The organism is Flammeovirga sp. SJP92, from assembly GCF_001583495.1.
GTDB lineage: Bacteria > Bacteroidota > Bacteroidia > Cytophagales > Flammeovirgaceae > Flammeovirga.
Window position 1 is genome coordinate 1 of the sequence record NZ_LQAQ01000060.1, and the last position, 57,671, is coordinate 57,671.

Below are 57,671 nucleotides of genomic sequence, written 5' to 3' on the forward strand. Positions count from 1 at the left end.
TAACCGTCCAATACATCGTCTACAGGTGAAGTAGATGACTGCCATACGTAAGCCACATTGTCAACACCTCTTGCATTCATTCCATCTACAATATGACGCCATGCTGCTTTATACTCGTCTTGTTTGTGATATCCTGCTGGATAATCGCCTCCCGCTGTTTCTTGAGAATTCCAACGTCCATCAAACTCATAACCAATTCTCAAGTAAATTTTCTTGTCAGGGAATGTATTACAGAATAATGCTAATTTATCGATATGTTGCTCATACTGACCGTTTGCAATTCCTTGTAATCCGTTCAGGTTCCAGTTTTCTGTGATTGACATTGCAATAATCAACGCCGATTGATCCCAACCTAATGCAGTGCTTGATGCATTCAAAGGTCCTGAACCCCAATCTGTATCAACTCCAGTAAAGTTACCGGCATTATCCATACCTGTTGCACCATAGTTTATTCCGTAATTGTCTTGTGTCAACATAAAGAAAGAAACGTATGCTACAGCTGCTGCTGGCTCTGGCATATTACCTTCTCTGTATCCCGACATTGCCGCCAAATCCTGACCGATGGCCAACATAGTCTTTCCATTTTTAGGAGTGAATTTACCTTCTATTTTATCTCCTAATACAGGTTGTGCTTGTGTAGTAGCAGAAGTCTCTGTACCCAGATCTCCAGAGCCTTCTGCATTCATCGCGTACACATTCACATAATAATTCGTTTCGGCTTCAAGACCATTAATTGTGGTTTGTGTGGAAGTAGTTGTAACAGAGTCAGAGTAATTTCCTGAAGCTACACTGTATTTTACTACATAACTTTCCGCATCACTCGCCGCCGACCAGCTTACAGTAATTGATGATGATGAATTACTTGTTGCTGCAATATTTTGAGGAATACCTGGCAATACACCTTCTACAGGAGGGTTTTCCTCGTCTGGTGGTGTTGTACCGCAATCGCCTGTTGTTAGAATTTGATATAAATTAGCCTCTCCATTCTGATATTTTCCTGAAGTGATCAAGTTGTTCCACTGCTGTGCAATGTATGCATTCTGCTGTACTCTAGTATCTCCCCAATATCCATTTCCAGCATCTGGCCACATCCATTGCTCTTGTGATTGCCAGTCTGCATTGATGTATGAAATTGCTCGGATCACATCTTCATTTCCTTCAATAAATGGAATTAATTGATCTTCAAAATACTGTTTCCACATGGCCTCACCAGTCATTGGAGTTTTCAGACCTGGGTTGTCATAAGTCGTAAAAGTATTCTCATCAAAATCATAATACTGTGCTGAAACCTCAGCCATCATTACTGGCTTTTGCTTGTTTCTTGCCATATCCAATAAGAACTGAAGGTTTGGACCATTAAAGCCTTCATCATAAAAGAAGAAAGATAAACCAATATAATCCACATACTCATCTCCAGGATACCAAGCATCAATTGGGTTAGAATTATAAGTGAAGCCGTATGCAGCTGACTGCCAAACATAAGCCACGTTTTCTACTCCCTGAGCATTTAAACGGTCTACTAAATAACGGTAAGCATTAATGTATTTTGTTGGATCATAGAAGTTCCATGTACCATCAAACTCATAACCAATTCTTAAGAAAAACGGTGTGGTAGGATTGGCTTTCGCAAAGTTGGCAAACTTATCAATTGAAGCATCATAAACTCCATTTACTACATCTGTTAATCCATTAGGATGGTCTTCTCCTTTACCATCATTGTCCTCTACCATATACAATCCAATGGCTACAGCTGCTGAAGGGTATTTATCAATACCACATTGAATACACATGTCACCGCTACCATAGTTGTTGATGTTTTCCAAACCTGCAAAATCATAAATGTTGGTATAGTTTGTAAAACCTCCAATTGCAGGGAATTGACCTGAACCTACATATTCATCTACAGAATTGTTGTCTTGTCCTAAGAACATTAAAATTTTACCATTCTTAGGAGTAAATTTACCAGATACTTTACCTTGCTCATCTGTGGCACCATTGCAACTTGATCTAACCTTTTGTACTGGATTAGACTGCTTTGAATCCGTTGCATTTGATGCTGTTAAAGTATAGATATAAGTTCTATCTTCTACAGGGTTGTTTTCTGAATAAGAAAGACCTGTCACTGCAACATCATCATTAGACAATTCAGTATTTCCCTCTTTTGTAACGATGTTTAAGGTATAAGAAGTAGCGTTATTTACACTATTCCATTCAATTACCCATCCGTTTCCTTCATTTCTTGATGAGAGTACAACATTACCCAATTCATCTGAAGGGATATCCTCTTCTGTTGTTATTTGAAGCGGGCTTGTTTTGGCAGATTTTAAATTTCCATTGTAAGCCAATACCTCAAACGTGTAGGTTGTATTACTTGCAAGGTTCTGACTATTATAAGAAGTAACGCCAGCACCTACGGTAGCCACTAGAGTGTTATTTCTATAAATTTCAAAACCTTCTTCATCAGAACTGTTATCGTTCCATTGAATACCTACTGAAGTTTGTGTTACTGAAGTTGACACCAAGTTAGACGGTGCACTTGGAGGATCGGTTGGGTCTGTTGTCTCATCGCATCCTCCTGATTGTGCTTGGGAAGCACTTTCCCAGCATCTGCCACAAGCTTCATAAGGGTGTGACGGAGGACAATTTTGAGCATACGTACTCAAGGCTACAAGTGTAGCAAAAAAAAGTAACGTTAGTCTTTTCATTTCAATTTTTATTATTTCATTTCATTAAAAAAACACATAGAAATCCGGTGAAAAAGGACCTCTAAATTTTCATAGCTAGATGAGTTTTAAGCTCATTTTTATAAGGTGATAGTTTATCTGACCTTATGACTCAAACTTAGTGAATGCGTAATGAATGAAATAATATTCAGCTACTACTAGAATTACAGGAATCCATTCTTCAAAAAGAGCAGTTTTGACGTATCATCTTCAATAACAAGCTCTAATCAACGATTTTTAATACTGCAACCATGCTTCATCTCTCCAATATTAATGCTAATTTTTATTCATTTGAAAGCCTTGTAATGAAGTGCAGTTGAAGTAATTATTTACTGATTTTTATATAAAGATCTAACTTTCTTATCTATACACATTATGAATACGACATAAAATGTGAACTCAACGAGTTGTAATGTTGTGTGGATAATGTTAATTTCACGTTATTCTCTTTCAAAAAATAAACTAATTAATTATTCAAGCTCATGAAAGCAGATATTTTGTTTGTCGTTTTCATCTCCATCTTCTCGCTCACTGCAGTAATTACCCTATTAGGCATCACCAATGTCATCAAAGGCATCAGAGAAAAATATTTGACACCTTTATTTTCCGCACTTATCCTTGAAGTTGTTGCTGCGGTAATTTTGCTTTTCAATAATCAGGACTTTACAGGAGAAAATACTATTCCAGAACTCTTTTACAATGAAACAACTGTTGAAAAAACAGATCAGGCCTCACTTGATCAAAATACATTTCTCGATCTTATCCATAAAGGTGAAAAACTAGACAGTTTACTTAATCTGAAGAATATTGAAATTAATAAACTGAAACATGAAGTTGCGGATTACACAGAAAACACTCAAAAGGATTTCTATTACTACATCCAACAAATAGAAAAAATCAGAGTGACTTGCAATGGGAGTATCAACCTTAAAAGCGGTAAAGAAAGTACCCAAAAAGCACTGAAAATTGTTGAGCAAATCTTACTGTTGAATGGGCGACTTTCTCAAGAAAAAAACACGAAAGAGGAAATTATCAAAGCTTTCGCAAAGTTCAAAAAAGATAACAACAGAGGCAATATTTCTCATAAAATTTACTTACAGGATGTCCCCTTATTCATCAAAGAATATTTGGAAGAAAACTATGAGTTGAAGTTTTATATTTCAAACCCAAAAATACCCAATGGGGTTTTGGAAAATGAGAAAAAGAAGGAAGAGTCTTGATTTTTAAATTCACCACAAAAAAAAGAGACATCTCACTAAAGATGCCCCTTTAAATTTAGAATTTCTAATCGAAAATTCATCTAATACTATTTGAGACACTACCCTCAAATAATTTCTTTAATCTTGGTAATCAACGATCACACGTTTTGTGATTGATTTACCACTTTTGTCAGTATATAAGAGTATATAGATTCCGGTTGTAAGTCCTAATTTTTGTCCCACCTTAAAGGATTTTGCTTCTGACACATTGAATTCTTTAATCAATGATCCCACAGGCGAGAAGAGTTTGATATTACCGTTTAATGGCACTTCGCCCTCTACGGTAAAAATTCCCTTTTTACTTGGGTTGGGATAAATACTGATACTCAACGCTGATAATTCTTCAGCCAAACCATTGCCTTTGATTCTTGCTCCAGAATTACAATTTGCATCAGCCTGAGCTTGTGTTTCAAAACACTGATCACAACTGGCAATTGGTCTGCATGGTGGACATTTTACTGTAATAGCGGCAACATTTTGCTGTGCATGTACACCTATGAAACTTCCGAAGATCAATATTAATGTGGTTACTATTTTCTTCATTTTTTTATTTTTTGAAATGAAGGATCACGTTATCGCAACCCTTCATTTTTGTTTTTAAAGTGATTCTATAAACTTAATGATGTTACTTTTCTCTTCTTCGGTAAGAGCGTTATAAGCCGCTCTAACACCTGACGCATCTCCACCATGTTTTTGGATCGCTTCTTCAAGAGAACTTGCTGAACCATCATGCATAAACAAGGTCGGAAAACCATTTCTTTCTAATAAGTCGATATTTCGGCCAATACCCCATAATGCTGGTGTTCTGAAATTACCATTGTTCACATTGTGTAATTTCATATCTGTATAAGGCCTTATTACTAGATCTCTGAACTCCTTCGGTGCATCACTTCTTGTTTTTTGTGATACTTGATGACAAGAAGCACAACCAATTTGATTGAAAGCTAATTCTCCTTCTGCTACCCCTGGAATGTTATAAGAATTGGCACTCCTTGTGGGCACTGTCAAGAACTTGGTATAAGCTACAATCTGCTCCAAATCTTCTTGAGAAATATCCGTATCTGGATCAATACCATGGTCTTCAATCAGTGCATTACGCGTTTGCTCTTCCACTGTTTTAGCTCCTCCATCCCATCTTAATCCTACTTCTGCTCCTGCAATCCACTGTAAGAAACCAACTCCATATACCGCTGGTGGCAGACGTGGTCCTCTTGGTGTTTGAATTACTTCAGGTCCTCTGCCATCTCTAAAGTGACAAGTTCCACAAGTAGTAGAGCCAATTTTTGCTTCTCCTAATTCCACTTGATACTGATTGTAACCACCTGCATCACTTCTATTAATTACTCCATGGAATAAATGGTGGCCCTCTAGGAAATCATCTACATCATCTTCACTTTCAACCGTAATAGAATGTTGTGTAAAAATAGCGTCTCGCTCTAAGTTGTAGTTTCTTTCATTGAAACCAGCTGTAGCTAAACTTGGTAAAATCATTAGTGTTGAAGCCTTGCCTGCTGAAGCCAATCTTGGATCTCCAAGTGTATTGAAACCTTGACCAATAAAGTAATTCTGTAATGTATTGTAAGTTTGGGCTCCACTACCACCTGCAACAGCTGTAATTTCATAATTCACCATATTACCATAGTTGTAACCCGGTCCTAGGTCAGCATACGTTGTACCTGATACACCTCCAACTGTAGTAGCATATCTCGGTGCTGGGGAATCTCCAATATCTAGAATATCAATTCTTACCACCGTTACATCTTGACCTGTATGAGGATGGAATGTACCATTGGCTGATGTCAATTGAGGATCAATTCTCAAATTATCAGGTCCATCCGTGATTATTGTTTCATAACGGTCCAAATAACGAAGTTGGTCTGCATTGTGAACGGCATCAAAAATAGCTTCAGTAATGCCATCGTATGCATGAGGATGTCTGAATCTCATCCAATTGGCTCCAATAGAAGAAATAGTTGGACGTGTTCTTGGGTCAATTCTTTCTCCTTCTGTTGTAAACAAGGCAGAATACATATACTGATCACCAGGATCGTCTGTCATGTAACCTTTCTTTTTATATCTGAAGAAATAATAGAACTTACCTGCATCTTTGCATTTTACAGGTACTTGGCCTGTTTCATTGAGTTTAACACCTTCAAATTCAATCTGATTACATGAACAGAAGAATTCAAAATCAGGGTTACCATCCGCCTGAATACCAATCGTTTGGCCATAACTTACTGAAACAGTGGATAAATCTTCCGCTAGATCAAATGTGTAACCATGTGTACCCGGTGCAACTCCAATTACTGGCGTTGGCAATGCTGGTGATGGATACAAGACCAAAGGAATATCTCCACATGGATCATCTGAACATTCTTGACAAGGACCGCCACAGTCTACTCTTGTTTCCCCTTGATTTAGAATTCCATCAGAACAAGTTGGTGCTGGACCTCCTTCTAAAATTGTGACATTACCAAGATCAATAGGGCAGTCGCCACCATTTCCCCATCTTACCATGATATGATAAGTACCAGGTGCAAGATCAGCTACCGTAAACCATTCCGAATTATCATTTCTTACATAAGGATATGTTTGTCCTCCATCAATAGAGAATTCGAATAATTCTCTTCCTTCAACATCATCATACACAAATGTAATTGTACCATCAGATAGGTTTTCAACAGATTCATTTGTCTTTTGAACAGTTGCATTTGGGTTTGGAGTACCGTTACACACTACATCGCATGACATACAGTTTGCTCCGCCACAATCTACACCTGTTTCATCTCCGTTTTGAATACCATCCTCACAAGTAGGACAATCATTACAACTACTTCCTCCACAGTCTACTCCGGTTTCATCTCCATTTTGAATACCGTCATTACAAGTGGGTACAAAATAGCATTGCGAAACTTGAGTTACTTTTTCCTGTTCATTACTACCTTGAACTTTTATTGTGTAATCCGTATTTGCAGCAATTTGTACAAAACGTTTGTAATAGCCATCTTCCTGAACATCTGGTGCATAACACTGGCCATTCAAACATAAATACAATGCCGTTCCAAGGTCTTCACTGTAGTAAAGAATGCCTTGTCCATCAATAATTGTCAGACCAAAATCACTACAAGACCCTTCTCCTGGGCCTGATAGACAAGGTGTACAAGAACCTCCACAATCTACACCTGTTTCATCTCCATTTTGAATACCATCAGAACAAGTGTTTGTAGCCAACTCTTTCACTATATACCACTCGTTTCCTGCTCCTTCACCATTGATATCTCCCTGAGCATTATCTCCCACATAGTAATACAATGGCTGTCCGTTGAATGTTAATTGAAGTTGCCCTCCACAAGTTCCACTCAACCCAAACTCGCCGGTTACACCTGAAGGTAAAGTAGTTGGCAAAATCAAGTTGGTTTTTGCATCTGTGATAACATAAGGCCAGTTTTCAGCACAGCCTCCTGTACAATTTGTAAACTCTGAATTGTCATTGGTCCAAGTATAAATAGTCATTGGTGCTTGATCTCCATACTGAGCCACCAAATATTCTCCGTGCGTTGTAGAGGTTGCCACTGAAATCACCAAATCCTCATAAGTTGGAAGCGGATCTTCTGTACAAGTTGGGCAAATACCTCCACAATCGGTTTGGGTTTCATCACCATCACGAATTCCATTTTCACAAGAACCAACAGTTACCGTTCCCAAATCTGCACTACATTCACCATTATTCCATTGAACTGAAGCTGGATAACTTCCTGATGTAAGGTTTTGAATTAAAAGCGACTGGTCACTGATTGATGCAGTGTAAACATTGCTTCCTAACACAAAAGTGATACTGTCATAATCATTACTGACATTATTAAAATTGAAAGTCACTGTTCCGTCTAAAGCACCATCTGAGGTTTCGTTGGTAGTCACCACTCCAGTGAAAATTGAAGAAGGATTATTCAGTCCTGTACATGGCAGAGGTTCTCCTGCTTCACCCACAAAGTTGACATAATCAATATTCAGTGCTGCATCTCCCGTTTGGAAAATAACTTCAAATGTAGAGCCTTCCTGAATATCAATAGTATGTGAAACCGTTTGATAAGTACCAACCCAACTTCCCGTACTTCCAAAAGAGATATTTCCTTGGTCCACTCCATTCACAAAAATGGAAATTTCACCTTCTAACTCAGAAGCATACACTAGCTCAACAGATGATGCTGAAGAAGTATTTGCAATTGAAAAACCTGCTCCTTGTGAAGAAATATATGCCACGCCTTTTCCATTAGAAGCCGATGCATCATCGTAAATAGAAGCACCTCCCAAAATAGAAGCCATCTCTACCTCTACTTTTCTGGCAGAAACCGGAGGAGGAGTTACTTGACAAGGGGTACACGACCCACCGCAGTCAATACCTGTTTCATCTCCATTTTGAATGCCATCATCACAAGTTGGTACTGGATCTGGATTGTCTCCTTTGGCTACAGCAACAACGGAATAAACTGGAGAAAGATACTGACCACTCGTATTATCTTGGATCTTAAGCTGGATAGAGTAAGTCTGTCCAACTTCAATACCAGACACCTCACGTTCCCATCTCGTATTTGATTTTGAACCCGCATTACAATCGCTTCCTAAGCAGATGTAATTCCAGCCACCGGTCCAATTTTGGTCTTCGAAATAGATCGTTCCCACTCCATCTTCTACCTCAATACCGTATTCTTGAGCAACGGAAATTGTAGATGAGAAAATAAGAACAAACAAGAGTGGTTTTAGTTTTTGCGATAGGTGAATGCTCTGAATCAAAGCAAACAAAGAGTAAAGCCTTGATGGCTGTCTCTTCTCATTGAAAGTAATTAATTCATTCATTTTTAAAGTTGTAAGTGTAAAATAGCTTTCGCCTTAATCATACTTGATTTGTAGTCGAAAATTTAGGTATTCACACTAGCCACTCAAAAAAATGAACTACTTTAAGTCTACTTTTAGAAGTACTCAATCGTTACAGAAACTTAATGATATTGTTTTCAATGATCGTCAAAAAAAGGAGTAGTATTTCCACGTTATTCAAACTCCAATGCAGTACTTCAAATAAGAAATATTAAAAAAGAAACCTCCTACTACAACAAACTATAAATCACTAAAAAACAACGGAATACCTATTGTTTTACTGAATAAAAAAATAGATACTCCGTTACTTCATCAACGTTCTGACGTAATAATTTGAATATGAAATGAATTGATGAAATGAGTATATCAAACTGAAAAGTAAGAGGTAACTCTACTTCAAACTAAGAAGTTGGTTTAGCACAATATTTAAACAGCATAGTGGTCGAAGGGATATGTCCTAAACGTTCAGCCTCCACCCAAGCCTCACATGCTTTATCATTTTCACCAATTTTAGAATACATATTCCCTAAAATATAATGCAATGTTTTGTTTTTTGGACGAAGCCGAAGTGCCCAATTCAAGTCTCTAATGACCTCCTTGTGCCTTTCCAATTGCATTAATAAACGGGCTCTTAAATAGTATAGATTAAAATGTGTAGCTGGAATGTCTTCACCATTAAGAATTACGGCATAAGCGGCTCCATAAGTGGAAGCATATTCTTCGGTGGTTACCATTACGCCTTCTGTTAAAATATCAATTGCTTTTTCTGGGGCATTCAAACCTGAAGAATACACCTCAGAATAGGCCGCGTATGCATCATAATTCCATTTGTTTTTTGTGATCAATGTACGGAAAGTTTTCGCACTGTTATTGTACTCTTGGATATTGAATTGAGAAAGTGCTAAATGCCATAACATTTGTTCTGTTAACACATTGTTAGAGCTATCTCTTAAATCGGTAAGCAAGTAATGCAATGTAGTGTATTCTTTATCTTCAAAAAGCTGAAGCGAGGTGTTTTTAAGAACAGAGTGAAGACTATCATACAATTTACGGTGCTGTGTATACAAGTATTGCATATCATATTCCACAGATTCCAAAATAGTGAAAGCCGTTACGTAATCATTAATCTGAGCGGCTCTTTGTGCTTTCTGAAGTAACGAATATTCATATGCTATCTGCTCTTCCACTTTCTTGTCTTTGAGGTAGTTATTTACACCTATAAAAGTGATAATCAAGCAAAAGAAGCCAATCACAGAAACCATCCCCCAACGGACTACTTCTCTGTCTTCTTTCTTTTTAGAAGCATTAGAATAAGCCGGTTGATAGTTTTTGGGTAGTGAAGCTTTCTTCTTTTTAGTTTTTGATCTTTCCTGAAAAAGCCATGCATCATATAATTCACGTTGGTAGCCATTGGAAAGGTTGTTATAAGCAGTAATAATCAACTTGAAATATTCCTCCGCGTTCTCGTGATTACTCACATCCGGGTGGTATTTCTTTGCCATTCGTTTGTATGCACGTTTGATTTCACGTTCGGAGGCTTTTTCGTCAATTTCTAGTATTTGATAATAGGTAAACATCTTATAAGTTAAATTCGTTGGGGGTGTTTTGGTTTATTTCAAACGGTTGTAATATTACAAATTAACATTTTTAAACAATTTTAGAAAGATATTAGAAGTAATTGATATAAATCACCGTTAACATGTTATTGTTTTATATTAATTTGCACGCGTATATACCAATCTTATCTTATATATTATAATGGATCAAATAATAAACCAAAACGTACAAGCTTGGTTGGAAGGACCTTTTGACGAAGCAACTAAAACAGAAATTAAACGCTTACAAGCCGAAGACGAACAAGAACTCAAAGAAAGTTTTTATAAATCTCTTGAATTCGGTACAGGTGGTTTACGTGGTATTATGGGTGTAGGTACTAACAGAATGAACAAATACACTGTTGGTATGGCTACTCAAGGATTAGCAAATTATGTAAAACAACAAGTAGAAGGTACTCCTAAAGCTGCTATTGCCTATGACTGTAGAAACAACAGTTCATTCTTCGCTGAAGTTGCCGCAAACGTACTTGCCGCAAACGGGTTTACAGTTTATTTATTTGATGAACTTCGTGCTACTCCAGAATTATCTTTTGCAATTAGAGAATTAGGTTGTCACACAGGTATTGTTTTAACGGCCTCTCACAACCCTAAAGAATACAATGGTTTTAAAGCTTACTGGGCAGACGGTGGTCAAGTTGTACCTCCACATGATGGAAATATCGTTGCTGAAGTAAGAAAAATCGAATCAATCGAAGATGTGAAATGGGAAGGTGGTGCCGGAGAAGTTGTGAAAATCAACAAAGAGGTAGATGAGCCTTACTTAAACATGTTAGAAGGTTTGGCTGTTTCTCCTGAAGCGATCAAAGCACAGAAAGACTTGAAAATCGTATTCACTTCTATTCACGGTACTGGTATCACTATGGTACCTCGTATCTTGGAAAGACTTGGATTCGATAACGTTCATATCATTGAGGAGCAAGCTGTAGTGGATGGTAACTTCCCTACTGTAGTTTATCCTAACCCAGAGGAAGCTGAAGCATTGAGCATGGCTTTAGCAAAAGCAAAAGAAATTGATGCGGATATCTTATTGGGTACTGACCCTGATGCTGACCGTGTGGGTATTGCTATCAAAAACCACAAAGGTGAGTGGACTTTATTGAATGGTAACCAAACTGCCGCTTTATTATTCAACTACGTGATTTCTGCTCGTAAGAAAGAAGGTAAAGCACAAGACAATGATTTCGTTTGTAAAACTATTGTAACTACAGACTTAATTGATCGTTTTGCGAAAGCCAACGGAATGCCTTGCTACAATGTATTGACTGGTTTCAAATACATCGCTGAAGTAATCAAAGAGAAAGAAGGTAAAGAAAACTTCATTGTAGGTGGTGAGGAGTCTTACGGTTACTTGATCGGTGATTCAGTAAGAGACAAAGATGCTATCGCAGCTTCTTCAATGATCTGTGAAATGGCGGCTTACTATAAAAACGAAGGTAAATCAATGTTCGATCAACTGATCGACATCTACGTTGAGCATGGTTACTTCAAAGAGAAATTAATCTCAATCACTAAGAAAGGTATGAGCGGTGCAGAGGAAATCGCGAACATGATGAAAGAACTTCGTGCTAACCCTCCTGCAACAATCAACGGTTCTACTGTGCTTGAAATGAGAGATTACCAATCTTCAGTAGCTACAGATTTAGTTTCTAAAGAAGAGTGTACTATTGATCTTCCAAAATCAAATGTATTGCAATTCTTCTTAGAAGATGGTACTAAGATTTCTGCTCGTCCATCTGGTACAGAGCCAAAAATCAAGTTCTACTTCAGTGTAAACACTTCTATTGCTTCTGCAGATGAGTTTGATGCTGCTGATGCTGTATTAGAAGAAAGAGTTGCTAAGATTATCGAAGATATGAAGCTTAAATAAGCGAGAAATCTTAATTGATATTTATTGGCCAATAATCCTGAAGGGTTATTGGCCTTTAGAGCATGTTTGGAATATATATTTTAGACGTAAAAATTTTCCATTTAAGGTTGTGAGGAAATTAATTTCAGAGAAAATAGTGGTTCTATAGTTGATGAAATTAATAAACTCATGTTCTTAAAGGGAGAATTTTTACTAAAAGAGATATTTCAAACATGCTCTTATTTTTTAAAAAAGAATAAAAGTGACCTGATTCTTTTAAAAACCCTTATAATAAAACAACTTTTCTAAATTCAACTGTCCATTTTCCAACCTCGACTGTTTTACCACGTTTTTAAAGACAAATCAAATTACAGTCTTTTATAAAACTATGTTTACGTGAAAAAGGTAAAAAAAATCATCGTAAGAGAAGCTCAGTACTTCTTTTTCACCCTAATCCTTATTGGAGCAGGAGCTTTACCTTTTCTAACTGATCATTTCTCAAATGAGCCTCAAACAATGGTGGCTCAAAACTTATCCAACGACAATATTACTATTTTAAATGAAGAAAAGATTATGATTGAACAAGTACAACTTAGCCAGTCATCTCTTTTTGATTTGAGCAGAGAAAGCAGAACGGCCGAAGATCATCACACCAGAGGTCTTCATTTTATTTATTTTGCGTATGTTTTTCTCATTCTCTTTTTTGTCTATCCGGTAAGGTACAACCTTTACGTTCTCAATTATCTATTAAACTAAAATGAAAATTGACCATCGGATAACATCAATAGAACATTCAAAAATTCATTTAGAATATTATCTCTATTGTTACTATTTAATATATCATCATTCATAAAAACTTAAACCGTACAATACCATCAGAGGTTACTTATACACCATAACAGTGTCTACGTAACCTCTATTTTTTTCACCAAAATACATTAAACAGCATTTTTATGTTGTTTGGCATGAAAAACCTGCCTCTCAGCTAAAAGTTTTCTTTCTACACTTATTAAATAATAAATTGCTTGTATAAATATATAGAGTTATGTTTTGGCAATGCCAAAGGAACAATAGATCTTACTATAATGAGGACATTTAACTATCTTTTATTCATTTTATTTTTAGGCCTTTTCTCTTGTGCCAGCACAAAGGAAAAAAGCTCTAAGGATATTACGATACATTGGAAACAACGAACAAACGATGTAAATGAAAAAAATGAATCATTTGCTGAATTAACAATTAAAAATGTAGGGAAACAGAATTTAGAAAAAGGCGATTGGGAACTTTACTTCAACAATAAGCCTTGTACTAATTTAAATGTTGATCTTGCCGGAAATGATGTGGATATAGAAAAAATCAACGGCGACTTCTTCAAAATTACCCCTAAAAAATCTTTCAAAGGTTTAGCTACAGGAGATAGTATTATTGTTCCTTTATATACCAATAGTGCAGTTATTAAATATACAGATAGAGCACAAGGATTTTACTTTGTATTCAATAAAAACAATAAGAAGGATTTTTATACGCCAAGTTATTCTTACAGTGACTTAGAGCCTGAAATGGCAAAAATATCTGAAACTGATACTTATGTGGTAGAAACCAAAGAAATCAGATATGAAAATAATAGTAAGTTATCTGAAATTGAATTAAAAACTGCTGATAAGATTATTCCTTCTCCTTTTAAAGTAACTGAAGGAAAATCAAGCATTGATATTACTACATTAAAACAAATTGAGGCTTCTGCAAAAGCAACTCGTCAAGCTAAGTTATTGCAGAGCTATTTCAAAGATGCTACTGGAGTTGAATTAGAGATTGTCCCTAAAGCCTCTGAAAGTGCTATCCGATTAACAATCAACAAAGTGAATAGTTCTGAGGAAGCTTATGTATTAAATATCAATGAGAAAAATATTGAAATTCTAGGTCAAGAAAAAGGGCTTGTTTATGGTATTCAAACTTTAAGAGGTCTTCTTCCAATCAAAGGTGAATCCAACAAAATCAAAACCGCAAAGATTCTTGATCAGCCTCGTTTTGAGTACAGAGGTTTTATGTTTGATGTAGCTAGAAACTTCCAAACAAAAGAAACTATTAAAAACCTTTTGGATGTGATGTCATTCTATAAAATGAATACACTGCACTTCCACTTAACAGATGATGAAGGCTGGAGAATCGAGCTAAAGAAGTTTCCTGAATTAACTGAGATTGGAAGTATTCGTAAACACCCTACCTCTGAGTACAGCACATTACCTTCGTATGGTTCAGGTGCTGAAGGAATTGAAAATGTTTCAAACGGTTATTACACTGTTGAAGATTATATTGAAATCCTTCGTTATGCTGATGAGCGAAATGTAACAATCATTCCTGAAGTAGATCTTCCTGGACATGCACGTATTGCCATCAATGCTATGAAATTCAGAGCTGAGAATCTTCGTAAGGTAGAAGGAGATGAAGAAGCAGACAAGTACCTTCTTCATGATCCAAATGATAAGTCTGAGTATTCTTCTGTACAAGGTTTTAATGACAATACTATCTGTCCTTGCCAAGAGTCTTCTTACAACTTTATTGATGACTTGATTGGTGAATTCAAAAGTATTTATGCTCAAGCAGGTGTTCCTTTAGAAACAATGCACCTTGGTGGTGATGAAGTGGCACATGGTGTTTGGGAGAAATCACCGCTTTGCCAGGAATTCATGAAGGAAAACGGTATCAAAAGTATTAATGAGTTGAAAGGTTTTTATGCTGTGAAGTTGGCTGAGATCGCAAAGTCAAACCAAATCAAATTACAGTTATGGGATGATATTTTACATCATGCTGAAGGCATGTCACCAGAAAACTTAACACTTAACGCTTGGGATAACTCATGGGGTACTGGTACTGAAGACTTTGGTTACAAAAGAGCAAATGAAGGTTATGATGTTATCTTGACAAGTGTTTCAAGTCTATATTTCGATATGGCTTACACTAAAGAGGTCAATGAACCTGGCTTCTACTGGGGGGATTACAACGATACTAGAAATATCTTCAACTACTTGCCTACTAACTTCTTTGAGGTAAGCCATAAACTTCGATTAGGAGGTGAATTAACTGTTGAAGAAATGAAAGATAAAGAGCGTTTAACCGCAAAAGGGTTATCACACATCAAGGGTATTCAAGGGGCATTATGGTCTGAGACTTTAAAAACTCCTCAAGATGCCGAATATTTACTTTACCCTAAAATGATGGCATTAGCTGAAAGAGCTTGGTCACAATCATTGGTGAAAAAAGGTGACAAAGAAAAAGAGATTTTCAAGAATTTGGATCAACAATGGAATGTATTTGCAAACGCTGTTGGACAAAGAGAATTCAACAGGTTAGCTTCTTGGGGACGCCACTTCAGAATTCCTCCTGTGGGTGTAGAAATTGAAGGTAATGTAGTGAAAGTAAACGTTGCATATCCTGGACTTCAAATTCGATATGCATCTGTGAAAGATACATTAGATAGTGATTCTAAAGTCTTTACTTCACCAATGAATATTGATGGACCAATTCAGATTGCCGCTTTTGATCAATATGGAAATCATGGAAGAGTTCAAATCATTTCATTGAATAAAGAAATTATCTAGGGAGTCAGTCAAAAACAGTTTATCACTAGTATTTAAATTTCGCCTGTTAAAAAACAAAATTAACTAACAAACAACCTTTCAAAACCATTCTTTTTGGCAACATTAAGAATGGTTTTTTTGTATAAATAGAACATCAATTCCTCCTTGATAATAGATGTTAAATAAATTTTGAATACCCAAAAATTGGTCAATTCACTTTCTCACAATACATTAATTTTCTATTAGAATTTACTCAAAATTATATTTCAAAACTTCCACATATAACAATGTAAACAACCTTTTATCTCGCTCAATAAAAACTTATTACAAAAAATAACTCCAGTACATTTGTCTCACTAATTGTATAAATTTTTTATTAACCTCTCAAATATTTATCAACTAACACACATGATAAAAGATACTTTTACTTTTCTAATTTCAATCCTATTTCTGAGTCAAACATTACCTACTGGAGCACAAGGAAAGTTAGGGCTTTACAGGGTAAATAGTGACAATACAGAACAAACTTTAAATGATAAAGACACTATCAATTTTGGTAATTCAGGAGTTTCCTCTTCTATCCTCACACGTCAAATAAAAGTCAAGAATGAATCCACCACTGAATCATTGAGGATTTATGATATTGCCTTTGATGCTACTGGTATTTTTGGATATTTTCCGGCCTCTGGTGAAATGACAATTGCTCCTGGTCAGATTGGTAATTTTTATGTTTACTATATGGCTTCTGGAAATATCAATCTTCATGAAGGCTACCTTACTTTTTCCACAACAGATCCTGATGCGTCATCAATCAAAATCAATACAGTTGTGAATAAAGAAAATGGTGAACTGAAAGTGAGCTGTGCTGATTACCCCATTGTGAATGGTCAACTAGATCTTGGGGATATTTTAATTGGAGAACGTATCAACTTCACCATTGAAATGGAAAATGTTGGAGAAGGCTATATGTTTGTGGATAAAACAGAATTTGAGTCTGACACTAATACGTTTATTTCAACCTACATCAAAAAAGAAGGCTTTAGTAAAGGCACCACATTCAATAATAATCTTTCGTTCAAAGCGATGAAAAAAGGTACTTTTGAAACCATCATCAAAAATAAGCTGGAAAGAGGTCAAACTGATGTTCACAACATTAAAGTGATTGGTAATGTATTGGCGCCCGAAGCTGAAATAAGTTATGAAGGTAAAACTCTTCTAGCGGACAACATCATCAAAGAAGACAATGCTCCCTATGCTGTTCAACATTATACTTTCAATGTCAAAAACAAAGGCAATGCTGATTTGACCATCAACGGCGTTACTGTAAAGCAAAATGAAGACAGAGAATACAATATGTCGTATAGTGGTTCTTTTAAAACCATCCAACCCAATGCATCACTTGATTATACTTTAGAATTAATTCCTTCAAGTGTCGGAGAAAAACCGGTGGAGTTGACTTTTCATACTACTGATGCTGAAAACTCGGTGATTAAAATTGATTTTTCTACTGTAATTGGAGCACCCATTATTCGTTTTGAGGATAAAGAAGGAAAAGAAATTGCACAAAACTTAGGTTTTGATATGAAGGCAACTACAGATAATGCGGTTGTTATGGATGAAATGTATATCAAAAACATTGGAAATACGGTATTAAGCATCAAAGAATTGAAGGAAGTGTACGACATTTACAATCAATTTTCATTTGATTATAATGGAGGTGATATTGGTGTTGACGATCGACAAAAAGTTACATTTACTTATACTCCAAACGGTCATAATACGTCGAAAAATAGTTTTCCAATAGATATTACATCAAATGCTCATGAAAATAATGACATCCGCTTTAGCGTCCACACATCCCATCATTACCATGAAACAGAGCTTAGGTATGAAGGTAATTTAGTATCAGAATCCTACCCTATTGATTTCGGACGATTTGATATTAACACAGGAAAAGAGATAGTGCTTTTTGTAAAGAACTCAGGAAACCTACCATTAACAATTCAAAATGTGAGTTTTAAAAATGACAGTCAAGATAATTTTACAATTAAGGAATACACTCAAACAGAAGTCAAAGCCGGTGAAAATGGGAAAGTAGTTATTCAATGTCATTCCACAAAAGCACATCAATATGTGGAAGAAATACTCAAAGTAGAAACAACGGATTACAAAAATCCCATTCAAAATGTGAGACTTACAGCCAATCCTGTCAAATCTCAATTCTATATGAGCAACCCTGAAAATACGATTACAGTTTGGAATGGAGATATTGAGGAATATGGTCCTCTTCGTTATGAAAATGAGTTTGAGTACATTTATATTATACAAAACAAAGGAGAGGCTCCGTTGACTGTAAAAGAAATTTCGATTGAAAACAATGATGGATACACATTGGATTTTTCTGGTTACGAACTTCCTTTTACCCTTCAACCTTCAGGACAAAAAGAAATTACAATGAAGGCTACTCCACATCTTCCAGGAATGTATGATTCAAAAGTAAGCATCACTACCGACGAACCGGGTGCCAACAACTTTTCTTATACTGTTAGAATGAATTCCTTACTGCCGGTACTCCAAGTTACGCACAATAATGAGGTCATCATTTCTGAAAATATCGACTTTGCATCAATGGACTCTTATATGTTTACCTTGATGAATAAAGGATCAGAAATCTTGGATATCACATCAATTGAAATTGAAGACAATGATGAGTTTACACTATCTTATGATGAAGCAGTTAATTTCTTAAGACCTCAGGAGACCTTGGAGGTCACCATCTATTACACACCAACAGATCAAATCAGAAAAGATGGAAAGTTGACAATGAAAACAAATGATTTAAAAGCTGAAGTGTTCTCACTCATTTTAAAAGAAAGAACTATCACGAGCACAAATAACTTGAACAACAACTTCTCAATCTACCCCAACCCTGCTCAGGATAAATTATTTATTCAAGGCATCTCACAAAAAGTAGAAGTTAGCATTTTTGATCTCTTTGGAGTGAAACATTTAGATATCATTTCTAATGGCACTGTTGACATCAGCCCATTACATTCCGGTATTTACCTCTTACAAATTGAGGGGAAAGTCACAAAAAAAATTATTATCCAGTAATTTAAAGAAGAACATTTTCGTTTTCAGGCCATTATCCATTGTGAAATAGACTGAAAAGTTAACTTTAGTTTAAGAGATTTGCTTTGAACAATAATACTTTAGAATTTTGTATTTGAGGGATCAATGAAAAATGTGATTCCAAATCAAAGAAAAGATTATGCAGAATACGCCAGAATTAAATAGTCAAGGAAAATACCTTGGTACAATCACAAAAGACTTTATCAAAGTTTACTCTGTACTTCAAGAGGCTTCCTATCAAGTCAGAAAAAGAAACTTTTCTCAGTATCCAATCTTTCCTGTAAGCAAAACTCAGGCAAATGTGGGACAACACATTGTAGGACCTCAGCAGAAGGAATTTTTAGAGTGGAATTACAGTGTTTCTTTCGCTGAAGAATTCCTGCAAAAGGAACTGATTCTTGCTGAGAAATATGAAGAATTCAAAAAGAACTATAAAAATGCAGATGAATTCTGTTGCCTTTTCGTTATTGATGAAGACTTCGTCAATTTCGTATTCATCCCTTATCCTGTGGATGAGGAAGGGAAAGAGGTATTATAGAAGTTGATAACATTGACTACTCTAGATGATATAATACATTAAAGTCATATCACAGAGGGTCAGGCAAAAAAAGATAGGGGCATAAATTTTGAAGCACAGTATTCAGAATTTACTTCCCTATTTTTTTACATATGTCCTAGGCTGACATACTTTTTAAATCATGAATAAACTTATTACTTTTTTTTTCTCTCTTCTATTATTAAATAACTTCGCACACTCACAATCCTTATTAAATTACTCTTTGAGAGAAACGGTCTCGTCCTCTCTAACCTCTCCTGATTCTGTTCAAATAAACGGGATCAATGGCACTTTAGAATATCATAGTATTCGAAATAGCTATAAAAGAGGAAGTAAGGGGAAAATTTACAGAATCCAGTTCATGGCTCACAAATACTTCTTTAGTGAAGCTGAAATTCAAGAAATGATTCAATTCTTTGATGATAAGTACGGACTTTCTTTAAAAGAGAAAGGAGAATATGATGGGTATTGTGATTATGGCTATACCTACAAGGGCATAGAATACTGTTTTGCCTCGGAGAAAGATTATATCCTCTTTGTCATTAAAGATGAGCACTTTTATGGTAAAAGAAGAAAATCGCTTTTGCGACAGAAAATCAAAAAGCATAACAAAAGGGTAAACTTTAAGATTTGAGTACTCTTTTGATACTGAAAAACAGTACATCATTAACGTTATCTTTTGTAACGAAACTTCTCTTTTAAAAGAGAAAAGGGCATTTAGTTTTGAATAACTAAATGCCCTTTTACTATATTAAGAATCAAATGATTACTTTTCAAAGTTCATTACAACTTCTTCAATGATAGCAATACATTCCATCAATTGCTCTTCAGTGATTACCAAAGGAGGAGCAAAACGAATGATGTTACCATGTGTTGGCTTAGCTAATAAACCTTTGTCCATTAAAGCATAGCATAGTTTAGTAGCTGTAGAACTTTCTTCTGTATCATTTACAAGAAGGGCATTCAGTAAACCTTTACCTCTTACACCTAATAATAAATCCGTTTTTCCGCAAAGTTCTTCCATCTTCGCTCTGAAGATTACACCTAAGTCGTACGCATTTTCAGTAAGCTTTTCATCTTTAAGTACGTTTAAAGCTTCCATCATTACTGCACAAGCTAATGGGTTACCACCATAAGTTGAACCGTGCTCACCTGGGTTGAAAACATCCATTACCTCATTTGAAGATAAAACAGCTGACACAGGATAGAAACCACCTGAAATTGCTTTACCTAAGATGATCATATCAGGTTTGATTTCATCATAATCAGAAGCCAACAATTTACCTGTTCTACCCACACCTGTTTGAACCTCGTCTACCATAAATAATACATTATGCTTTTTACAAAGTTCTTGTGCTTTTTTCAAATAACCTTCTTCAGGAAGATATACACCCGCTTCACCTTGGATTGGCTCTAACCATAAACCTGCAACTTTTGGATTTTGCAATACTTCTTCCAAAGCTGCAATGTCGTTGTAAGGTACTATCTCAAAACCTGGCATGAATGGGCCAAAGTTCGTTGTTGCTACTGGATCAGTTGAAGCTGAGATGATAGTAGTTGTTCTACCGTGGAAGTTCTTCTCTACACCAACAATGATTGCCTCATTGGCTGGAATACCTTTCTTCTCGTAACCCCACTTTCTTGCTAATTTGATAGCTGTTTCATTACCTTCTGCACCAGTGTTCATTAGGATTGCTCTTTCGAAACCAAATGTCTCGCATAGCATTTTTTCAGCAATACCTAACTGATCTGAATAGAAAGCTCTTGATGTCAAAGTAAGCTTTGAAGCTTGCTTCACCATAACATCTAAGATTCTTGGATGAACGTGACCTTGATTCACTGCACTGTAAGCTGAAAGAAAATCATAGTATTTCTTCCCCTCTACGTCCCATACAAAAACGCCCTCACCTTTCTCTAATACAACAGGTAGGGGTGCATAGTTGTGTGCACCATATTTCTTCTCTAAAGCGATTGCTTCTTGTGAAGAGATAGATTTTACTTGTTCCATGACAGTTAATCAATTATGAATATTGTGTTTATTATTTTATAGTTCGCCAAATATGAAATTTATTCATCGACTTTCCAAAAAATTAGTCATCACTCCACTCAAAATTATCATCTGTAACAGGAACTGAAATTCTATATTCATCCAAGAAGATTTTAAACTCTACTCGTCTGTTCAAACGCTTTTCATCCTCACTTTGGGGATTATATATAATTGGATCTTCATCTCCCTTACCGTCAGAAATTACACGGTTCTCTTCCATTTCTCCATAATTGATTAAGAAACGGCGAATAGCCTCTGCTCTTTCTTTTGATAATTTCAGGTTGGCTTTTGAGTTGCCATCTGAATCTGTATGTCCTGTGACTAATAATCTGTAATTATCATGTTTCACCAAAAAATCAACTACCAAATGTAAGTTGTTTTCCATCTCTGGTTTTAGCTTAGAACTTCCAGGATCAAAATCAATCGATGCAAACGACAAGGAACTATTGACAGAAATAGCAGGAATTTGAACATGCTTGTCCCCTTCTACAAAAAATATTTCTTCAATCTGAAAAAAGTTATCGCCTTCAATAACCAATAAATATTTCTTCTCATTGACTAATTCAAAATCAAATGATCCATCCTCACGAATTTCTTTAGGTGCTACCTCTACCCTGTCGGATAAATCAATAATAGTCACCACACCTTTAAATACCTCTCCTGTAGTGGGCTCTATTACTCTTCCTGAAAAACGTACTGTATTGTTTGGTTTGGCTTCCATTGGAAGTGGAAATGACTGCAGGTCAAGGTTAGGATCGCCTTTCACTCTTGATTTAGCATAATAAAGTTGTTTGGCATCAGAGTCTATGGCAAAATAATATTCATCTCCAGGGCCATTCACCAGTGGACCGACATTTTTTGGCTCGGTGAATTCCCCATCAACAATAAATGATTTATAAATATCAAATCCACCAAAATTAACGACTCCTAAAGATGAGCTAAAATAAAGGACTGGATATTTCACATGGGGATGCGGGCTCAATTCACTTCCTCTAGAGTTAATAAATGGTCCTATGTTTTTTGGTTTTCCCCAATTGCCATCACTTTTCTTTACACTATAGTAGATATCAGCATTACCAAAACCACCTTTACGGTCAGAAGCGAAGTAAAGCGTATCTTCCGTCATGGATAAAGAGGGATGAGAATCCCAGGCGTAAGAATTAATACCTGGCCCCATATTTTTAGGTTCGCCCCATGTTCCATCTTCTTTTTTTTGTGAAACATAAATATCACAATCTCCAAAACCATCAGGAGTCATACATCTGATAAAATAAAGTGTTTTTCCATCTTTTGTCAGATATGGAGAACCTTCATTATATTTTGTATTGATCGCATCAAATGATTCAGCAGGACCCCACATGTCGAATTCTGTTTTCTCAGAAACATAAATGTCTTCATTGGCATGTGAAGGATTAAATTGCTGATTGAAAGCAGAAGTATCTCTGCCACTTCTATTACTGGTGAAAAGAAGTTGATTTTGATCTTCACCACCCAACGTCATTCCGTAATCAGAAAATTGAGAATTGACATAGCTTCCCATATCCACCAGTACATCTTCCGGCGGTTGCAATGTATCAATCAGTGCTCTTTTATCTACTAACCTGAAATAGTCATCTAAGTTGGCATAAAGTGGCTTTTCAAAAAGCACCAATTCTTCATAGTGCTTCAAAGCTTGAGAGAAGTCCCCTCTATAATGTCTTAATAATAGTCTGTATGTTTCTTTAGCTAAGGCTCTGTCACCTTCATGTTCCGATACATTGGCCAAACGCCATACAAGATCCATGTCTTCTTTGCGTAAAAAGTTTTGTATACCAAAAGAAGTTACGTAAGTGTATAATAACTCTCTGTATTCGGCCCATTGTTTATTTCTTTCTAGTCTTAAGATTTGGGCTAAAATTTTCTCATTTCTGTAATATGCAATGCGGTTAATATTTGGAAATTTCAATCCTGGCAATTTGACTACTTTATTAATAGAAGTAGGTTCAAATTCCGAAATCTTTAATCCGCTATCTTTTTGTTCCTTATTTTCTGATGCCGCCTTTTTTTTCTTTTTTCTTTGTCCATATATTGGGTTATGTATGAGCAACAGTAAGGAAAATATAAGGCAAAGTCCGCTTCTAATGAAGGTTTTTTCCATAGTTTATCTTATCTCTCTATTCCTTTAAGATAATCAAAGATGTTAATTAAATTTATTCTTTAGCAAAAATAAGATAATCTCTTAAAATGAAACATATCTATATTTAGTAACGAAAAAAAAATTAATTCCGTACAATTGTAAGGAAATACAAAAAAATACCGTCCATTGTTGCGCCACTTTTGTCAGTTGAGCATGAAAATATGTCAGCATTTGCCATTTAGGTACAATATTGAATAATAGTAACCATACTGATTGTGCAGAAAGGCATAATAAAGACAAGACAAACTCAATTTATGAGAAAAACAAAAGATACATTAGCTCAAGGGCTTTTATCAAATATAAATAACGATGCTGTGATTTCAGTGATTGCTGAAGATGATAGTAGCGAATATCAATTAGACGGAATTACAGAGCTTGAAGTACCAATACTTCCATTAAGAAATATGGTACTCTTCCCTAATGTAATTTTACCCATTACCATTGGAAGAGAAAAATCTTTGAAGCTTGTACAGGAGGCATATGACAAAAAGCAATTCATCACTGCAATTGCTCAGAAAGATGCTACTGTAGAAGATCCTTCATTTGATGATATGCATAAGTTTGGTACACTTGTTCAGATTGTAAAAATATTACAATTACCTGATGGCAACTGTACAATTATTGCTCAAGCTAGAAAGAAAGTTGAACTGATTGACGTTACAACTCAAGACCCTTACTTGAAGGGTAATGTAGCAGTCAAAGAAGAAGACTTTGAAGATATATCAGCAGATCAGGAGAAAGCATTAGAGTCTTCTTTAAAAGATTCCGCTTATCACCTTTTAAGCTTAAACCGTGATATTCCACAAGAAGCTTCTTTGGCTTTAGAGAATATTAAAGGTTTAGAATTTTTAGCCAATTTCATTGCCACAAATATCACTGCAGATGTTAAGGAAAAAGTAAAAATCCTTAGAATTTCAGAAGGTAAAACCAAAATTGAGAAGCTCCTTAAATTAATGAATAAGGAAGTGAACGTTTTGGAGATCAAAAATGAAATTGCGGGCAAGACTAATGTAGATATTGATCAACAGCAACGTGATTATTATTTACGTCAGCAAATGAAAGTACTTCAAGGTGAGTTGGGAATGGAAGGTCCTGATCAGGAAATTGAAGAGCTTAAAGCACGTGCAGCCAAGAAAGATTGGCCCGATGAAGTAAGAGAGCATTTTTACAAAGAGTTAGCAAAACTTCAACGTTCTAATCCTGCAGCCGCTGATTTTGCAGTATCTATGAACTACTGTGAGTTTATGTTGGATCTTCCATGGAATAAACTGACGGAGGATTCTTTTGACTTGAAAAATGCTCAGAAGATCTTGGATAAAGATCATCAGGGATTAGAAAAAGTGAAAGAACGTATTTTAGAATACCTTGCTGTTCTTAAACTTAAAAATGATATCAAAGGACCTATCTTATGTTTATACGGCCCTCCAGGTGTAGGTAAAACTTCATTAGGGCGTTCGATTGCAAAAGCTTTAGGTAGAGAATATAATAGAATCTCACTAGGTGGTTTACATGATGAAACGGAGATTCGTGGTCACCGTAAAACGTATGTAGGTGCTATGCCTGGAAAGATCATTCAAAGCATCAAAAAATCAGGAGTTTCCAACCCTGTATTTATTTTGGATGAGATTGATAAAATTGGTGCAGACTTCAGAGGAGATCCTTCTTCGGCTTTCTTGGAAGTTTTAGACCCTGAGCAAAACAGTTCATTCGTGGACAACTACTTAGAGGTTGAATACGACCTTTCAAAAGTGTTATTCATTGCAACTGCCAACTCTTTAGACACTATTCAGCCTGCGTTGAGAGACCGTATGGAAATCATTGAGATTACAGGCTATACGTTTGAAGAGAAAGAGGAAATTGCTAAGAAACATTTGATTCCTAAACAAAGAAAGGAGCATGGCTTGAAAGCAAAAGATTTTACACTTTCACCAAAAGGATTGAAATTCTTAATTGAAAACTACACTAGAGAATCTGGTGTCCGTGGACTAGAAAGAACAGTTGGTTCTATTGTTAGAAAAGTAGCAAAATCAATCGCACTAGAAGAAAATTATAAAAAGACAATTGGTCCTGACGAAATTGTAAAATTCTTAGGTGCTCCAATCTTTGAAAGAGAGACTTACCAAGACAATGAATATGCAGGTGTTGTAACAGGTTTAGCTTGGACTTCTGTAGGAGGTGAAATTTTATTTATTGAAAGTTCATTAAACAGAGGTAAAGGCAGATTGACACTTTCTGGACAGTTAGGAGACGTCATGAAAGAATCAGCAACTACTGCACTGTCATGGTTGAAAGCAAATGCCGAACTCTATGGAATAGATTATAGAATTTTCGAAAACTATGATTTACACATCCACGTTCCTGCAGGTGCTGTACCAAAAGACGGACCATCAGCAGGTATCACAATGCTGACCTCAATGGTTTCTATTTTCACTCAAAGAAAAGTCAAAGCTAAATTGGCAATGACAGGTGAAATCACTTTAAGAGGAAAGGTATTGCCTGTGGGTGGCATCAAAGAAAAGTTGCTAGCTGCAAAGAGAGCCGGAATTAAAGAAATCATTTTCTCTGAAAGAAACCAGAGGGATGTCAAAGATATTCCTGAAAAATACACTGAAGGATTAACACTTCATTTTGTTAAAGATGCAAAAGAAGTATTGGACATTGCGTTGTTAAAAGGAAAAGTAGGTGACCCTATTCAATTCCAACTTCCAAAAGAAAACTAAGCTTGTTCCTTCCATAAAGAACAGACTATCTTCATAACAATATGTGAATGAAGGTAGTCTTTTTTCTGCTTTCTAAATAGTGAATATTCACTCACAATGCATTCTTCTCTATAATTGATATAAATTGTAAAAAACATCTTTATATAGTGATATTTTTTCTTTAATCGGAAAAAAATGCCTTTTTTTGCATCGAAGTTGAATTGAAAACAGTACCCCATTGTACTGCTTTTTTTTTACTTCTTAACACACAATTACCATAAAAGTAACCAAACGTATGAGTCCAATAAATGCTGCGATTACCGCTGTAGCAGGCTGGGTTCCTGAAGACAAATTAACAAACCACGATTTAGAAAAAATGGTGGAGACCAGTGATGAATGGATCACTTCACGAACAGGAATTAAAGAAAGACGTATTCTGAAAGGAGAAAATAAAGGTACATCTACACTCGCAATCAACGCCGTTCAAGCCTTGCTTGAAAAAGCAAATGCTAAAGGAGACGAAATTGATTTATTGATATGTGCTACGTCTACACCAGATATGGGTTTTATTTCCACAGCTAACATTGTTTGTGAAGCTATTAATTCCAATGCTATGAGCTTTGATATTTCTGCAGCTTGTTCAGGATTTATTTATGCTCTGGAAATGGCTTCCAACTTTATAAAGTCTGGGAATTACAAAAAAGTAGTTGTTGTAGGTGCTGATAAGATGTCATCTGTAATGGACTACTCGGATAGAAATACATGTATTTTATTCGGTGACGGAGCTGGTGCTGTGTTACTTGAGCCCAACGAGGAATATGGTTTGATGGATGCGGTCCTTCATTCAGATGGATCAGGCAAAGATCTTTTGAATGTCAAAAGGGGATCTGCTTACCCATTATCATTACAGCATTTAGCAGAGAATGAGCACTACTTCTACCAAGATGGTAAATCCGTATTCAAACATGCTGTGACTAATATGGCATCTGCGGCCGCATCAATCATGGAGAGAAACCAGCTTGAAGCAAAAGATATTGCTTATCTTATCCCGCATCAAGCTAACCTTAGAATTATAGATGCCACTGCCAAGCGTATGCAACTTGACAAAGAAAGAGTATGTATTAATATTGAAAAATATGGCAATACAACGGGTGCTACAATACCTTTGGTTTTATGGGACTTTGAAAAGAAATTCAAAAAAGGAGACAATCTTGTTTTTGCCGCATTTGGCGGAGGATTTACATGGGGTTCTCTTTATATAAAATGGGCTTACGATAGCGAGTAAAAGGTATTATTTTAAGACCATGAAAAAGCACTTTTTCTAAATTTATAGAAAAAGTGCTTTTTTTTTTAAAAATAAGATTTTATATATTTGTGTATATCAAAAACTTAACCATTAAAAATAAAGAGTATAATTAAGCAACTTGGTAAGAATGTCTATTGTGTAGATGTGGTTAAAGAACTATAAATATTTTAATATAACTGGTCATATAACTTTACTGGAATTTGAAATTATCACATCCAAATTACTAACACCATTAAAAGAGCAGGAACACCACTTACTTAAATTCTTTATTTACAAACGTTTACGGTTAAGTAGTAAAAACAATTTAGAACCAATACTTAATGATAAATATTCATGCCCAACATAATACTTATAACGAATCCTAAGTCTGGTAATGGTGCCGCGGTAAAAGCCGCACAAATTACACAGCAGGCCTTGGCGAGCAAAAGTATCAATGTTCATATTGCATACACAGAATACACTGGCCACGCCTCCTTGTTAGCTAAATCTTTTGTCAATGATTTCGACATTATTGTAGCGATTGGTGGAGATACCACAGTCAACGAAGTTGCTCAAGCTTTGGTGGGTACCGATAAACTTTTCGGGATTATTCCGTGTGGTGCAGATAATAGACTGGCACAACATTTTGGAATTCCTGTACGTTTAAAAAAGGCAATCAAAATCATCTACAACCAAAAGGTTAAAAACATTAATGCTCCTCTGATCAATGATCAGTATTTCTTCTGTAATGCAGGTGTTGGTTTTGATGCTCTCATGGGAAAAAATTTAAAAAGAGTAAATGGAAAAGTTTTAATCAATTACATTAAAGCTATTTTTAAAGATTTCCAAAATCACTTCCCTGATCAGTACACCATTAATATTAATGGCCAAGAAATCACCTCTAAGGCTTTTCTTATCACCATCACTGATAGTGATCAATTTGAGAAAGAAAGTTTCGGTAGTTCTTCAGAGAAGATAAACAATGGAAATGTCAAAGCTAAAATTCTCTTCAAACCATCAATTCGAAGAACCATCAACTCAGGTTTCCGTTTTTTCAAAAAGAAAAGTCCAAATGAAATCTACTTGCAATCGGATGACTTTGTGATTAACTCTGATAATAAACATCATGAAATTCTAGGACACAAAGATGGTGAACAAAGAAAATGGTCAACACCATTGAATTTTAAAATCAGAAGAGAAGATAGACTTAATGTAATTGTGAATTAAAACCGAATCTAAAATTACCAATTTCAATTACAGTTCCGGTAATTAAAATGCCTTCAATATCGAAGTTGATATCACCTCTAGGATTCAATCTGAGAAGGTGACTATTCCTCTTTCTTACCTACTTAACAATTATCTATGATTACTACGCCTGCTATTACATCATAATTTTATAGCCAAATAATGAATTAACCTCTTGCACTGATTTTTCGCCCACCAAATCCAATGCAACGATTTTCTTGTTCTTAAAAGGATGTTTAGGTCCAATACAGCTCACAAATCGATATTTCTTTTTGAGATAACCTTCCCCACCCTTTTTGTTGCTGCTAAGACCTACCCTGCTGCTTTGTGCAATTGTCTCATAGGACATCTCTTTTTCCTTCAACCCAAATTCTACTTCCTGCACATCAACACCACCGATAAAGTGAAAAATCTCAGCAATAACATGCAAAGGGCCACTGATAAATTGCTTGTCACTTTTTCTTTGGATTCCTCTTATTAATATTCCTCCATAAAAATCTAATGTTCCAAAAGTAATATCAATCCCTGCTCCATGCACATACCACCTTCCCAATGTTTTTTGGTTTTCATGTTGATGCACGTAAGGGTCTGGATGTTTTTCATGGTGAAAATAAAATTCAATTTCTACAATCCTATAATTTTGAATCCCTGCTTTCAGTACGCAATAGTTCATAAGGTAATCTGCAATTCTTTGAAAACATTCTGAGATCTGTTGGTCATTAAGGTTGTTCTGTAATTTTTTTACTTCCTGTACTAATCTATCGAAAACGAGTCCCATTAATATTAAATTGATAATTGTGATGAAGTTATTTTTTAGGTCATAAGGAACCGCACCTGATACTGTAGTATTTCATTTTTAAACGAAAGGTTTCTTACAAGAATTACGTGAAAAAATGAAGAAAGTATTGGCTATAAATATTCCGTTAGATGTTGGATTCCTGCTAATCAATATACTTTTTTCCTTTCTCTAGTCCTAGATATTATTAAAACTTTCTATAATGTTCTTAAATCAATTCATATTCTTGAAAGTTCAATATAATATTTAAAACATTTTCGCTCTTATTTGTTTAGCTTTGCACATTCTAAAAAGAAAAATATAATTTATTAATATAAAAAATGGAAAATAAGGTAAGAGTACGTTTTGCTCCAAGTCCTACTGGACCTCTTCACATTGGTGGAGTGCGCACAGCTTTATTTAATTATTTATTTGCCAAACACAATGGCGGTGACTTTTTAGTTCGTATAGAAGATACGGATCAGAGCCGTTTTGTGGAGGGTGCTGAAGAATATATCCGACAGAGTTTAGAATGGGCAGGTATCGTTGCAGACGAGGCACCATGGAACCCTGGTGATTGTGGTCCTTACCGACAGTCTGAAAGAAAAGAGATATATAAAGAATATGCTGAGCAGTTGGTAAAAGACGGTCTTGCTTATTATGCATTCGATACTTCTGAAGAATTAGAGGAAATGCGTGAGCGTTTAAAAGCGGCACGTGTCAATACGCCTCAATACAATTCGATGACACGTACACAAATGACCAACTCTTTGACACTTTCTGAAGAGGAAGTGAAAGAAAGAATTGAGAGTGGTGCTCCTTACGTTATTCGTTTAAAGGTTCCTAAAAAGGAAGAAATTAGATTGAATGACATGGTACGTGGTTGGGTAATGGTACATTCTCATACTATCGATGATAAAATCTTAATGAAGTCGGATGGAATGCCTACTTATCACTTGGCTAACGTTGTAGACGACCACTTAATGGGAATCACACACGTGATCAGAGGTGAAGAATGGTTGCCTTCTGCTCCATTGCACGTTTTATTGTACAAATACTTAGGTTGGGAAGATACAATGCCTCGTTTTGCTCACTTACCATTATTATTGAAGCCTGACGGTAACGGTAAATTAAGCAAGAGAGACGGCGATAAAATGGGCTTCGCTGTATTCCCTTTAGAGTGGAAAGATCCTCAATCTGGTGATATCTCAAGAGGTTTCAAAGAAGATGGTTTCTTAGCGGATGCTTTCATCAACTTCTTATCATTCTTAGGATGGAACCCAGGTGACGAGCGTGAATTCTTCACATTACAAGAATTATGTGATGAATTTACAATGGAAAGAGTAACAAAAGCAGGTACTAAATTCGATATCGACAAGGCGAAATGGTACAACCAACAATACTTGAAGAATAGACCTGATGCTGAGTTAGCTCAATATTTAATTGCTGATATGACTGCTGAAGGAAAAGAAACAACTCCTGAGAAAGCGGCATTAGTGGCTAATCAGTTGAAAGAGCGTGTGACTTTCCCTCAAGAAATCTGGAGAGATGGTCGTTTCTATTTCGAGAAGCCTCAAGAATATGATGCGAAGACTGTAAAGAAAAAATGGAAACCTGAAGGGGTGGCTGTTTTACAAGAATATGCGAGTACAATTGAAAATGCTGAAAGCTTCACTGCTGATGACGCGAAGGACATTTTCATGAAAGTCTTGGAGAATCACGAAATGAAAATCGGACAAGTAATGCCTGCATTAAGAGTAGCAATCTCTGGTAAAGGTGGCGGTCCTGATTTGATGATCATGCAAGAAATCTTAGGCAACAAAGAAGTAGCTGAAAGAATTAATATCGCAATTGAAAAAATTAATAAACTAAAGGAAGGCAACTAGAGTTTAGTTTATGATAAAGTGTGATAGGAATCAAAATTTCTATCATGCTTTTATACTCACATTGAACATGGAAGAAAAAAACACTGAGAAAAGGCTGGACTTTATCCGTGAAAAAATCACGAATGAGTTAGCGTCAAATAAAAATGGAGGTAAACTATTATTCCGTTTTCCTCCTGAGCCAAATGGTTATTTACACATTGGCCACGCAAAATCAATCTGCTTAAACTTCGGTTTATCACAAGAATTTGAAGGTGCGGGTACCAACCTTCGTTTTGATGATACAAACCCTGCCAAAGAGGATCAGGAGTATGTTGATTCAATCAAAAGGGACATCGAATGGTTAGGCTTCAACTGGGAAGGCGAACCAAAATTCACTTCTGATTATTTCGACCAACTTTATGATTGGGCAGTGAAATTAATCAAAGAAGGAAAAGCATATGTAGATGATCAAGCGGCGGACGTAATTGCTTCTCAAAAGGGCACTCCTACTACTCCAGGTACTAACTCTCCATTCAGAGAGCGTTCTGTAGAAGAAAACTTGGAGCTTTTTGAAGGCATGAAAGAAGGCAAGTTTGAAGAAGGTTCTAGGGTATTAAGAGCTAAAATTGACATGGCTAACCCTAACATGCACCTTCGTGACCCATTCTTATACAGAATCATCAAAAAGGCTCACCATAGAACAGGTGATAAGTGGTGTATCTACCCTATGTACGATTGGGCACATGGTCAATCAGATTACATTGAGGGAATCACGAACTCACTTTGTACGACTGAATTTGAGGTACACAGACCTTTATACGACTGGTTCTTGGATCAATTGGCTGATGCTGACAAAACTCGTCCAGAACAAACTGAATTCTCACGTTTGAACTTAAACTACACGGTAATGTCAAAGCGTAAGCTTTTACAATTGGTGGAAGAAGGAGTTGTAAACGGATGGGATGATCCTCGTATGCCTACTATTTCTGGTTTAAGAAGAAGAGGTTATACGCCTGCTTCTATCAGAAACTTCGCGAAAACAGTAGGTATTACAAAAAGAGACAACATCATTGATGTTTCTTTATTGGAATATGCGATCAGAGAAGACTTGAACAAAACTGCTCCTCGTGTAATGGCTGTTTTAGATCCTATTAAATTGGTGATCGACAACTATGAAGAAGGTAAAACAGAGTGGTTAGAAGCGGAAAATAATCCAGAAGATGAAAACTCAGGTTCTCGTCAAGTTCCTTTCTCTAAAGAGTTATACATTGAAAGAGAAGACTTCAAAGAAAGTGCTAACCGTAAGTTCTTCCGTTTGACGATTGGAAAAGAGGTTCGTTTGAAGAACGCTTACATCATCAAAGGGGAAAGCTGCGTGAAGGATGAAGATGGAAATATTACAGAAATCCACTGTACTTATGATCCACTTTCTCGTTCGGGTAGCGGTACTGAAGAGTCAAAACGTAAAGTAAAAGGTACTTTACACTGGGTATCAGCAGAGCATGCTGTTGATGCTAAAGTAAACCTTTACGATCGTTTATTCTCTGATGAAGCTCCTGATTCTCGTAAAGATCCTGAAACTAAGGAAGTGATTGATTTCAAGACTTTCTTAAATCCAGAATCACTTCAAGTAATTGAAGGTTGTAAAGTAGAACCGTCTTTGAAAGACAACAAAGCTGGCGATAATTTCCAATTCCAAAGAATGGGTTACTTTATCTTAGATCAAGATTCTACTCCTGAGAATATGATTTTCAACAAGACAGTTGGATTGAGAGATTCTTGGGCAAAAAAGAATTAATCTATTATAGATATAAAATTAAAACGGAGATACTTTTTGAAGCATCTCCGTTTTTTTTATAATGTTAATTCTAAATTTTTACTAACTGTAAAAGTAAATTTACTTCCTCCAGTAGGGTTCTCTTCTACCCAAATTTTACCATTGTGCTTATCAATGATTTTTTTACAACTGGCTAATCCCAAACCATTTCCTTCAAATTCAGAATAGGTATTCAATCGGGTGAAGGCTTTGAATATTTCTTCCCTTTTATCTTCATCAATACCTATCCCATTATCAGTCACGGTAAATTGCCAATATTCCGGATCTTCTTTCACCGTTATATTGATGTAAGTTTCATTGAGTGTGTCTTGAAATTTAAGTGCATTCCCAATTAAATTCTGAAACACTCTATATACTCCTACCCTACTACATAAAATGGTTGGCAGTTTCTCAACACTGAAATTAACATCATGATCTTCAATCTTGTAATTTAAATCAGCCAATACATCTGTAACTAACTCATTTAAATCTTCCTCTGTTACTTCAAACTTTTTATCCAAGCTTCCATAACTCATCAAAGATTCAACTAAACTGTTGAGTCGTTTCACAGATTTACCAATCACCTTTAATACAGGCTCTTGCACTTCTCCTGCATCGATGGATAGCTGTACTAACTGTGCAACATTGTTAATCGGGCTCCTGATATCATGTGATGCTTGAAACAGCATATCTTTTATTTCCACGTTCTTTTGCTGTAACTCTGAAGTTGCATTCTGTAATTCTATGATATCAGTAATATCAACAAATGACCCTAGAATTGTCAGAAGGTTTCCTTCCTCATCATATTCAAAAGGAGAATCTTTGGACCTTAGCCATTTCCATTTACCACATTTGGCTTTGAACCTGTAGACAATAAAGAAAGATTCATTTTCTTTCGCATCACTAAGGCTTTCCCAATGAGCAAAAATTCTCTCATGGTCTTCAGGGTGAAATAACTCCAAAAGCTCTTCTCTTCCCAATTTTGCATAATCTTCCGATGTGTACCCAAGCAAATTGATCGCTTGTTCATTGGCAAAAGTGTTTTTACCTGATTTTACATCAAAAATGTAAACTCCATTTTGAGCATTAAGATTGATTTTCCTTAAAAACCTTTCTTTTTCCTCCAAAGCAATCTGTGCTTTATAGCCTTCAGTAATATCCCTCGTGATCAAATTAAGTCTTACCACATTTTCTCCATCAAAAACAGGTGTAACATTTGTCTCATAATACATCATCCCAAAAGGAGCTTTGTAATCAATTTGATAATTCTGAGGTATGCCTGTTTCAAACACTTCTCTCATCTTGGATTCCGCTTTATTTTGGGAGCCAGGAGGCAAGTAAATCGTACATCTTGTTCCCAAAACTTCATTTTTAGAAAGCCCAGGAGAAACATGATTGATGTATATGATTTTCAAATCACGGTCAACTTGAAACACGTGATCTGTGTTATGATCAATTAAACTTTTATAATCAACCATATCATCTTCATCACCTTTGTCTATTTCTTTGAACAAAAGCGTATACGTCAGTTCATCACCCATGGAATTTTTGGAGATATAAACAGTAGCAGTCATTAAGGTATTATCTTTTTTCAATACCCTAAACTTCTCAAAAAAGTACTCATCAGATGTTATTCTTCCCACATTATGGGACATAATCTCTTTAAAACTTTTATCACTTACTATTATTTCATCAATATTCCTTTGTAGTAGATCATCTTCGACGTAGTTTAAAAATTGACATAACGAATTGTTCGTAAATACAATCTCACTTTGATTATTAATTACGATAATTCCGTCATTAAGCTGTTTTAATAATTTTAAGTAGTGCTGCAATTTAAAATAGGTTTCTATGAGTCGGCGAATTGAAATTGAGTATCAACATAGAATTTTAGACCGTAGATTCCAAAATTGCTTTTTATTTCTCCCTTAAATTAAAACAGGTTATTAATATTCTTATATTTTACAATCCATAAAAGATTGATATTTCACCCCATCCAAAAAGGTTCCCCTTTCTGAAACTATCGTTGATCACCACCCTGTAATAATGAAACATAAATCGTCCCCAATTAAAGTTTACACCATATACCCAGTTGAGAATCAGAGGATCTATTTGGTCTGACTTCAATACATAAGGGCTTGATTCAAACTGGATTAAACTGCCTTGAGCTGTTCCATCATAAAGTAATGCACCTACCTGAAACTCCGTAAAAAAATAGATCTGTTTCACTTGGTTTAAACTTGGAAGAATACTATTGAAGGTACTTCCTAATCCCTTCTTTGAGTTCTTTTTCTCCCGTGCTTTACTTTTCTGATTCGAAGCTTTTAATCTTGGCGGATACTTTTGCTTCACACCATATCTGCTGTAATAAGTATCATTATATTTGCCTATTTTGAATTGAAAACCCGATAGAAAATAGTTATAAATCGTACCAATATGTGCTTTCCCAATCAGGTTAGTTTCATAGCTTTTTCCATTAAAAGGCAACATTTTCATCACTTCTACATCCAAATCTAATACTAAGCCATTTCCAATTTGATTATCCCAGCCATTGAAGTCTGTATTTTCTAGAAATAAACTATGCATAAAATTTTGAGTTGCTCCTGCACCTGCCGCTGGACCTTGGATACCTACATAAAGATTAGTTTCCAACCGAAGTGTTTTCCAATAATTTGATGTTACTTTTTTATAAGTTAAGTACAACAACCCTGCATAAGGTCTGTCTGTAGAATCTACTTCGTACAATGTTGCATTTTCCGGTGTATGCATGTCTTGTCCTATTGTCAAGCTGAATTCTTTTTGCGTTGATTTTTCCAGCCCAAAAAGTAGTTTGTCCATTACTTTATTATTAAAGTGATGGCTTGACCATGTCAAATGAATACCATTTGTGAAATTTCGGTCCGACTGTAGCCAATATTGATAAAAGTCATTTTGAGAAGAAATACTGATGTGTTCACTTTGTTGTTTTCCTAAACTATCAACCTGTCCAAAAACAGTAACTGAGTGTAAAAAAATGAGAAAAAGAAAGTAGAATAAAAATTTCATAAAATGTAGTTTTTGAAGATTACTCTAAAATAAAAAATAATAAAGACAAAACACCTCCTATACAATTTCAAAACAGCATGTACCCCATATATAATGCTTGATTTATATAAGAAGGAAAGTATTGTACCCTTACTTTTCTTAATGAATTCAGATGCTGTACCCCCATTTATTTGAACTGTACTCCTATTTGCTACCCCATACTCTATTGCGACTAACTGAATCATTTATTTGATTCGTGACATCAACCTTCAGTTCCTCTTCTTAGAGAATTTATTAACAACACTACTACATATATGAAAATTTTTAAACTACTACTCTTAGTGGGCATTATCACTATGTATAATGCTACTCACGCAACCACTCTATTGACAGCTATGAATGCTTCACCTTGTGATGGTGTTGCAGAGTGGAACTCTTCTTCAACTTACGCTCAAAGCGGTACACAAGTAGTGTACAATGGCAAGCTTTACAGTTCAAAATGGTGGACACAAGGTGACACGCCAGGTGTAGCGGAGTGGGGACCTTGGGAAGAAATCGGCGTCTGTGATGACAATCAAGCGCCAAGTGTTGCCTTCACACAGCCTGCCAATAACAGTTCTTTTATACTGGAAGAAACCACCACTATTGATTTCTCTATCACAGCTTCTGATGTAGACGGGACTGTAGAAAGTACTTCTATCACTATAGACGGTGTAACTTTCTCAGGAAGTTCTCTACAATGGACTCCAAGTACTGCAGGGAATTTCACAGCAACGGCGACTGCTATTGACGATAAAGGCAGTGAAAGTAGTACATCTTTGAATTTTAGTATTACTTCTAATCAGCCAGTACCTCCTACAATAAGTTTTACTTCTCCAGGGGATGGTGAAGTGATTAAAACCTCTGCATTAAGCCCAATCAACATACAGCTTGATGTAAATGATGCGGACGGATCAATTGTCTCTTCCAGCATCACAGTAGACGGGCAGACTTTCCCTTCTGCTTCAGCATCTTGGACCCCATCATCTTTTGGTACTTACACTATTACAGGTGCTACAACCGATAATGACGGACTGACTGCAAGCAGTTCTATTTCCATCACGATAGAAGAAACAGTGCAAGGAAATTGTAGTTATCCGGAGTATGCACCTTATCCTTCAACCTATAATACCAATGACATTGTAGTCTACCAAGGTGATTTATATGAAGCTCAAGTAGACAACCTTTATAATATCACTCCTGGAGAAGCGGATCATTGGTGGAAACCATTAGGTCCTTGTGTTGATACAAATACAGCTCCTGAAATTACTGCAACAGATGCTTCATCAGTAGGTTTAATTGCCACTACTTTAAGTGCCTCAATAATAGACACAGAAGGTGATGCAATTACAGCAACTTTCACTGTAGATGGCATTACTTTAAACGCCTCTCAGAATAATGATAATTTCACAGCCCAATGGACTCCTTCTGCTTATGGCAGTTACGCTGTAGAAATCAATGCTTCGGATGACAAAGGAAAATCAAGCACTGCTTCTTATGTACTCACTATCAGTGAACCACAAGGACCTCAATATCCTGTCATCACTTCATTCACTCCTGCGGAAAATAAAGTCATCAAACAAACTTCATTATCTGCCATCGCTATTTCATTTGAAGCATCAGATATTGATGGAAGCATTGTTTCTCACAGCATTACAGTAGACGGCACTACTTACAACAGTTCTTCTGTTTCATGGACACCTTCTTCATTCGGCAACTATACTATTGTATTTTCTGCTACAGATGACGAAGGACTAACAACAGATCAAAGTATCTCAATAATTGTAGAGGAAAACTTAGCATTTACAGATAAAGTACTGGTAGGTTATTGGCACAACTGGAACCTTTCAAGTGTTCCTTATATCAGATTGAAAGATGTTGATGATAGATACAATGTAATATGTATTGCTTTTGCTGAACCAAAGATCAGAGATATCGACAACACAATGGTTTTTGATCCTATCGATATAGACAATTTCCAAAATGAGCCTTCTGATAAATCAAGAGCAGAGTTTAAAGCAGATGTAGCTTACCTGCAAAGCAGAGGCAAAAAAGTACTCCTATCACTTGGTGGGGCCAACGGAGTGGTTCACCTTGATAATGAAGAAGAGCAGCAAAAATTTGTCACTTCAATGATCAGCTTATGTGAAACTTACGGCTTTGACGGAGTAGACATTGACCTAGAGGGCTCTTCTTTGACTCTTAATGCAGGTGATGATGATTTCACTAACCCTACCACACCAAGAGTTTTGAACTTTATAGAAGGAATGCAAGCTATCAAAGCTCATTTCGGTCCTTCATTCCTGTTGACGTCTGCTCCTGAAACTGCTTATGTTCAAGGTGGACAAACAGCCTACGGCGGATCATGGGGTGGTTACCTTCCAATTCTTCACTCATTAAGAGATCAATTGGATTATGTACACGTACAGCTTTACAACACAGGTAGTTTGGGTGCTCTCGATGGAAAAGCTTATACACAAGGAACTGCCGACTTTATAGTTGCAATGACAGAAATGTTGTTACAAGGTTTTGAGTCGAAAAGTATTGCTGGTTTCTTCCCTGCTTTCAGAGAAGATCAAGTGGCATTAGGTCTGCCTGCAAACAAACCTGCTGCACCTGCTGGTGGTTATACTCCCCCCGCAGAAGTACAAAAAGCATTGAACTATTTGGTAAACGGTGTTTCTTTCGGTGGAGAATATAAACTGGTAAAAAGTGAAGGCTACCCTGAGCTAAGAGGTATGATGACTTGGTCAATCAACTGGGATAAAACAACAAATTATGAATATGCTCAGAGTTATGATACTTTCTTCAATGGTAATAATGCTAGAAAAAGATATGAATTGGAGACAGAACTTCAAAATACACTTGGCAATGCCTATCCTAACCCTTTCGAGTTTGAATTAAAGATTGATATTGAATTACAAGATAATGAAACAGTCAGTACACAGATATTTAATGCCAATGGGCAATTAGTGAACTTTAAAGATTTCAAAAATTTAAATAGCGGTATTCATCAACTAACAATTCCAACTAAATCGCTTTCAAAAGGGATTTACATCATTAAACTAACTACTCATGACCAAGCTAAAGTCTACAGAGTCATCAAACAATAGCATAATACTCAAGTAGGAAAAACACAATTATTTAGTAAGTGGTAAAAGCTGTCCTTCATTAGGGCAGCTTTTTGATTTTAAACGTTTCTATATTCTTCAACCAAAATTGATTCGAACTCCCCAACATTGGTTACCTTTGAGAGAATTTTTAAAACGTTATAAATATGCTTCAAGCGTTAGTTATGCTTATAGCTCCGATCATTTTGACATGGGGAGCTAAGAAATTTACATGGATTGAAAACATTGGAACTGTAATCATTGCTTATGCCTTGGGAATTTTTCTAGGCAACACTTTTTATACAATTGACACAGAAGTTTCTAAAACAGTGGTGGATGTTGCTGTGCCTCTGTCTATTGGATTAATGCTTTTATCTTCCAATATGAAGCAATGGGCAACACAAGCAAAGTCTACGATTTTGTCTTTTTTCTGTAATTTATTTGGTGTCACAATTGGTGCTACAATAGCTTTTCTTGTCTTTACAGGAACATTGGAAAGTGCCCATTATTTAAGTGGAATGTCGGTTGGACTGTATACTGGTGGTACGCCAAACATGTCAGCGATCGGTCTTGCCTTAGAGGTCAACGATGAGGCTTTTGTGTTGATGAATACTGCAGATATGATATTGGGTGGAATATGGATGATATTTTTGATGACCATTGCTAAAAAATTATTTGGTTTTGTTTTGCCTGAATATGATGAAAAAAATGCAATCAATACAGATCTCAATAAGATCCCCGCACTTCAAGGTCCTTCATTCAAAAATATCTTGTCAAGTATTGGTATTGTTGTATTGATTCTTGGTTTCTGTGTAGGAACTTCTCTCCTAATTTGGGGCAAGATGGATGAAATTTATATTATTCTTGGTGTCACTTCATTGGCCATTGGTGCTTCTTTCAACTCAAAAGTGAGAAATATAAAAGGAAGCTTCTTAGTAGGAGAATATTTTGTTCTGCTGTTCTGCATCGGTTTGGGAAGTCTATCCAATTTCGAGAAGTTACTAGCAGATGGTACTTTATATATCGGTTTTGTTGCCATCGTCATGTTCACAGGTGTTGTTGTTCATCTTTTATTAGCAAAATATTTTAAAATTGATGTAGACACATTTATTATCACCTCAACAGCCTGCCTGTACGGACCTGCATTTGTTGGTCCTGTATCGAAAGCCATTAATAATAAGAAAGTTATACTCTCTGGAATGGCCGCTGGAACGCTCGGATATGCCATTGCAAATTACTGGGGTATCATTCTTGGCAAGCTCCTTTTGATTTCAACTTATTTCTTAGTTGGGTAAAATATTGTAAAAACATTTGACGTTTAAACAAATATTGGTTTACTTTGAGACGTATTTAATCACTCAATCAAAATAAATCAATTCTTATGAACATTATCGAGAGCCTAAACTGGCGTTACGCAACGAAAAAATTTGACGCATCAAAAAAAATAGATGAAGCAACAGTTCAAACAATTCTAGAAGCAGGTAATCTTTCTGCATCATCTTATGGTTTACAGCCATGGAAAATTGTTGTTGTAAAAAATCCTGAATTACGTGAAGCAATTGTACCTCACGCATGGGGACAAAAGCAGGTAGCGGATGCATCGCACCTTATTATTATTGCTCGCACTGCAGATCTTACTGTAGAAGACGTAGAAGCATTTATCCAAAATGTTTCTGCAACTAGAGGTATTCCTGCAGAGGCTCTAGGTGAATACAAAGGTATGATGGTAAACACTGTCTCTAACTTATCTGCAGAAGACAAAGATACTTGGGTCGCAAAGCAAGCTTACATTGTGTTAGGCAACTTACTTACTGCTTGTGCTCAACTTCAAATTGACAGTACACCAATGGAAGGTTTTGTTCCTGCTGAAGTAGACAAGGTATTAGGTCTTGACAAATTAGGTTTGAAAAGTACAGTGTTGCTTCCAATTGGTTACAGAGCCGAAGATGACGATTACCAACATCTTGCTAAGGTTAGAAAACCAATGGACGAAGCAATTGTCACATTATAATATTGGACTGTTTTTTTATTCCAACAGTATAAAAAAAGAGTCAAACCTCTTGTTTCCTTTGGAGATAAGAGGTTTTTTTCACAAAAAAGCCCACAGATCAACTGCAGGCTTTTTATGAAAAGTAAATCAACTACCCTTCAATCATATTTGTAATAATGATCGGATTGTTCTCCAAGGTTCTATGCACAGGACATTTATTAGCAATTTCCATCAAACGCTTTTTCTGAGCTTCAGTAAGATCACCTTTTATCTGTATATTTCTGTACAGTTTATCCAGCTTAGCGGTACGCTTGTTCGTATTTTCAGCATCTTTGAGATATTCATTTTCATGATTCAAATGCACCGTCACTTCCTCTAAAGGAATTTTTTTGTGATCTGCATACATTCTTAAAGTCATGGCTGTACATGCTCCCAAACCTGCTAATACAAATTGATAAGGATTGGGCCCTAAATCTTTTCCTCCATCTTCAATAGGCTCATCAGCTATTTGATGGTGAATACCTGCTTTTACCTCAGTCACATATTTTGTCGTACCAATTCTCACAGCCGTTTGATGTTGAGTTTCCAAAGGGTCTTCCGGTTCCATTTGCACGTATCTTTCCGACCAAGTGGCTATATTATTTCCAACATAATAACCATTTTGAGGGTTTGACAAAAAGTGATTGGCATAGTCTAATGAAATGAAACTTTTAGGGTGGAAAGCATTACTATAGATCTTTTCAGCATTAGTAATATCTACAATTTCATCATGTGGCGAATGGAAAATAAGTAATGGAATTCTTGTTTTGTGGATGACCTCTTTAATGTTTTGATGTGTTATTTCATTAAAGAAATCTGCTGTTACTTTAAAATAATTATCTCCTAAAGTCACATCATACAAGCTTGTATCTTCTTTATTAGGAGTACACAGTTTTTGGATATGACTTGATTTAATAACAGCACTGATGGTTACCACTGCTTCAATACTTGCTACTCGATTTGCAGAAACAATACATGCCGCACCGGCAAGAGAATGTCCTATCAAAATTTGTGGAGAACGAAGATGCTCAGCCATATACTCTGTGAGAGCCAGAATATCTTCGTGGTCTGCATAGTATTCATTCTGATGAGAAATCCCTGTAAAGTCAAGCGTCACCACTGATACTCCCTTTTGATTCAGCCCTCTTTTGATACTGTCAATAACAGAAGTGTCATCCATTCCGCTAAAACAATGAGCAAATAAGGCATATGCATGTGTCACCTGATCTGCTGGATCACAAATTTCAGCCTCTATTTCAATTCCTTTCTTATTCTTAAATGTGATTTTTTCTGAAGACATGATTTATTGATTTTATACTTCTCTCCAATGATATGCTTTAGGTTGTGTGAAAGCTCTGATTCCCTGGGAAGAAAGAGTGGTTCCTACTCCGGATTTATTTCTTCCTGACCAAGGTACATTTGGACTTACTCTATCACAACAATTCCAATACACAGTGCCCGTATTCATAATTTTCAATACTTGCTCAGCTCTTGCCTGATCTGTTGAAAAAACAGCGGAAGTAAGTCCATATTCAGTATCTTTCATTAATTCAATGGCCTCTTCATCATTTTTCACTTTTTGAATTCCAATGATAGGCCCAAATGATTCTTCTTTCATCACCAGCATTTCATGATTAACTTCTATCAGAATAGTTGGTGCGAAAAAGTTTCCTTTCCCTGCTAATTCATCTCCACCCAATAGCAATTTAGCTCCTTTTGAGATAGCATCATCGACCTGATTTCTTAATAAATTTAATTGCCCTTTACGAGTCAAAGGACCAATAAAAGTATTTTCTGATTCAGGGTCCCCTATTACATACCCTTCCACTTCTTCTAAAAAGAATTTAATAAAATCATTATAAATATTTTCATGAACATAAATACGCTCCACTGCACAACAACTTTGTCCATTATTATAAAATGCACCTTCAGCGGCATTGACTGCGGCAACTTTCACATCCTTCACGTCATCCATGACATAAAGTGGGTCTTTTCCTCCTAGCTCCAATTGTACAGGAACCATTTTAGGTGCTACTTCTTTCAGAATATGAAGACCCGTTGGATATGAGCCTGTGAAAAAATAGCCATCAAAAGCCACCTCCAACATGGCTTGCCCCGTAGATCCATCCCCTACAATACATTGAAATACATTTTCAGGAACACCAGCCTCGTATAACAAATCAGCAAAAGCTAAACCCGTTAAAGTTGCAAATTCTGAAGGCTTGTAAGCAACGGAATTCCCTGCCACCAATGCATATAAAAATACATTATAACCTACATTATAAGGAAAATTCCAAGCTGAAATATTGGCCACAACTCCTAAAGGTTCATGTATTATTTTCTCATAGGTGCCTTCCAAACCTTCAATCACATTATCGGCTAACCATTTTTCAGCATTTTGTTTTAAATGTTCAATCCGATTATTAGCACCCCTTATTTCATTGTAGGACTGCTGTATAGGCTTGCCTGTTTCTGAAGTTAAAACCTTGGCTAAATTGTCAATATTACTTTGTACCAATGCTCCAAATTTTACAATGCAATTCAAACGTTCTGCTACTGTTTTCTGAGACCAAAGTAATTGTCCATGACGTAGTTTATTTAATTTATCTAGAATGGTTTGAGAAGAATCTTCTTCTACGGATTTCAAAAGCTGTTCATTGGAAGGATTGTAGATATTCATCATTCAATATTTAAACATGACTTAAAAAAGTATCTATGATTGGTTTAGAATCTATTATTTCGTTTTGTAAAGTAGGTGTAAATTCAGGATGCCACTGCACCCCCATCACTTTACCAGGTTTCTCTTTTTTGTAACCGAAGGCCTCTATTAATCCATCATCAGAAGTAGCCCAAATTTCTAGGTCTTTTCCTAAGTCTTTGATTGCTTGATGATGCACAGTGTTTACATAGGGATGCTTGTGATCTGCATATAATTCACTGAAAAAAGTATTCTCATTAATGAGTAAAGGATGCTTGATACTGTCGTACTTCTGTGCATCTCTATGATGGTTAACATCTTCTCTCTGTGATTTTGTATCCTGATAAAGTGTTCCTCCAAAATAAACATTCATCAACTGAAAACCTCTACACACTCCCAAAAGTGGTTTCCCATTTTTGATGGTATAATCAATAATTTTCAGTTCGTACTCATCTCTGTACCGATCACCTTTCCAAGGACCAATAGGTGTTTCTCCATATGTTTCAGGTGCTATATCTACTCCTCCTTGTAGAATTACTCCATGAAGCTCTTCTAAAATAGGATAAAGTCTATCGTCTGAGATATCTGGAAGTAAAATGGGTAAAACACCATGCTGTGCTACATAATCCATCATATCATTTTCTATATAAGTCAACGATTTTGGACCATAAACGGCACGTTCAACATCGGGATACATAAAACTGGGTGTAATTCCTATATTTATCATTCTATAATGCACTAGTGTAAATGGAGATAAAGTCTTCTTCGGTGGCCACCTTCGGATTGAATGGCAATGTAAAATCTTTCACCGCCAATGATGCCAAAGGTTTTATATGTTCTTCCTTCACTCCTATCTCCGATAGTTGATTGGGCATTCCAATCTGTTCATTCATCACCTCAATATGATCCACCAAGTTTTTACCTTGGTTGCTACCCAAATTCATATTGTATGCCATGATATTGTACTTTTCTTCAAAGCCCTGATAATTGAATTTCAGGCCAAAAGGCAAACAGATTGCATTTGCTAATCCATGGTGCGTATCCAGCAAACTGGAAAGTGGATGAGCTAAACTATGGACAATTCCTAAACCTTTCTGAAACGCTACAGCACCCATCAACGACCCCATCATCATTTTGGAACGGGAAAACATATCTGGCTCATTCGTGGCTTGAATGATTGATGTGGCAATCAGTTTCATTCCCTGAATGGCAATACCATCACACATAGGGTTGAAACCTTTGGAAAGGTATGCTTCCATATTGTGCGTTAACGCATCCATTCCTGTAGCAGCGGTAACAAAAGGAGGCAAGTCCAATGTGAGCATAGGATCTGCGAAAACAATTTTAGCCAAAAGTTTAGGAGAAAAAAGAATCTTCTTTTGTTTGGTGACATCATCCGAAATAATGGCACTTCTACCCACTTCACTGCCTGTTCCAGATGTTGTTGGAATGGTAATAAAATGCGGTACTTCTTCTGTGACATATTTGTCGCCACCTATGAGGTCATCATAATCAAATAAGTCTCTGTGGTGATTAATTCTTAAAGCAATGGCTCTCGCTACGTCCATAGCCACTCCACCACCAAGACCAATGATTGAATCACATTCATTTTCTTTATAAAAATCACCTCCTCTGATCACATCTGATTTCACAGGGTTTTTCTGCATTTCAGAATATACCGCTGGAGACAATTCTTGCTGTTCTAATTTCTGAACGATTTCTTTGAAAAAAGTCAACTCAACCACCGTCCCATCTGTGACAATCAAGGGACGTCTCAAATTATTTGTTTTTAGGTAATCGCCTAATTCGTTGACTACCCCTACACCAAAACGAATGGTTGTAGGGAAATTGTAAGTGTAAGTTTGATGTATATCGAGCATAGTTAAATAATTTCAAAATAACGTTTAGTTTCCCAATCAGTCACTTCTTTCATAAACTGTCTCCATTCCCACTCTCGTGACCTAGTAAAGTGATCTATAAATTCCTCCCCAAAAAGTTCTACCATCAAAGAAGATCCTTTCATTTTCTGCGTTGCTTCCCATAAATTGGAGGGCAATGTGCCGTTTGCTAAATCCTCGTAACCATTGCCTATTGTCTTTGGGGTTTCCAGCTTCATGTTTTGTTCTATTCCATAAAGCCCACTTGCCAAGCAAGCGGCCATTGCCAAATATGGATTTACATCTGAACCGACTACTCTTGTTTCTAATCGACAAGACTTTTCACCATGTGGCAAGGCTCTGAGTGCTGTTGTTCTATTATCTATTGCCCAAGTCAATGTAGTAGGTGCCCAAGCCCCTTCCACCAATCTTTTGTAACTATTAATAGTTGGTGCCAACATTGGCAACATAAAAGGTAGACAATGCAACTGACCCGCTATATAGCTTTTCATAGTATCACTGATATGATCTTCTGCTTTGGCCTCATAGAAAAGATTTTTTTGCTTTGAAGCATCCCATAAACTTTGATGTATATGTCCACTACAACCCGGTAAAACACTATTTTGTTTCGCCATAAAACTGGCAATTATACCGTGTTTGTAGCCAATCTCCTTTACTCCGGTTTTGAAAAGCGTTGCCCTGTCTGCCGCCTCTACAATTTCACTGTATTGTATTGCCGCTTCATATACTCCAGGTCCCGTTTCGGTATGAAGTCCTTCCAATGGTACTTTGAAACTTTCCAACATATCAAACAAATCATGAAAGAATTGGCTGTTTTCTGAAGCCCTTAGTATAGAATAACCGAACATTCCTTCAGTTAAAGGCTGAATATTCTGAAAGCCTTTTTGATAAAGCTCTTCTGATTTTTGTCGAAAATTGAACCATTCAAACTCCTGAGAGAAAAAGGGCGTAAATCCTAAATTATGTGCTTTTTCCTGCACTCTTTTTAATAATGCTCTTGGACCTACGGTTTCATCATCTTTATTTTCTCTGCTGAAATCAGCCAGGAAAAAGGGCAAATCTTCTTCCCATGGAATCTGTCTGAAGGTAGCCACATCAATTCTTGCGGGTGCATCAGGGTATCCTGTGTGCCATCCCGTCACTTTAGCGTTATCATAAGATTCATCAGCCATGTCCCAGCCAAAAACAACATCGCAAAAACCGAAGCCTGTTTTTAATGCTGCTATAAATTTATTGATGTGCATAAATTTACCTCTAAGCACACCATCTATATCTACAATGGCTACTTTTACTTTTGAGTGTCTACTGTCTTCTAAGAGATCAATTACTTCTTGTTTGGTCATAAGTATTAGTCTGAGGGAAAAAAGTTTACTTTATGTGTAAAATAAAATAGTAGCAAAAGGCCGTATTATAACCTTTTATTAATGCCCAATAGAAGAGAATATCTATCTGAAATTTTATTTTATAGAAAATAGGTGTAAATAATATTCAAGTTTACTGGGTGTTACTGTTAACAAAATAGTTGATTTTGAGGAAAAAAAGAAGAGGTCAAAAAAAAAGCTCACAAAAACTGTGAGCTCATCATAATTATATCATTAAAATAGAAGCAGAATACCTCCTATTCTTGATTTTCTTTTTCTTCAAAAAGAGCATCCAAATATTCCATGGCTCTTCTTAAATGCGGAATTACAATGGTACCTCCAACAACGTTGGCAACACCCATGCCTTCTACAATCTGCATTTTAGAATAACCAAGCTCTACACATTTTTCTAAGTGGTACTTCACGCAATCATCGCATCTCAGCACCAAAGAAGTTGTAAGACCAATCATCTCTTTTGTCTTCTCATCCAATGCACCTTCTGTGTATGTGATCGTGTCGAGACTATAGATCCTTTTGATCACTTTGTCAGAATTGTTGATCACTTTTTCGTTTAGAGCAGCCCTTTTGTCTCTGTATTCTTCTAAAATATTCATATATGTTTTATCTGTCAGTATGTTCCGTTATTTAACGTTTAAATAAAGCTTAGATTTAAATCAATTAGGTCTTTCATTTCCTTTTTGTCGGCATACACTCTGCGGGTGACATTAATGCCATTCCAGAAATTGATCAAATGCCTTGATAATAGTGATGGTGGCAATGTAGATTTGATGATACCTTTTTCTTGAGCAGATTGAAGTGTTTTGATCAAAATACTTTCAAAACGTTTCAAATAAAGTACTGCCAATTCTTTCAGCTCATCATCTTTTCCCGTAAATTCTACAATAGAGTTCCCAAGAATACATCCTTTACAATCTTCATCAAAAGAGGCGTCCACCATATCATAAAACAGTGCTTTCAAGTCTTCGATAGGCTGTGTGCTTTTTTCCAAGCTTTCTTCAAGTCGGTCCAAGCCTGTTTGCTCCATTTGATTCAAGCCTGCTTTAAAAAGTTCTTTTTTACTTTTGAAAACGTTGTAAAGGCTGCCTTTATTAAGGTTTACTTCTTTGAGAAGGTCGTTGGTGGTGGTTGCTTCGTAGCCATTTTTCCAAAATAGTGCTATTGTTTTTGAGAGCAATTCACCCTGATCAAAAATTCTGGGTCTACCTGCCATATAAGGAAATGAATTATTAAGAATACAAAGTTAGTCTAATTGACCCCAAGGTCAAATATTAAATAAAAATTTTTGACACTTAAGCCAAAAACTTTTATTCGAGATGTACTTCTCTTTTATCTTCGTGTTTAATTGAATAAATCTTAAACGGTATCACTAAACAATTCAAAAGACAAACACCCAATAAAATTGTTGAATAAATTTTTAAAATTAAGATCTCAGGAATCACAACATAAGATAAAACAAAAACACCAATCAATGAAAAAATTAGTGCTATGTAATATTTCGATATTTTTTTCATTTCGTAAGTAAGTCTATACATGTGAGTTACATAAATATAGTCATTTATTACCATAAATCAGCCACTTACATAAGGAATAAAAAGCTTCTGAAAAAAAATGAAGTGCGATTCACTTACATTATGAATGTAAGATGGCAGGAAGAAAGAAATATATTTGAGATGATACCATTATAAGTTGGCAAGAAGGTACTACAAAAAGTACAATTACAATGAAGGACTTGAACTTTTTAAACGCTTTGATTGGCTATATTTTTATTCTTGAATGAATAGTTTTCTTTATCATCCAAAAACTGCATCACGTCATACAAGTTGGCAAAAAGCTGACGTCCTCCTAATTTCTGCACAATATTCATTTTGAAAAGCAAATCACGTACAGGCCCCACTACAGTTGCAAAGTATACTTTTATATTTTGATCCTGAAATTTGTCAATCTGCAACTCTAATTCATTCAAAGCAGTCACATCAATATAGTTGATACTCTCTGCTTTAATTACCACATATTGAAGATCTTCACGCTCACTCGCCCACCTATTGATGGTCTCTAAAACATATTTGATATTACTGAAATAAAGTGGTGCATCAATTCTGACAATCATTGTACCTTCACGCTCCTTGGCAGTAGCAAATCGAAGTACATTCCTATGGATTTTTGTTCCTTCAATCTTACCAAGAATAACAATATGGGGATACAACGTATGATACATAAACACCGCCATAGAAACACTAACTCCAGTTAGCAAACCAACAATCACCCCAAACTCCATTGTAGTCAGGAATGTAATCAGCATCACAAAGAACTCTCTCTTCTTCAATAAATAATATTTCTTGAAATAATCGAAGCTTAAAAGACTTGGTGTCGCCGCAATAATAATGGCACCTAGAATAGGTTTTGGCAGGTAATAAAAAATATCCGTAAAAAATAAAAGTACCAAAGCAATCATCAACGTGGAAACAAGGTTAGAAGCCCTTGTGTTGGCTCCGGAGGATGCGTTGATAGCAGTTCTTGAAAATGAAGAACTTGCTTGATATCCTCCAAAAAGTGCTCCTATACTATTAGCTAAACCTAAAGCCACAAACTCTCTGTTGGGATCAATGGGTTGTTTAGGATCGTCAATGGATTTGATAATACTGTTGGAAACTGTGAAACCAATGATAGCCACCACCAATGAAAGCGGAATGACATCACTGTATACCACAGCTGTAAAATCAGGTAAAATAAAAGTAGGCAAACCGGAAGGAATAGTACCAACTACCGCAATTCCTTGTGATTCAAAATCAAAGAACAGGCTCATTACAATTCCTAAAACTACAATAATGGGAGTGCCCAGCTTGCTGAATTTCGTTTTCTTTAAAAGAGAGATGATTACGATCGTTCCGATACCAATCGTAGCTGAAACCCAATGAATAGAAGATATTTGAGAAAAATAGCTCAATATCTCCTCGTGCAGGTATTTTGATGGTTCTGGTGTGATTCTGAATATGTTTTTCAGTTGACTGAAGGCAATCAATAACGCCGCTGCTGTAGTAAATCCTTTTAATAAGGGAGCAGAGAAAAAATTAGCAATAAACCCTAACCTCAGGTAACCTGCCACAATTTGAAACAACCCAGAAAGGAATACCACCACAAGAATGGTATTGATATAATTTGGTGATGTGGTTAAGATGCCGAGTCCAAGCATACCTGAGGCCAAAAGCATTGAGTCTAACGCCGCTGGTCCTATGATTAGTTTCTTGGATGATCCAAAAAGGAAATAAAGAAGCGGTGCAATGAGCGATGCATATAAACCATATTGTACTGGCAAGCCGGCAATTACTGCATAAGCCATGCCTTGTGGTATTAATAAAACCCCTGTAGCAAACCCCGCAGACAAATCACCTGAAATGTATTCTTTTTTGTAACTCTTAATAAGAGAGAATATACTTAGTGGATTGTTTGTCATCTTCTTCTAATTTTACAATAAGTAGTTGAGCTGTATTAAAGTACATTAAAGCGTTTGGCTATAATACTTATAAACATCGAAAATTGAATAATTAATTAACACAAGGTTTATTGTGAATAACTTCTGATAAATCGTAAAATTATCCAATTGTTTGTAAATATAGTAAAACAGTTATCAACATTCTGATGTGAATAGCTGTGAATATTGTTGACAACTTCAAATTAACTATTTCATTATCAACGTCATTCTATCACATTACAAATATACAGTGGTATTTTTTTTATAAAGAATTATATTTGGTTTTTCATTCATCTTTTATCTTTTATTTTGAAATCGATTAAATTAAATACCGATCAATACGTTAGAAGATTTGCTATTGGCGATATCCATGGATGTTTCAAAACTTTTGAAAATCTTCTTGAGAAAAAAATTAAGATCACGAAGAATGATATCGTGTTCTTGTTAGGAGATTATATTCATAAAGGTCCTGATAGTCAAAAAGTAATCGATTACATCAAGAAATTGAGAGATAATGATTTCAATATTTACCCCATTATGGGTAATCATGAAGATGGTCTAATCAAAAAACAACATAGTTATAAGCATACTTTTTTCCGTTTTATGGCCAAGTTGACCAAAGGAGAAAAACTTCTTTTGAATGAAGATGAAATGCTCTATTTCAAAAATAAATCATTTCTGAAAACACTTCCGATTCATATTCAAATAGAAGATTATCACTTTGTACATGCTGGTTTTAATTTTGAGGCCGAAAAGCCAAAAAGAGATTATGACGCTATGTTGACCATCAGAAAACCTTACCCTACTACTCCCAACAAGATATTTACCAAAAGAAAAGTCGTACACGGACATACTCCAATTGACCTTTCTGAGGCAAAGAAGATGATTGATGAGGGAAGCCGATTTATCAATTTAGATACTGGCTGTGCTTACCATAAGGGGACAATCCCTGAGCAACGCGACCATCAAGGATATCTTTCTTGTTTGAATTTGGATACTTCTGAATTAATTTACGTGAAGAATAAGGATCAGATTTAAGAGAAATTTTCTGCCATTCTTAATGATTGAAAGCCACTTATAACGGAGTTGTTTAGGATTTTAAGAAATGATTTTTTCTCATCAACAAAATGATTAAGTTTACATACTTTATATCATTAAACAACAATTGCCCTAATGAAACTTTTACTTGTCGTTAACCCTATCTCAGGTGATATTGATAAAGAACCATTTTTAAATGAAGCTTCTCGTTTTTTAGATCATTATGCTATACAATATGAGATCTTTAAAACTACGGGTGTCAATGACCTTGAGGAACTTCAAAAAATAGTCAAAGAGTTTCAACCTACAAAAGTAGCATCTATTGGAGGTGATGGCACTACCCTATTTACTTCTATCGCTTTATTGGATACTGGTATACCAATGGGAATCATCCCATTAGGTTCTGCTAATGGCATGGCAGTGGAGCTTTTTGTAAGTGATGAGCCCATGCAGGCCCTTAGGGATATTTTACTTTCTGAAATGATTGTTGGGTTAGACCTTTTAAAAGTCAACAATGAGCACTATTGTCTTCATATTGGCGATGTTGGGGTCAATGCACAGATCGTAAAAGGTTACTCTAGTGATCCTAACCGAGGTATGACTACCTACTTCAAATACTTTATTGAGCAGTTGAAAGAAAAGAAAATCATTGATTATCAAATTGAGATTGACGGGAATGTCTATGGCGAAACCGGAATCATGATGGCCATCTGTAATGCTCGAAAGTTTGGAACAGGTGTACCTTTGAATAGTATCAGCAATCCTTTTGATGGGAAATTTGAACTAGTTGCTATTCCTGAATTAAACTTTGAAGACTTGATCATTGTCGGTCTTTCAAAATTTGACGAGAGCTTTTTGGAAGATTCTGAAGGCAACGTCTATGTGGCTGATAAGGCGACGATCCATTTTGATCACCCGCAATTATTACAACTTGATGGTGAGGTGATTGGTAAAACCAAAAAACTAGAAATAGAGATCCTTCCTGGAGCGATAAAATATATTTCAAATAAGCACAATCAATTGCTCAACGATCTATAACCCCTTCACACACCCCTCAATAAAATTTTTCACATTGTGCTTTCTTTTAACTAGGTCTTTGTTCCAAGCCAAATAAATATCTCTTGTAATTGGCACGTCTTCTATGGGTAGATAAACTACATTTTCTGTTTTGAAAGTTGGCATTGGCATCAATGAAATCCCCATTCCTGAAGCCACTAAAGTAGAGACCGTTCCGTTATTCGGGGCTGTAAATACTTTTTTGGGTTTGACATTGATCTCTTTGAGCTTTTCTGTAAGTTCATCGTACATGGCACAAAAACTTCTTTCAATAAAAGGTTCCTCTTTTAGAATGGATAATGGGATGCTTTTTTTATTGGACAACGGATGTTTTTCATTCATTGCAAAAACCAGTTTCTCTATAGTGATAAACTGGAAATCAATGTTTTCATGTTCTATTTCATAATCAACAAATAATACATCAAGCTGTTCGTTCAATAATAAGTTGAGCAACTCTGCATCTTTCTTTTCAACGATATTTACTTCAGAAAACGGATAAGCTGTTTTGTATTGATTAATAGATTCCAGAATGGCATCCAAGAGAATGTTTTGCACAAAACTGATCAATATTGGTTCATTTTCTTTTACCTCAAAACCTACTTCTATATCATTCCAGAGTTTTAATAATTCCATTGCCTTAGGTAAAAATAACTCCCCTTCAGGTGTCAGCTGAACGTTCCTCTTATCTCTTTCAAAAAGCTTAACACCAAAGTGTTCTTCAAGTTTTTTGATCCCCGCCGAAAAGGTTGATTGCACCACGAAAACCTGTTCTGACGCTTTTGTGAAGTTTAAAGTATTAGCGAGTGCTACGAAGTATTTGATAAACTGTAAGTTCATAAATCGATATTATAGATTATTATAATCGAATTAAACTATTTCTACGATAAAAAACAAGCTCGTATATTTGTATTGTATTCAGGAACAAAGTATTAAGCAAGTGTTCTTGTATGAAAGATTTATATAATTATTAATCATTGCATAAGCAAAGTTGTTATGAAATACATCTATTTTTATCTCCGAAACGATGAAAAATCTATTAAATTATTACTTCAAAAAATAGGTTATAAATATGATTATAATTCCATTTATAGAAACTCATTTTCGAAGTATAACAGTACAAGAGAACAGTTGGGTCTTTTGAGAAGTGAAATTATTCACTGGCAAAAAAAACTACTGGACAACGCTGCTATTGATGTTTTGGATAAAGCAAAAATTGATGTATTCTTCGTGAAAGCTTTCCAAGACAATGATGATTTCTTTTCTATCTCTTTGGTATATCCAGAAGATTGTATTGATAACAGATATGAGATAGTGATTGAAATGTTTAGAGAGATTATAAAGGAAGGTGGTATGGGCAGTATTCGATTTGATAGAGGTGATTTGCACTTTTATGCTGGATAATTGAATTTCCCCTTAAAATTCCATAAAAATAAAAAGAGACTTACTCATATGGAGTAAGTCTCTAAACCAACAGTCCTCTAATAATTAAGATTTTAACATCTTTGGTTTTCCTAATTCCCCCAAATCATTTTTGCATATTCAGGGTGATCAATAAATGGATTTCTATTACCTTGCGTTTCAAAAATCTGCTGATTTCTGTCTATCTCTTTATCTGAAACCGGGTCATTTGTATGCCATTCCATCATCAACGTTAGGAACCAATCTTTGAATACTTTATCTGAAGAACCATCCAATACAGTCCCTGCCTGACTGTTATTTTCCCATGATCCAATCTGATCTTCATAACGTGTTGCCATGTACAAGTACATTCTTGCAAAATCGCCTTTATACTCATCAATAGGTTCGAATACTGTTCCTGTATAACCTGATGCTGATGTACCACTTCCTAGTTTTGAACCATTGATTGAAGTCCATGAAACATTGGCGACAACACCGTGCGGATGATTAGATCTTTTGGTATTAACATAAGCATCCGTTGGAATAATATGATGTGCATCTGACACCATTGGAGATTTTTTATCAAACCAGCTTTGAGGCATCACGTGCTCTCTGTTGTAGCAGTATTTTTCTCCTCCACCAGCTTGACCACATTGGTCAAAAATTAATTCATATTCGTATTCTCCTTCTTGTCTTCCGTCAGGTACTGATGGATTGTTTGGATCTGGAATGTCACTGTACATATCCCAAATGATTTCAGACTTTTGGTACTTGTCATCAGAAGTTTGATAAAGCGTCCAAAGTGCACTGTATCCTTTGTCTTTATGGCCATTAGTAATAATATCTGCTAAAGCCGTTTTTAGAGCATACCCTTCTTTTCCATTTGCTTTTCCATAATAATCTCCATCTTCAGGATCTGTTTCCGATCCAGCATCATTACTAATTACAATATTGTCTACTTCTACTTTTGTAGAGTTTGTGTTACTTCCATGATATACAAATGCTACAGTTACATTGCCACCAAAAGAAGAAAGATTAATATCAGATTCTTTCCAATCCCACCAATCACCATCAGGATTTCCAAATACAGGAAGGTCAGCTTGATCAGTTACATCAGACCAAGTAGCAGAAGAAATACTACCGTTATAATTAGAAGAAACCTTTACTTCCAATACATCAAGATGACCTTCAACAAAGAAACCCGCTGCTGAACGGAACCTCAAACGCAAGTTTTCTTCTGTGATAGTCGGTAATACCAACCAAGCTTCAGAAGCTTCATCACCTGACTTGTATGCATTAGCAAAAGCATATTTATTACCATTTCCTTCAACTTCCCACTTCACAGTACCCTGCTCATTGCTGTTTGTCCAATTGTCTAAAGCTACTTCGCCTTCAGACAATTCATCAAAATTCTCATCTAACAATACTTTACCGTCCTCTTCCGGATCAGTCGGGTCTCCTTCATCAGTAAAGTCCACCATATCCGTTGCCGGGTTATTGATCAATAACTGAGGTGTGCCATTAAATGTTCCTACAATAGCATACATTGTACCTGCACCTTCTGGAATTTTATCACCAGCAAAATCTGAGAATCCACTATTCCTTAAAATAATATCACTCGATGTTGTCCCATCGTTGAAGTATCTATTTTGAGTTGTTTCATTTTCAGCATCAGCATAAGTAGTTCCTGTATTATCAGTAGATGTGATATTATTAATTCTTACTTTTCGTCCTAAATAAGCAGATGAATTCTCCTGAATTTCTTTTACACTAGCCGTAATTGCTTCAATAGAATCAACTGTTCCTGTGAACATGTATTGTTCCATTAATGGGCCTGGCACTCTTCCTGCAGCAGGCGCCCCATTGTAAAGGCTTGGTATACCCAACTGCACATTTCCACCATAAGAACCAAGCACTAAATCATCACAGATAATTCCCACTTGCTGTCCCAATCTATATGTAGAATAAAGAGGAGCTTTATCCAAACGAATCAATATTCCGCCTGTTTTATCTTGAATATAAAGTTCTTTGTAGATATTTCCTGCTTCATCGTCTGAGATCACTTGACCAACAATTACTACATCCTCTGGTATTCCTGTAGTATCGTTATCTCTTCCTGAATGCATTGCTTTTAAATCAGCAATTGACATTGTTGCACTCCCCTCTGGAATTGGAGTGATTTCTTTATTTTCAGGATCATTGTAGGTTTTGTCTACACAGCCTAAAAAAAGTACGCCTACTACGAGCGTGATAAAATATTTATTGAAAAAAAACTGTTTCATTGATAAGTTTAAATATAAAAAAATTAGAGGTTGAGTACTTCAACTGCTTTGTAACGCTCACTGCGAAGCACTTTCTATAGCTCCCCACAAAAGTTGCGAGCTTTTGCGGGGATAATATCATTTGAATGAATTAGTTGACTGGATCTGGAGTATGAGCTCCTAGACTCGAAACATCATCTTTTGATAATGAAGTCCACTCACCGTTAGTTGTAGGATCATTATCACCTACAACGCCAGCTCTTACTGAACCCGATCTAACTAAAGTCACATCTTTACCGAAGTTTACTCGAACAGGATTAGATGGATCAGTAAGGTCGATATAACCTATTCTGTCGATTTCATTATCACCATTGAATAAACCTACTCTATCGTCTCCGTTGAAGTTACAAGCAGTACTGCTTTCATATGTATTCACTCCGTCAGGGGTAATAGCCGCTGATCCATGACGAATAACGAAAGTTGCTCCGTTTGGTAAAGTTCCTTCCAATGCTGTATTGCTATTCCAATCCAAGTTTGCATTAGACATTACCTTCACCGAGTAATTTGAAAGATCAACTTCAGCACCTGTACCATTGAAAATTTCCAGGTATTTGTTGTTTGAAGATCCTTCTATATATTCCGTGAAAATCAAATCAGAGAAACCACTTACTGAATCATCGCCTAGGTTCACACCTGGTGAAACAGCTGGTTCAACTGGAGTTTCATCATCTTCTTTTTCACTTGCAACTACAGTTACAATATCCCATCCTGTTGCATTG

At 35.9% G+C, this 57,671-nt stretch carries 38 protein-coding genes (1 of these 38 running past the window's edge); 18 read left to right on the forward strand and 20 right to left on the reverse strand.

Annotated elements, in window-relative coordinates; all coding sequences use genetic code 11:
- On the reverse strand, window positions 1-2,705 hold a 2,705-nt coding region (locus AVL50_RS12250; RefSeq protein WP_172826828.1), incomplete at its 3' end, for a fibronectin type III domain-containing protein.
- Between the two features lie 500 nt (window positions 2,706-3,205).
- On the opposite strand from AVL50_RS12250, the gene AVL50_RS12255 reads away from it, so the two are divergent.
- Window positions 3,206-3,943, forward strand: a complete 738-nt coding sequence (locus AVL50_RS12255) for a hypothetical protein (protein ID WP_062616788.1) — start codon at window positions 3,206-3,208, stop codon at window positions 3,941-3,943.
- 117 nt (window positions 3,944-4,060) lie between these two features.
- Here the strand turns inward: AVL50_RS12255 and AVL50_RS12260 are convergent, their stop codons facing one another.
- The 3 genes from AVL50_RS12260 to AVL50_RS12270 form a co-directional block, all read right to left on the reverse strand.
- Complete coding sequence (locus tag AVL50_RS12260) at window positions 4,061-4,525, reverse strand: T9SS type A sorting domain-containing protein (RefSeq protein WP_062616789.1); 465 nt, start codon at window positions 4,523-4,525, stop codon at window positions 4,061-4,063.
- 54 nt (window positions 4,526-4,579) lie between these two features.
- Complete coding sequence (locus AVL50_RS12265; RefSeq protein ID WP_062616790.1) at window positions 4,580-8,836, reverse strand: di-heme oxidoredictase family protein; 4,257 nt, start codon at window positions 8,834-8,836, stop codon at window positions 4,580-4,582.
- A 419-nt stretch (window positions 8,837-9,255) separates the two neighbouring features.
- Window positions 9,256-10,431, reverse strand: a complete 1,176-nt coding sequence (locus AVL50_RS12270) for a M48 family metallopeptidase (protein WP_062616791.1) — start codon at window positions 10,429-10,431, stop codon at window positions 9,256-9,258.
- Window positions 10,432-10,612: 181 nt separating this feature from the next.
- Between AVL50_RS12270 and AVL50_RS12275 the strand changes: the two genes are divergently transcribed.
- From AVL50_RS12275 to AVL50_RS12300, 6 genes are all read left to right on the forward strand, one after another.
- Window positions 10,613-12,337, forward strand: coding sequence for a phospho-sugar mutase (locus AVL50_RS12275; RefSeq protein WP_062616792.1), 1,725 nt, complete (start codon window positions 10,613-10,615; stop codon window positions 12,335-12,337).
- A gap of 375 nt (window positions 12,338-12,712) precedes the next feature.
- The gene (locus tag AVL50_RS12280; protein ID WP_062616793.1) at window positions 12,713-13,072 is read left to right on the forward strand and encodes a hypothetical protein; all 360 of its coding nucleotides are present in this window, start codon (window positions 12,713-12,715) and stop codon (window positions 13,070-13,072) included.
- Window positions 13,073-13,401: 329 nt separating this feature from the next.
- Complete coding sequence (locus tag AVL50_RS12285; RefSeq protein WP_062616794.1) at window positions 13,402-15,915, forward strand: family 20 glycosylhydrolase; 2,514 nt, start codon at window positions 13,402-13,404, stop codon at window positions 15,913-15,915.
- A 387-nt stretch (window positions 15,916-16,302) separates the two neighbouring features.
- A complete protein-coding gene (locus tag AVL50_RS12290) occupies window positions 16,303-19,008 on the forward strand; it encodes a T9SS type A sorting domain-containing protein (RefSeq protein ID WP_062616795.1) in 2,706 nt (901 codons plus the stop codon).
- Window positions 19,009-19,165: 157 nt separating this feature from the next.
- Entirely contained in the window at window positions 19,166-19,564 is a 399-nt protein-coding gene (locus tag AVL50_RS12295) for a hypothetical protein (protein WP_062616796.1), read from the forward strand.
- Between the two features lie 160 nt (window positions 19,565-19,724).
- A complete protein-coding gene (locus AVL50_RS12300; protein ID WP_062616797.1) occupies window positions 19,725-20,216 on the forward strand; it encodes a hypothetical protein in 492 nt (163 codons plus the stop codon).
- Window positions 20,217-20,348: 132 nt separating this feature from the next.
- Here the strand turns inward: AVL50_RS12300 and rocD are convergent, their stop codons facing one another.
- Together rocD and AVL50_RS12310 are read right to left on the reverse strand one after the other, a co-directional pair.
- Complete coding sequence (rocD, locus tag AVL50_RS12305) at window positions 20,349-21,590, reverse strand: ornithine--oxo-acid transaminase (RefSeq protein WP_062616798.1); 1,242 nt, start codon at window positions 21,588-21,590, stop codon at window positions 20,349-20,351.
- 82 nt (window positions 21,591-21,672) lie between these two features.
- Window positions 21,673-23,766 (reverse strand): OmpA family protein, encoded by a 2,094-nt coding sequence (locus AVL50_RS12310; RefSeq protein ID WP_062616799.1) that lies wholly within the window; start codon window positions 23,764-23,766, stop codon window positions 21,673-21,675.
- A gap of 293 nt (window positions 23,767-24,059) precedes the next feature.
- Between AVL50_RS12310 and lon the strand changes: the two genes are divergently transcribed.
- The 3 genes from lon (at window position 24,060) to AVL50_RS12325 (ending at window position 29,016) form a co-directional block, all read left to right on the forward strand.
- Window positions 24,060-26,525: an endopeptidase La gene (gene lon, locus AVL50_RS12315; RefSeq protein WP_062616800.1), complete on the forward strand. Its 2,466-nt coding sequence runs from the start codon at window positions 24,060-24,062 to the stop codon at window positions 26,523-26,525.
- Between the two features lie 274 nt (window positions 26,526-26,799).
- Window positions 26,800-27,789: a beta-ketoacyl-ACP synthase III gene (locus AVL50_RS12320; RefSeq protein ID WP_062616801.1), complete on the forward strand. Its 990-nt coding sequence runs from the start codon at window positions 26,800-26,802 to the stop codon at window positions 27,787-27,789.
- 354 nt (window positions 27,790-28,143) lie between these two features.
- Window positions 28,144-29,016, forward strand: a complete 873-nt coding sequence (locus tag AVL50_RS12325; RefSeq protein ID WP_062616802.1) for a diacylglycerol kinase family protein — start codon at window positions 28,144-28,146, stop codon at window positions 29,014-29,016.
- Window positions 29,017-29,170: 154 nt separating this feature from the next.
- Here AVL50_RS12325 and AVL50_RS12330 read toward each other — a convergent pair whose 3' ends face one another.
- Complete coding sequence (locus tag AVL50_RS12330) at window positions 29,171-29,812, reverse strand: hypothetical protein (protein WP_062616803.1); 642 nt, start codon at window positions 29,810-29,812, stop codon at window positions 29,171-29,173.
- 338 nt (window positions 29,813-30,150) lie between these two features.
- On the opposite strand from AVL50_RS12330, the gene gltX reads away from it, so the two are divergent.
- Together gltX and AVL50_RS12340 are read left to right on the forward strand one after the other, a co-directional pair.
- Entirely contained in the window at window positions 30,151-31,695 is a 1,545-nt protein-coding gene (gene gltX, locus AVL50_RS12335; protein WP_062616804.1) for a glutamate--tRNA ligase, read from the forward strand.
- 67 nt (window positions 31,696-31,762) lie between these two features.
- A complete protein-coding gene (locus AVL50_RS12340) occupies window positions 31,763-33,472 on the forward strand; it encodes a glutamine--tRNA ligase/YqeY domain fusion protein (protein ID WP_062616805.1) in 1,710 nt (569 codons plus the stop codon).
- A gap of 56 nt (window positions 33,473-33,528) precedes the next feature.
- Here AVL50_RS12340 and AVL50_RS12345 read toward each other — a convergent pair whose 3' ends face one another.
- Together AVL50_RS12345 and AVL50_RS12350 are read right to left on the reverse strand one after the other, a co-directional pair.
- Window positions 33,529-35,325 carry a PAS domain-containing sensor histidine kinase gene (locus AVL50_RS12345; protein WP_062616806.1) on the reverse strand — a complete coding sequence of 599 codons (1,797 nt, stop codon included), beginning with the start codon at window positions 35,323-35,325 and terminating at the stop codon, window positions 33,529-33,531.
- Window positions 35,326-35,452: 127 nt separating this feature from the next.
- Window positions 35,453-36,535, reverse strand: a complete 1,083-nt coding sequence (locus AVL50_RS12350) for a lipid A deacylase LpxR family protein (RefSeq protein WP_062616807.1) — start codon at window positions 36,533-36,535, stop codon at window positions 35,453-35,455.
- A 293-nt stretch (window positions 36,536-36,828) separates the two neighbouring features.
- Between AVL50_RS12350 and AVL50_RS12355 the strand changes: the two genes are divergently transcribed.
- From AVL50_RS12355 to AVL50_RS12365, 3 genes are all read left to right on the forward strand, one after another.
- Window positions 36,829-39,666 (forward strand): glycosyl hydrolase family 18 protein, encoded by a 2,838-nt coding sequence (locus tag AVL50_RS12355; protein WP_082795784.1) that lies wholly within the window; start codon window positions 36,829-36,831, stop codon window positions 39,664-39,666.
- A gap of 164 nt (window positions 39,667-39,830) precedes the next feature.
- Window positions 39,831-40,958, forward strand: a complete 1,128-nt coding sequence (locus AVL50_RS12360) for a DUF819 family protein (RefSeq protein WP_062616809.1) — start codon at window positions 39,831-39,833, stop codon at window positions 40,956-40,958.
- A gap of 86 nt (window positions 40,959-41,044) precedes the next feature.
- Window positions 41,045-41,674, forward strand: coding sequence for an NAD(P)H-dependent oxidoreductase (locus AVL50_RS12365; protein ID WP_062616810.1), 630 nt, complete (start codon window positions 41,045-41,047; stop codon window positions 41,672-41,674).
- Between the two features lie 130 nt (window positions 41,675-41,804).
- On the opposite strand, the gene AVL50_RS12370 is transcribed toward AVL50_RS12365, so the two are convergent.
- From AVL50_RS12370 to AVL50_RS12410, 8 genes are all read right to left on the reverse strand, one after another.
- Window positions 41,805-42,992, reverse strand: coding sequence for a bifunctional alpha/beta hydrolase/OsmC family protein (locus tag AVL50_RS12370; RefSeq protein WP_062616811.1), 1,188 nt, complete (start codon window positions 42,990-42,992; stop codon window positions 41,805-41,807).
- A gap of 12 nt (window positions 42,993-43,004) precedes the next feature.
- Window positions 43,005-44,375: an aldehyde dehydrogenase family protein gene (locus AVL50_RS12375; RefSeq protein WP_253764279.1), complete on the reverse strand. Its 1,371-nt coding sequence runs from the start codon at window positions 44,373-44,375 to the stop codon at window positions 43,005-43,007.
- A gap of 7 nt (window positions 44,376-44,382) precedes the next feature.
- A complete protein-coding gene (locus AVL50_RS12380; protein ID WP_062616812.1) occupies window positions 44,383-45,117 on the reverse strand; it encodes a gamma-glutamyl-gamma-aminobutyrate hydrolase family protein in 735 nt (244 codons plus the stop codon).
- Window position 45,118: 1 nt separating this feature from the next.
- Window positions 45,119-46,270: an iron-containing alcohol dehydrogenase gene (locus tag AVL50_RS12385; protein ID WP_062616813.1), complete on the reverse strand. Its 1,152-nt coding sequence runs from the start codon at window positions 46,268-46,270 to the stop codon at window positions 45,119-45,121.
- 2 nt (window positions 46,271-46,272) lie between these two features.
- Window positions 46,273-47,631 carry a glutamine synthetase family protein gene (locus AVL50_RS12390; protein WP_062616814.1) on the reverse strand — a complete coding sequence of 453 codons (1,359 nt, stop codon included), beginning with the start codon at window positions 47,629-47,631 and terminating at the stop codon, window positions 46,273-46,275.
- A gap of 275 nt (window positions 47,632-47,906) precedes the next feature.
- A complete protein-coding gene (locus tag AVL50_RS12395; protein WP_062616815.1) occupies window positions 47,907-48,263 on the reverse strand; it encodes a carboxymuconolactone decarboxylase family protein in 357 nt (118 codons plus the stop codon).
- A 38-nt stretch (window positions 48,264-48,301) separates the two neighbouring features.
- The gene (locus AVL50_RS12400; RefSeq protein WP_062616816.1) at window positions 48,302-48,880 is read right to left on the reverse strand and encodes a TetR/AcrR family transcriptional regulator; all 579 of its coding nucleotides are present in this window, start codon (window positions 48,878-48,880) and stop codon (window positions 48,302-48,304) included.
- A 528-nt stretch (window positions 48,881-49,408) separates the two neighbouring features.
- Window positions 49,409-51,121, reverse strand: coding sequence for a SulP family inorganic anion transporter (locus AVL50_RS12410; protein WP_062616818.1), 1,713 nt, complete (start codon window positions 51,119-51,121; stop codon window positions 49,409-49,411).
- Between the two features lie 327 nt (window positions 51,122-51,448).
- Between AVL50_RS12410 and AVL50_RS12415 the strand changes: the two genes are divergently transcribed.
- Together AVL50_RS12415 and AVL50_RS12420 are read left to right on the forward strand one after the other, a co-directional pair.
- Window positions 51,449-52,177, forward strand: a complete 729-nt coding sequence (locus tag AVL50_RS12415; RefSeq protein ID WP_062616819.1) for a metallophosphoesterase — start codon at window positions 51,449-51,451, stop codon at window positions 52,175-52,177.
- Window positions 52,178-52,312: 135 nt separating this feature from the next.
- Window positions 52,313-53,215 carry a diacylglycerol kinase family protein gene (locus AVL50_RS12420; RefSeq protein ID WP_062616820.1) on the forward strand — a complete coding sequence of 301 codons (903 nt, stop codon included), beginning with the start codon at window positions 52,313-52,315 and terminating at the stop codon, window positions 53,213-53,215.
- Here the strand turns inward: AVL50_RS12420 and AVL50_RS12425 are convergent.
- A complete protein-coding gene (locus AVL50_RS12425; protein WP_062616821.1) occupies window positions 53,210-54,070 on the reverse strand; it encodes a LysR family transcriptional regulator in 861 nt (286 codons plus the stop codon). The two genes, AVL50_RS12420 and AVL50_RS12425, sit on opposite strands and share 6 nt — an antisense overlap.
- A 156-nt stretch (window positions 54,071-54,226) precedes the next feature.
- Here AVL50_RS12425 and AVL50_RS12430 point away from each other — a divergent pair, with 156 nt between their 5' ends.
- Complete coding sequence (locus AVL50_RS12430; RefSeq protein ID WP_062616822.1) at window positions 54,227-54,634, forward strand: hypothetical protein; 408 nt, start codon at window positions 54,227-54,229, stop codon at window positions 54,632-54,634.
- Between the two features lie 110 nt (window positions 54,635-54,744).
- On the opposite strand, the gene AVL50_RS12435 is transcribed toward AVL50_RS12430, so the two are convergent.
- Together AVL50_RS12435 and AVL50_RS12440 are read right to left on the reverse strand one after the other, a co-directional pair.
- Entirely contained in the window at window positions 54,745-56,913 is a 2,169-nt protein-coding gene (locus AVL50_RS12435) for an endonuclease (RefSeq protein ID WP_062616823.1), read from the reverse strand.
- 130 nt (window positions 56,914-57,043) lie between these two features.
- Window positions 57,044-57,671: the end of a DUF6359 domain-containing protein gene (locus AVL50_RS12440; RefSeq protein ID WP_062616824.1), read on the reverse strand. 4,664 nt of this gene lie beyond the right edge of the window; 628 of the gene's 5,292 nt are visible here — the last part of the coding sequence; its start codon lies beyond the right edge, outside the window; its stop codon occupies window positions 57,044-57,046.

Coding starts and splice junctions, on each gene's coding strand:
- AVL50_RS12255 (WP_062616788.1), top strand. CDS start 3,206: ATGAAAGCAGATATTTTGTTTGTCGTTTTCATCTCCATCTTCTCGCTC.
- AVL50_RS12260 (WP_062616789.1), bottom strand. CDS start 4,525: ATGAAGAAAATAGTAACCACATTAATATTGATCTTCGGAAGTTTCATA.
- AVL50_RS12265 (WP_062616790.1), bottom strand. CDS start 8,836: ATGAATGAATTAATTACTTTCAATGAGAAGAGACAGCCATCAAGGCTT.
- AVL50_RS12270 (WP_062616791.1), bottom strand. CDS start 10,431: ATGTTTACCTATTATCAAATACTAGAAATTGACGAAAAAGCCTCCGAA.
- AVL50_RS12275 (WP_062616792.1), top strand. CDS start 10,613: ATGGATCAAATAATAAACCAAAACGTACAAGCTTGGTTGGAAGGACCT.
- AVL50_RS12285 (WP_062616794.1), top strand. CDS start 13,402: ATGAGGACATTTAACTATCTTTTATTCATTTTATTTTTAGGCCTTTTC.
- AVL50_RS12290 (WP_062616795.1), top strand. CDS start 16,303: ATGATAAAAGATACTTTTACTTTTCTAATTTCAATCCTATTTCTGAGT.
- AVL50_RS12295 (WP_062616796.1), top strand. CDS start 19,166: ATGCAGAATACGCCAGAATTAAATAGTCAAGGAAAATACCTTGGTACA.
- AVL50_RS12300 (WP_062616797.1), top strand. CDS start 19,725: ATGAATAAACTTATTACTTTTTTTTTCTCTCTTCTATTATTAAATAAC.
- rocD (WP_062616798.1), bottom strand. CDS start 21,590: ATGGAACAAGTAAAATCTATCTCTTCACAAGAAGCAATCGCTTTAGAG.
- AVL50_RS12310 (WP_062616799.1), bottom strand. CDS start 23,766: ATGGAAAAAACCTTCATTAGAAGCGGACTTTGCCTTATATTTTCCTTA.
- lon (WP_062616800.1), top strand. CDS start 24,060: ATGAGAAAAACAAAAGATACATTAGCTCAAGGGCTTTTATCAAATATA.
- AVL50_RS12320 (WP_062616801.1), top strand. CDS start 26,800: ATGAGTCCAATAAATGCTGCGATTACCGCTGTAGCAGGCTGGGTTCCT.
- AVL50_RS12325 (WP_062616802.1), top strand. CDS start 28,144: ATGCCCAACATAATACTTATAACGAATCCTAAGTCTGGTAATGGTGCC.
- AVL50_RS12330 (WP_062616803.1), bottom strand. CDS start 29,812: ATGGGACTCGTTTTCGATAGATTAGTACAGGAAGTAAAAAAATTACAG.
- gltX (WP_062616804.1), top strand. CDS start 30,151: ATGGAAAATAAGGTAAGAGTACGTTTTGCTCCAAGTCCTACTGGACCT.
- AVL50_RS12340 (WP_062616805.1), top strand. CDS start 31,763: ATGGAAGAAAAAAACACTGAGAAAAGGCTGGACTTTATCCGTGAAAAA.
- AVL50_RS12350 (WP_062616807.1), bottom strand. CDS start 36,535: ATGAAATTTTTATTCTACTTTCTTTTTCTCATTTTTTTACACTCAGTT.
- AVL50_RS12355 (WP_082795784.1), top strand. CDS start 36,829: ATGAAAATTTTTAAACTACTACTCTTAGTGGGCATTATCACTATGTAT.
- AVL50_RS12360 (WP_062616809.1), top strand. CDS start 39,831: ATGCTTCAAGCGTTAGTTATGCTTATAGCTCCGATCATTTTGACATGG.
- AVL50_RS12365 (WP_062616810.1), top strand. CDS start 41,045: ATGAACATTATCGAGAGCCTAAACTGGCGTTACGCAACGAAAAAATTT.
- AVL50_RS12370 (WP_062616811.1), bottom strand. CDS start 42,992: ATGTCTTCAGAAAAAATCACATTTAAGAATAAGAAAGGAATTGAAATA.
- AVL50_RS12375 (WP_253764279.1), bottom strand. CDS start 44,375: ATGATGAATATCTACAATCCTTCCAATGAACAGCTTTTGAAATCCGTA.
- AVL50_RS12380 (WP_062616812.1), bottom strand. CDS start 45,117: ATGATAAATATAGGAATTACACCCAGTTTTATGTATCCCGATGTTGAA.
- AVL50_RS12385 (WP_062616813.1), bottom strand. CDS start 46,270: ATGCTCGATATACATCAAACTTACACTTACAATTTCCCTACAACCATT.
- AVL50_RS12390 (WP_062616814.1), bottom strand. CDS start 47,631: ATGACCAAACAAGAAGTAATTGATCTCTTAGAAGACAGTAGACACTCA.
- AVL50_RS12395 (WP_062616815.1), bottom strand. CDS start 48,263: ATGAATATTTTAGAAGAATACAGAGACAAAAGGGCTGCTCTAAACGAA.
- AVL50_RS12400 (WP_062616816.1), bottom strand. CDS start 48,880: ATGGCAGGTAGACCCAGAATTTTTGATCAGGGTGAATTGCTCTCAAAA.
- AVL50_RS12410 (WP_062616818.1), bottom strand. CDS start 51,121: ATGACAAACAATCCACTAAGTATATTCTCTCTTATTAAGAGTTACAAA.
- AVL50_RS12420 (WP_062616820.1), top strand. CDS start 52,313: ATGAAACTTTTACTTGTCGTTAACCCTATCTCAGGTGATATTGATAAA.
- AVL50_RS12425 (WP_062616821.1), bottom strand. CDS start 54,070: ATGAACTTACAGTTTATCAAATACTTCGTAGCACTCGCTAATACTTTA.
- AVL50_RS12430 (WP_062616822.1), top strand. CDS start 54,227: ATGAAATACATCTATTTTTATCTCCGAAACGATGAAAAATCTATTAAA.
- AVL50_RS12435 (WP_062616823.1), bottom strand. CDS start 56,913: ATGAAACAGTTTTTTTTCAATAAATATTTTATCACGCTCGTAGTAGGC.